27 protein-coding genes and 1 tRNA gene are annotated in these 41,194 nt (G+C 42.2%); 25 read left to right on the forward strand and 3 right to left on the reverse strand.

Translation table 11 applies throughout. From position 1 onward, the window contains the following. The first annotated feature begins 359 nt into the window (after positions 1 to 359). The 10 genes from EI164_RS03750 (at position 360) to EI164_RS03795 (ending at position 14,406) form a co-directional block, all read left to right on the forward strand. A tRNA-Trp gene (locus EI164_RS03750) sits at positions 360 to 435 on the forward strand. A gap of 51 nt (positions 436 to 486) precedes the next feature. Continuing rightward, a complete protein-coding gene (gene secE / locus EI164_RS03755) occupies positions 487 to 975 on the forward strand; it encodes a preprotein translocase subunit SecE (RefSeq protein ID WP_192518658.1) in 489 nt (162 codons plus the stop codon). A gap of 72 nt (positions 976 to 1,047) precedes the next feature. Beyond that, positions 1,048 to 1,578, forward strand: coding sequence for a transcription termination/antitermination protein NusG (nusG, locus tag EI164_RS03760; protein ID WP_057761729.1), 531 nt, complete (start codon positions 1,048 to 1,050; stop codon positions 1,576 to 1,578). A gap of 94 nt (positions 1,579 to 1,672) precedes the next feature. Then, complete coding sequence (rplK, locus tag EI164_RS03765; protein ID WP_192518659.1) at positions 1,673 to 2,104, forward strand: 50S ribosomal protein L11; 432 nt, start codon at positions 1,673 to 1,675, stop codon at positions 2,102 to 2,104. Then, the gene (gene rplA, locus EI164_RS03770; protein WP_192518660.1) at positions 2,104 to 2,805 is read left to right on the forward strand and encodes a 50S ribosomal protein L1; all 702 of its coding nucleotides are present in this window, start codon (positions 2,104 to 2,106) and stop codon (positions 2,803 to 2,805) included. The genes rplK and rplA overlap by 1 nt, the downstream gene beginning before the upstream one ends. Before the next feature lie 454 nt (positions 2,806 to 3,259). Next, a complete protein-coding gene (rplJ, locus tag EI164_RS03775) occupies positions 3,260 to 3,787 on the forward strand; it encodes a 50S ribosomal protein L10 (RefSeq protein WP_192518661.1) in 528 nt (175 codons plus the stop codon). A gap of 132 nt (positions 3,788 to 3,919) precedes the next feature. Beyond that, the gene (rplL, locus tag EI164_RS03780; protein ID WP_192518662.1) at positions 3,920 to 4,291 is read left to right on the forward strand and encodes a 50S ribosomal protein L7/L12; all 372 of its coding nucleotides are present in this window, start codon (positions 3,920 to 3,922) and stop codon (positions 4,289 to 4,291) included. Positions 4,292 to 5,011: 720 nt separating this feature from the next. After that, entirely contained in the window at positions 5,012 to 9,130 is a 4,119-nt protein-coding gene (gene rpoB, locus EI164_RS03785) for a DNA-directed RNA polymerase subunit beta (RefSeq protein WP_192518663.1), read from the forward strand. 151 nt (positions 9,131 to 9,281) lie between these two features. After that, positions 9,282 to 13,499 carry a DNA-directed RNA polymerase subunit beta' gene (gene rpoC / locus EI164_RS03790; RefSeq protein ID WP_192518664.1) on the forward strand — a complete coding sequence of 1,406 codons (4,218 nt, stop codon included), beginning with the start codon at positions 9,282 to 9,284 and terminating at the stop codon, positions 13,497 to 13,499. Between the two features lie 379 nt (positions 13,500 to 13,878). Continuing rightward, a complete protein-coding gene (locus EI164_RS03795; RefSeq protein ID WP_192518665.1) occupies positions 13,879 to 14,406 on the forward strand; it encodes a DUF6586 family protein in 528 nt (175 codons plus the stop codon). A 119-nt stretch (positions 14,407 to 14,525) separates the two neighbouring features. Here the strand turns inward: EI164_RS03795 and EI164_RS03800 are convergent, their stop codons facing one another. Further along, complete coding sequence (locus EI164_RS03800; protein WP_192518666.1) at positions 14,526 to 17,141, reverse strand: penicillin-binding protein 1A; 2,616 nt, start codon at positions 17,139 to 17,141, stop codon at positions 14,526 to 14,528. 194 nt (positions 17,142 to 17,335) lie between these two features. Here EI164_RS03800 and pilM point away from each other — a divergent pair, with 194 nt between their 5' ends. From pilM to EI164_RS03855, 11 genes are all read left to right on the forward strand, one after another. After that, the gene (gene pilM / locus EI164_RS03805) at positions 17,336 to 18,391 is read left to right on the forward strand and encodes a type IV pilus assembly protein PilM (RefSeq protein WP_192518667.1); all 1,056 of its coding nucleotides are present in this window, start codon (positions 17,336 to 17,338) and stop codon (positions 18,389 to 18,391) included. After that, the gene (locus tag EI164_RS03810) at positions 18,391 to 19,044 is read left to right on the forward strand and encodes a PilN domain-containing protein (protein WP_192518668.1); all 654 of its coding nucleotides are present in this window, start codon (positions 18,391 to 18,393) and stop codon (positions 19,042 to 19,044) included. Before pilM ends, EI164_RS03810 begins: the two co-directional genes overlap by 1 nt. Then, positions 19,041 to 19,757 carry a type 4a pilus biogenesis protein PilO gene (locus EI164_RS03815; protein WP_192518669.1) on the forward strand — a complete coding sequence of 239 codons (717 nt, stop codon included), beginning with the start codon at positions 19,041 to 19,043 and terminating at the stop codon, positions 19,755 to 19,757. The genes EI164_RS03810 and EI164_RS03815 overlap by 4 nt, the downstream gene beginning before the upstream one ends. Beyond that, complete coding sequence (locus EI164_RS03820; RefSeq protein ID WP_192518670.1) at positions 19,757 to 20,290, forward strand: pilus assembly protein PilP; 534 nt, start codon at positions 19,757 to 19,759, stop codon at positions 20,288 to 20,290. The genes EI164_RS03815 and EI164_RS03820 overlap by 1 nt, the downstream gene beginning before the upstream one ends. A 26-nt stretch (positions 20,291 to 20,316) precedes the next feature. Further along, positions 20,317 to 22,530 (forward strand): type IV pilus secretin PilQ, encoded by a 2,214-nt coding sequence (pilQ, locus tag EI164_RS03825; RefSeq protein ID WP_192518671.1) that lies wholly within the window; start codon positions 20,317 to 20,319, stop codon positions 22,528 to 22,530. A 219-nt stretch (positions 22,531 to 22,749) separates the two neighbouring features. Next, positions 22,750 to 23,316 (forward strand): shikimate kinase AroK, encoded by a 567-nt coding sequence (aroK, locus tag EI164_RS03830; RefSeq protein ID WP_192518672.1) that lies wholly within the window; start codon positions 22,750 to 22,752, stop codon positions 23,314 to 23,316. A gap of 70 nt (positions 23,317 to 23,386) precedes the next feature. Beyond that, the gene (gene aroB, locus EI164_RS03835) at positions 23,387 to 24,496 is read left to right on the forward strand and encodes a 3-dehydroquinate synthase (protein WP_192518673.1); all 1,110 of its coding nucleotides are present in this window, start codon (positions 23,387 to 23,389) and stop codon (positions 24,494 to 24,496) included. 128 nt (positions 24,497 to 24,624) lie between these two features. Beyond that, positions 24,625 to 25,656 (forward strand): hypothetical protein, encoded by a 1,032-nt coding sequence (locus EI164_RS03840; RefSeq protein ID WP_192518674.1) that lies wholly within the window; start codon positions 24,625 to 24,627, stop codon positions 25,654 to 25,656. 943 nt (positions 25,657 to 26,599) lie between these two features. Next, the gene (gltB, locus tag EI164_RS03845) at positions 26,600 to 31,099 is read left to right on the forward strand and encodes a glutamate synthase large subunit (RefSeq protein ID WP_413038431.1); all 4,500 of its coding nucleotides are present in this window, start codon (positions 26,600 to 26,602) and stop codon (positions 31,097 to 31,099) included. A 140-nt stretch (positions 31,100 to 31,239) separates the two neighbouring features. Then, positions 31,240 to 32,661, forward strand: a complete 1,422-nt coding sequence (locus EI164_RS03850; RefSeq protein WP_192518676.1) for a glutamate synthase subunit beta — start codon at positions 31,240 to 31,242, stop codon at positions 32,659 to 32,661. 188 nt (positions 32,662 to 32,849) lie between these two features. Further along, the gene (locus EI164_RS03855) at positions 32,850 to 34,061 is read left to right on the forward strand and encodes an FUSC family protein (RefSeq protein WP_192518677.1); all 1,212 of its coding nucleotides are present in this window, start codon (positions 32,850 to 32,852) and stop codon (positions 34,059 to 34,061) included. An 88-nt stretch (positions 34,062 to 34,149) separates the two neighbouring features. On the opposite strand, the gene EI164_RS03860 is transcribed toward EI164_RS03855, so the two are convergent. Beyond that, positions 34,150 to 35,271, reverse strand: a complete 1,122-nt coding sequence (locus tag EI164_RS03860; RefSeq protein WP_192518678.1) for an ABC transporter substrate-binding protein — start codon at positions 35,269 to 35,271, stop codon at positions 34,150 to 34,152. A 653-nt stretch (positions 35,272 to 35,924) separates the two neighbouring features. Between EI164_RS03860 and EI164_RS03865 the strand changes: the two genes are divergently transcribed. Continuing rightward, a complete protein-coding gene (locus EI164_RS03865; RefSeq protein WP_225739096.1) occupies positions 35,925 to 36,722 on the forward strand; it encodes a 3-oxoacyl-ACP reductase in 798 nt (265 codons plus the stop codon). A gap of 470 nt (positions 36,723 to 37,192) precedes the next feature. Then, the gene (locus tag EI164_RS03870; protein WP_192518679.1) at positions 37,193 to 38,812 is read left to right on the forward strand and encodes an AbgT family transporter; all 1,620 of its coding nucleotides are present in this window, start codon (positions 37,193 to 37,195) and stop codon (positions 38,810 to 38,812) included. Positions 38,813 to 38,920: 108 nt separating this feature from the next. On the opposite strand, the gene EI164_RS03875 is transcribed toward EI164_RS03870, so the two are convergent. Further along, entirely contained in the window at positions 38,921 to 39,757 is an 837-nt protein-coding gene (locus EI164_RS03875) for a Cof-type HAD-IIB family hydrolase (protein ID WP_192518680.1), read from the reverse strand. Between the two features lie 301 nt (positions 39,758 to 40,058). On the opposite strand from EI164_RS03875, the gene EI164_RS03880 reads away from it, so the two are divergent. Then, positions 40,059 to 40,565, forward strand: coding sequence for a hypothetical protein (locus EI164_RS03880; protein ID WP_192518681.1), 507 nt, complete (start codon positions 40,059 to 40,061; stop codon positions 40,563 to 40,565). A 186-nt stretch (positions 40,566 to 40,751) separates the two neighbouring features. Further along, entirely contained in the window at positions 40,752 to 41,057 is a 306-nt protein-coding gene (locus tag EI164_RS03885; protein ID WP_192518682.1) for an IS630 transposase-related protein, read from the forward strand. Positions 41,058 to 41,194 lie beyond the last annotated feature (137 nt).

Here is a 41,194-nt window from a genome sequence, read left to right on the forward strand (position 1 = left end):
TGCTAACGTACTTGACTAATGATTAATCCCATCAGTGTATGCTGATGTAGGTTAAGCCGTTAGTAAAAAGCCACCCTCTTAGAGGGTGGTTTTTTTATAAGTAATCTAGAAAGTCAGTAATGCTATTAGCTATCTATAGTTGTCATATGATATTAATTCAAATCTATTCTTCACAGAGCTAATGTATTTTTTCATATACTATTGTAATCTGCTGCATAGCTTGATATATTAACGCAGCTTCTTATTAGTCGCTAATATCAGCGTTTAAATAAGAAAAAAGTTCGGTAAGAATAATAATTTTACCGACAAGGGCTTGCATTCTATGCTGAATATTGTATAATGCTGTCCTTTACACCCATAGGCGATTGGCTCAATTGGTAGAGCATCGGTCTCCAAAACCGAGGGTTGTAGGTTCGAGTCCTACATCGCCTGCCATCTTCTTATCATATCTGTGTCGTACCCTATCATCTCCGAAGCGAGTTCTTTATGAGCAATAATCAAGATAACCTCGAGACTAAGTTATCTGATGCCAAGGCGGATGCTAGCGGAATGCTGTCCAAAGGTAAGCACGTCTCAGCAGGCAATCAAACAACTGCTGTTGAAGTAGCTAAAACTGGATCAATAAAAGATGTGATACTGTGGTTGTTAGCCGCAGCATTTTTGATCGGTGCAACGTTAGTTAATCAATATTTACCTGGCTATTGGCAACCTGCCAATGATGTTTGGGTGCGTATTGGTATTATCGTTGCTCTTGTTGTATTTGCATTAGTATGCTTAGCGTTAACGCATCAAGGTCGCGCTTTTAAAATATTATTAAAAGATGCTGGCGTTGAGCTGCGCCGAGTAACATGGCCAAGTAAAGACGAAACCTTTCAATACACTTGGCAAGTAATTGTCGTGATTGCTATTGCTGGTTTCTTTATTTGGTTATTAGATAACTTTTTTAATTGGTTTGTTGGCGTATTTATCGGTTAATAGCACGTATTAGTGATTATTAACGAGACATTTACTCATAAAAACTTATTCTATAATGGTCAGGAGCGTGATATGCGTTGGTATATTGTCCAAGCGTTTTCAGGATATGAAAAACAAGTACAACGTTCATTAACTGATCGTATTAACCGTAGTGACTTTGCTGAGTCATTCGGTGATGTATTGGTTCCTACTGAAGAAGTCGTCGAAATGAAAGACGGCAAAAAGCGTAAGAGCGAGCGTAAGTTCTTTCCAGGATATGTATTAATCCAAATGGAAATGAATGACAATACTTGGCACATCGTAAAAGACTGTCCACGTATTATGGGTTTTATCGGCGGTACGCCTGAAATGCCTGCGCCAATTACACAAGTAGAAGCTGATCGTATCTTAAACCGTCTCAATCAGACTGAAACAGATCCACGTCCTAAGACGCTATTTGAGCCGGGCGAAGAGTTATTGGTTATTGATGGTCCATTTACTGACTTTAAAGGGTTGGTTGAAAAAGTGGATTATGAGAAGTCTAAGTTACACCTAACAGTAAACGTATTTAATCGACCTACTCAGGTCGAGCTTGAGTTTAGTAAAGTTGAAAAACTAGACTAAACTAGCAAAAAGTTCATCAACCGGGGAGCTGTTAGTCAAATAGGTATGTATGTACCACATTGATTTGGCGCTATTACCCATTTAGGAGAGTATCATGGCTAAGAAGATTGATGGTTACATCAAACTGCAAGTGCCTGCAGGAAAAGCAAATCCTTCACCACCGATTGGTCCAGCATTGGGTCAAAAAGGCGTGAACATCATGGCGTTCTGTAAAGAATTTAACGCTGCAACCTCAGGTCAAGAGCCGGGTCTACCGATTCCAACTGAGATCACTGTATACAGCGATAAGTCTTTTACCTTCATCATGAAGTCACCACCAGCTTCTTACTTATTACGTAAGGCTGCCGGTATTGCTAAAGGTTCAGGCACACCAAACACCGCTAAAGTCGGTAAAGTTGATCGCGCGCAATTAGAAGAGATCGTTAAGACCAAAGATGCAGATTTAACTGCTGCTGATCTTGATGCTGCTGTCCGTACCATTGCTGGCACTGCACGTTCAATGGGTATTACCGTGGAGGGTGTATAATGTCTAAGATAACTAAACGTCAAAAAGAAATTCAAAGCCGTGTTGATAACGAAAAGCAATACACTCTTGAAGAAGCGGTTCAAATCTTAAATGATTTGCCAGCGCTAAAATTCAAAGAGTCTATTGATATTGCTATTAACTTGGGCGTTGACCCACGTAAATCTGATCAAGTCGTTCGTGGCGCTACCAACCTACCTGCTGGTACTGGTAAAACCAAACGCGTTGCTGTATTTGCTCAAGGCGCTGCTGCTGAAGCCGCCAAAGAAGCTGGTGCTGACATCGTTGGTTTTGAAGACCTAGCAGCAGAAATCAAAGCGGGCAACATGGATTTTGATGTTGTTATTGCTGCTCCTGATGCAATGCGTGTTGTTGGTCAATTAGGTACTATCTTAGGCCCACGTGGTCTGATGCCTAACCCAAAAGTTGGTACAGTAACGCCAAACGTTGCTGAAGCTGTGACAAATGCTAAAGCTGGTCAAGCACAGTATCGTGTAGACAAAGCAGGTATTATTCATACTACTATTGGTCAAGTTGGTTTCACTGCTGAGCAAGTTATCCAAAACGCTGAAGCATTAATCACAGATCTAAAACGTGCAAAACCTGCTACTTCTAAAGGTACTTTCATTAAGAAAATTACCTTGTCTAGCACTATGGGTCCTGGTATCACTATTGATGCTGTTCCTTATCGCACTGCTAAATAATTAAGTATCTCATCTTCATCTATTTTGAATGATGAGCACAAAATAATTTTAAAGAATTAGGTCAGCGTAGTATTTGCTACGCTGTCTAAGACCGTAGGTAGAGAGCAGTTTAAAATTGTAAATAGCTGTTTCTGACAGTTAAATACTATATTAAGTCGCTTTTGTTAATCGACGACAGATGAAAATCTTAGTTGTCCTACGCAGACGGTGGCCCACACAGTTTAAGACACGAGCGAATAGGGTTATACGATTGTTTAGGCAGTCATCAAACTATTACTCAACGTCATTCTGATAACGGTGCCGTAATCAGTCGTTACCAGTAGATACGTTTTTTAGGATCTGCTGGTAATGTGTCGTATCAAGTCAGTCTTAGCTTAGAGTTTAAGCGCATAAAAACTTCAATGTTTTAGCACTTCTACGATAAGTCGATTGATAAGATTAAAGGAGTCAACTTATGGCATTAACGCTAGAGCAAAAACAACAAGTTGTGGCTGAAGTGTCTGAAGTTGCTGCTAATGCTTATTCAGCAGTAGCTGCCGAGTATCATGGAATTGGTGTTGCACAGCTTACTCAGCTGCGCCAACAAGCCCGTGATAAAGGTGTTGTTTTGAAAGTGGTAAAAAATACACTAGCAAAACGCGCTTTTGAAGGCACTAATTTTGAAAGCATGTCAGACCGTATGACTGGTCCTCTACTTTTGGCTTTCTCTATGGAAGATTTGGGATCTGCCGCTCGAGTCATATTCGACTTTAGCAAAGATAACAAAGCTTTAGAGACCAAAATAGTATCAGTCGGTGGTGAAGTTTATGGTCCAGAAGAGCTAGAGCGCGTATCGAAGCTACCAACTCGTGACGAAGCAATCTCTATCTTGATGGCTACTATGAATGCACCAGTGACCAAGCTTGTCCAGACTATGAACGCTGTTCCTGGCAAGTTCGTTCGCACTGTAGCGGCAATCAAAGACGCAAAAGAAGCTGCTTAATTGCTTGTTTTAACGTAACTTTGACATCGCTAATTTTGATTGCACTTTATTGTCACACCTATTTGAAATGTCGACAAGCAATCAAAGCGATATTAAAATCAATTAATTTTTATCAGATAACGGAGAGTTCTCATGGCACTATCTAAAGATGATGTGTTAAACGCAATCGCTGAAATGTCAGTAATGGATATCGTTGAGCTAATCAGCGACATGGAAGAAAAATTCGGCGTAACAGCTGCTGTTGCTGCTGCTGCACCTGCTGCTGCTGGTCCTGCTGCTGCTGCTGAAGAAAAAGATGAGTTTGACGTAGTTCTTGCCAGCTTTGGCGAGAAGAAAGTTGCGGTAATTAAAGCCGTACGTGAAGCTACTGGTCTTGGCCTAAAAGAAGCGAAAGATTTGGTTGAGAGCGCTCCAGCTCCAGTCAAAGAAGGCGCATCTAAAGCTGAAGCTGAAGAGTTGAAAAAGAAACTTGAAGAAGCTGGTGCAAGCGTTGAACTAAAATAAGTTTAACTACTGTACGAAAAAAAAGCTGGTAATGCCTTGCATTGCCAGCTTTTTTTTACTATAATTCGTAGCTTGACCTTTTGTGTCTGCCAACATACGTATGCAACAACACGGTGGATACCCATCAAAAGGACAGACGATATACATGCAAGCACACATGCCAGTTTTTGAAATCAGTTAATATGAGCTAAACGTCCGTAGATGTTTGGCATTTTTTTGTGTCTGCATGCTTTCCTATTAACTTAACACTATAGTTTGTACTGATTCTAAAAGTTATAGTTACCCCAGTTATTATTAATTCTGAAAAGCTATCGATTCTAGGTTATCCACTTAGCATGGTTTTACTGTCAGTAGGTAGGCTCATAGACGGTAGATATCGGCGACGATATTGGTTTTGATGATAAGTAGTTTTTAAAACTACAGTAAAAGTCACTTTTTATACGTGTATTTTTAGCTAAGTTATAATACCAACGTATCGTAAAGTAGGTGATATTGAAATTATTAATCTGAGTAGGCATATAGCCTAACTGAGATACCAGTTACAAGATTGAATGAAGTGTGCTAAATAAGCACTGATTAGTAAAGTAGTAATTGATAGAAAGACATGAGTTAAGCACGAAGACCCGTTTTATATTATCGTTTACGTCGCCAAGTTTGTATCGTATTTATGCATGCTGGCCACGATTTAATTTGTTTCCACGTTTACTGTAAGGACTCTCGATGGCATATTCTTATACTGAAAAAAAGCGTATTCGCAAAAGTTTTGCTGAATTGCCCACTGTAATGGACGTTCCCTATTTACTGTCTATTCAAGTAGATTCTTACGAGCAATTTTTGCAAGAGCATAGAAAGCCAAAAGCTCGTGAGAATACTGGTTTGCAAGCTGCGTATTCCTCTATTTTCCCAATTGAGAGTCATTCTGGCAACGCTGAACTACAATTCGTTGAGTATCATTTGGGCACACCTGAATTTGATGAGCGTGAATGTATCTTACGTGGTTCAACATTTGCTGCGCCTATGCGTGTCAAAATCCGTTTGATCATCAAAGACAAAGATAGCAAGGATAAAGATAGCAAAGCTGCTATCAAAGACATCCGTGAGCAAAGCGTCTACATGGGTGAGATGCCACTGATGACGGCTAACGGTACTTTTATTATCAATGGTACTGAGCGTGTTATCGTATCTCAGCTACATCGTTCACCTGGTGTATTCTTTGATCATGATAAAGGTAAGTCACATTCAAGTGGTAAAGTACTTTATAACGCCCGTATTATTCCTTACCGTGGCTCATGGTTAGATTTTGAGTTTGATGCTAAAGATTTAGTATTTGCTCGTATTGACCGCCGTCGTAAACTTCTTGCGTCAATCATTCTACGTGCACTTGGCTTAACAACTTCTGAGATCTTAGATTTATTCTTTGATAAAGTTGCGGTTTACAGAGGTGAAGAGACGTTTGAGATTGATTTGGTTGCTGATCGTCTACGTGGTGAGATGGCTCAGTTCGATATCGTATCACCTGAAGGGGATGTTATCGTAGAGCAGGGTAAGCGTATCAATGCACGTCGTATCCGTCAGCTAGAAGAAGCTGGTATGACGAAAATTGCTGTACCTGATGAATATCTATATGAGCGTATCTTAGCGGAAGATGTTGTCGTCAACGATGAAGTTATTGCTAAAGCTAATACGTTAATTGATCACGAGTTGTTGGTTAAATTAAGTGCATTCGAAGCTAGCGAATCTATCAAAGAGTTTAGCATTCTATTCACCAATGACATTGATCAGGGTAGTTATATTGCTGATACGCTACGTGCTGATAGTACGTCAAGCCGTGAAGAAGCGTTGATCGAAATCTATAAAGTGATGCGCCCAGGCGAGCCGCCAACGGTCGAAACTGCTGAAAAGTTATTTGAGAGCATGTTCTTTAACGCAGATCGTTACGACTTATCAAACGTTGGTCGCATGAAGTTCAACCGCCGTTTAGGGTTAGAGTTTGATAATACTGATGATCCGGATGTTCAACGCGCACGTAGTGTATTGACTAACGATGATATCGTTAATGTTCTAAAAGAACTTATCGAAATTCGTAACGGTCGCGGTGATGTTGATGATATTGACCATCTAGGTAACCGTCGTATTCGCTCAGTGGGCGAGATGGCAGAAAACCAATTCCGTGTTGGTCTTGTACGTGTTGAGCGTGCGGTCAAAGAGCGTTTGAGCTCTGCTGAGTCTGATAACTTGTCACCACAAGATTTGATTAACTCAAAGCCTGTAGCGGCTGCGGTTAAAGAATTCTTTGGTTCAAGCCAGTTGTCACAGTTCATGGATCAGAACAACCCGTTGTCTGAAGTTACCCATAAACGCCGTGTATCAGCATTAGGACCTGGTGGTCTGACTCGTGAACGTGCAGGCTTTGAAGTACGTGACGTACATGATACCCATTATGGTCGTGTATGTCCTATTGAGACTCCTGAAGGTCCAAACATTGGTCTTATCAACTCATTGGCAACATTTGCTAAAACCAATAGCTTTGGTTTCTTAGAAACGCCATATCGCCGTGTGGTTGACGGTAAAGTAACGGATATCATTGAATATCTGTCAGCGATTGAAGAAGTAGGTACTGTCATTGCACAGGCTGATTCACCGTTGACCGAAGATGGTGCACTAAGCGATGAGATGGTCAGTGTACGTAACTACGGTGAATTTGTTCGTATGCCACCAGAAAAAGTGACACATATGGATGTGTCACCAAGTCAGGTAGTATCGGTAGCAGCAGGTTTGATTCCATTCCTAGAACATGATGATGCTAACCGTGCCTTGATGGGTTCGAATATGCAACGTCAGGCTGTTCCTACGCTACGTGCGGATAAACCATTAGTTGGTACTGGTATGGAGCGTCACGTTGCTCGTGACTCTGGTGTCTGTGTGATCGCCAAGCGTGGTGGTGTGATTGAAGATGTTGATGCATCACGTATTGTTGTTCGTGTAAACGAAGATGAAATGACTGCTGGTGAAGCGGGTATCGATATCTACAATTTGATCAAATACACGCGTTCTAACCAAAATACTTGTATTAACCAACGTATCATCGTTAACCAAGGCGATGAGATTGCTTTGGGTGATATCTTGGCTGATGGTCCATCAACAGATCTTGGAGAGCTAGCGCTAGGTCAGAACATCCGCATCGCATTTATGCCGTGGAATGGTTACAACTTCGAAGATTCAATCTTGTTATCTGAGAAAGTGGTTAAAGAAGATCGTTTCACTACGATTCATATTCAAGAATTGACTTGTGTGGCACGTGATACCAAGCTCGGTACAGAAGAGATTACTGCTGATATTCCAAACGTTGGTGAAGCAGCACTATCAAGTCTTGATGAAGCAGGTATCGTTTATATCGGTGCGGAAGTTGACGCTGGCGATATTTTGGTTGGTAAAGTGACACCAAAAGGTGAGACGCAACTAACGCCAGAAGAGAAATTGCTCCGGGCTATCTTTGGTGAAAAAGCGGCTGATGTTAAAGACACGTCTTTACGTGTTCCAACATCAAGCAAAGGTACGGTTATTGACGTACAAGTATTCACCCGTGATGGTGTTGAAAAAGATGCACGTGCAAGAGCGATCGAAAAGTCACAGCTTGACAGCTATCGCAAAGATTTGAAAGAAGAGCTACGTATCTTTGAAGAAGCAGCTCGTGGTCGTATTGGTCATCTATTAGATGGTCAAAAAGTCAGCGGCGGTGCTGGTCTAAAAGCTGGTACGGTGATGGCATTTGCTGATATGAAAGATATGAGCCTTGAGACATTGCTTGATATCCAGCCAGTAGAAGAAGAAATATCTGAGCGTTTGACGCAAATCGCTGATTACTTAGTTGATAAGCAAAAAGACATCGATGTGAAATTTGCTGAGAAAAAACGCAAATTGACAGCAGGTGATGACTTGCAACATGGCGTACAAAAAATCGTTAAAGTATATCTAGCGGTTAAGCGTCGTATTCAACCTGGTGATAAGATGGCTGGTCGTCACGGTAACAAAGGTGTTGTCTCACGCATCATGCCAGTTGAAGATATGCCGTATGATGAGCATGGCAATACCGTTGACATCGTACTGAACCCGCTAGGTGTACCATCACGTATGAACATCGGTCAGGTTCTAGAAACGCATTTGGGTATGGCAGCGAAAGGTCTAGGCGAAAAAATTGATGGCATGCTTAAGTCTCAAGCAGCGATCAAAGAACTACGTGAGTTCTTAGACCAAATCTATAACAAGGTTGGTGGTGAGCAAGTTGACCTTGACAGCTTGAGTGATGATGACATCATGGCATTATCAGCCAACTTGCGTGGTGGCGTACCAATGGGTACCGCAGTATTTGATGGTGCAAGAGAAAGCCAAGTAAAAGATTTGCTAGAGCTTGCGGGTATGGACCGTGATGGTCAACAGACCTTATATGATGGTCGCACAGGTCAGAAATTTGACCGTAAGGTGACGGTAGGCTACATGTATATGCTTAAACTTAACCATTTGGTTGACGACAAGATGCATGCGCGTTCTACTGGTTCTTATTCACTAGTGACGCAGCAGCCATTGGGTGGTAAAGCTCAATTTGGTGGTCAGCGTTTCGGTGAAATGGAAGTGTGGGCACTAGAAGCTTACGGCGCAACATATACGTTGCAAGAGATGCTGACTGTGAAGTCGGATGACGTTGAAGGCCGTACGCGTATGTACAAAAACATCGTTGATGGTGAACAGTATATGGATCCAGGTATGCCTGAATCGTTCAATGTACTGACCAAAGAAATCAAATCACTGGGTATTAATATTGAGTTAAAACAAAGCAACTAACCCTGTTGTTTAACTTAGTTGTTAGCTGAAAGCAGTACGCTCATTGCTGCTGCTTTTAGTGATTTGTCTCAACCCTATTCATTGCCTTCATTCATCTTATTTGCGTCAATAATACGCTGTCAGATGATTATAAAGATAACGGAGAAGCAACTTGAAAGATTTACTCGATATCATGCAGAGCCCTACCGGCAACGGTAATCAAGAGTTTGATAGCATTCAAATTACTTTAGCCTCACCTGACGTGATTAAATCATGGTCACATGGCGAAGTAAAAAAACCTGAAACCATTAACTATCGTACGTTTAAACCTGAACGTGATGGTCTGTTTTGTGCCAAAATCTTTGGTCCAGTAAAAGATTTCGAATGTTTATGTGGTAAATATAAGCGCCGTAAGTTCCAAGGCGTTATCTGTGAAAAATGTGGCGTAGAAGTTACGACTGCGAAAGTACGTCGTGATCGTATGGGCCACATCGATTTGGCTAGCCCAGTTGCACATATTTGGTTCCTAAAATCATTACCAAGCCGCATCGGTCTATTGTTAGACATGACGCTACGTGATATCGAACGCGTTCTATATTTTGAAAGCTATATCGTGACTGAGCCTGGTCTAACCAGTTTAGAAAGATACCAGTTGCTTGACGATGAAGATTACTTCAAAGCCCTTGAAGAGTTTGGTGATGAGTTCACTGCCAAAATGGGTGCTGAAGCTGTTCAAGATTTATTGAAAGATATCGATATTGATTTAGAGATTGATGAGCTACGCGAAGCGATTCCGCAAACAGGTTCTGAGACTAAACTTAAAAAGATGTCTAAGCGTCTTAAGTTGTTAGAAGCATTCCGTGATTCTAACAACAAGCCTGAGTGGATGGTAATGAACATATTGCCAGTACTACCACCAGATTTGCGTCCGCTAGTACCACTAGAAGGTGGTCGTTTTGCAACGTCAGATCTAAACGATCTGTATCGCCGTGTTATTAACCGTAACAATCGTCTAAAGCGTCTGCTTGAGCTAAGTGCTCCTGATATCATCGTACGTAACGAAAAACGTATGTTGCAAGAATCAGTCGATGCGTTGCTAGATAACGGTCGTCGCGGTCGTGCGATTACTGGTAGTAATAAACGTCCATTGAAATCTTTGGCTGATATGATCAAAGGTAAACAAGGTCGTTTCCGTCAGAACTTACTTGGTAAGCGTGTTGATTATTCTGGTCGTTCTGTGATTGTTGTTGGTCCAACACTACGTTTACATCAGTGTGGTCTACCGAAGAAAATGGCACTAGAGCTATTCAAGCCATTTACTTATAACAAACTATTGTCTCATGGTTTGGCAACGACGATTAAAGCTGCTAAAAAAATGGTAGAGCGTGAAGAACCACAAGTGTGGGACATGCTGGCCATGGTTATTCGTGAGCATCCAGTGCTTCTTAACCGTGCACCAACACTTCACCGTTTGGGTCTACAGGCATTTGAGCCAGTACTGATCGAAGGTAAAGCAATCCAATTGCATCCGCTCGTTTGTACTGCATTTAACGCCGATTTTGATGGTGATCAGATGGCTGTTCACGTGCCATTGACGCTAGAAGCCCAGCTTGAATCACGTGCGCTGATGATGTCTACTAACAACATCTTGTCACCTGCGAACGGCGATCCAATCATCGTGCCATCACAGGATGTTGTACTAGGTCTATATTACATTAGTCGCTCGTCTATCAATGCCAAAGGCGAAGGCATGATCTTCTCGACCGTCAATGAAGCATTGCGTGCTATTGGGTCAAACGATTTGCATGTAAACGCTAAAATCAAAGTGCGTGTCACTGAGACGCATATTGACGAAGAAGGTAACCAAACCAAAGAAGTTAGTATCAAAGATACTGTTGCTGGCCGTTTGTTGATCTGGAACATCATGCCTAAAGGTATGACGTTTGAAGAGTGTAACCAAGAAATGACGAAGAAAAACATTTCAGGTCTCATCAACTCTTGTTATCGTAAAGTAGGCGTTAAAGAAAGTGTTATGTTTGCTGACCAATTGATGTATCTTGGTTTTGCTCAAGCGACACTATCGGGTGTTTCTATCGGTATTGACGATATGGTCATTCCACCACTGAAAAAGAAAATTATTGAAGCGGCTGAAGGCGAAGTTCGCGAAATCGAAGATCAGTTCGAGCAAGGTTTTGTGACTGCCGGTGAGCGTTATAACAAAGTGGTTGATATCTGGTCACGTACCAATGACAAAGTCGCTAAAGCGATGATGGACAATTTGGCAACTGATAAAGTAACCAACGCACAAGGTATCGAGGACGAGCAGAAATCGTTCAACTCTATCTTTATCATGTCAGACTCTGGTGCTCGTGGTAGTGCGGCTCAGATTCGTCAGTTGGCTGGTATGCGTGGTCTGATGGCTAAACCAGATGGTTCTATCATTGAAACACCGATTAAAGCCAACTTCCGTGAAGGTTTGACGGTATTACAGTACTTCATCTCAACTCACGGTGCTCGTAAAGGTCTAGCAGATACGGCACTGAAAACGGCTAACTCAGGTTACCTGACTCGTCGTTTGGTTGATGTGGCACAAGATTTGGTTATCACCAGTGACGACTGTGGTACTGAGCAAGGCTTGCTCATGAAACCCCATATTCAAGGTGGTGAAATCATTGAGAAACTAGGTGATTTAGTACTTGGTCGTGTGACTGCGCGTGATGTTACTTACAATGATGATGCTGATAAAGTATTGATTCCAGCGGGTACTTTGATTGATGAGCATTGGGTCAACGTGCTTGACGAAAATGCCATTGATGATATCTGGGTACGCTCAGTGATTACCTGTGATGTTGAGCATGGTGTGTGTTCACAGTGTTATGGTCGTGATTTGGCTCGTGGTCATAAAGTTAACATTGGTGAGTCAGTCGGTGTTATGGCTGCACAGTCTATTGGTGAACCTGGTACCCAGTTAACCATGCGTACTTTCCACGTGGGCGGGGCAGCAAGTTCAGCATCTGTGGATAATAGCATCTCAGTTCGTAATGCTGGTCAAGCACATTTCGAAAACATGAAGACTGTACAACATACTGATGGTCACTTGGTTATCGTATCACGTTCAGCTGAAATCGCATTGACCGATGAGCTTGGCCGTGAGCGTGAGCGCTATAAAGTACCTTATGGTTCAAGCGTGCTTGTGAAAGACGAAGAACAGGCTGAAAGCGGTCAAACTATCGCAAAATGGGATCCGCATACGCATCCAATTATCACAGAATTTGCTGGTACAGCACGCTTTAGTGATATCACCGACGGTATGACTGCCACAGTGAAAGTAGATGATGCCACTGGTATGAGCTCATTTGAGATTCTTGCTACTCGTGACCGTTCAAGCTCAGCAAAAGACTTGCGTCCTGCAATTATCTTGAACACTGACGAAGGTAAAGAAGTGGTTTACTTCTTGCCTGCTGAAACCATCATTCGCGTTAGCGATGGTGAAAAAGTAGCAGCAGGTTCGATTCTAGGCCGTGTACCACAAGCTTCTTCGGGTACTAAAGATATTACTGGTGGTCTACCGCGTGTTGCTGACTTGTTCGAAGCACGTCGTCCAAAAGATCATGCCATCATGGCAGAAATGACCGGTGTGGTTAGCTTTGGTAAAGAGACTAAAGGTAAAAACCGCTTCATTATTACTAATGAAGATGGTGAAGTACATGAAGAGCTAATCCCGAAATGGCGTCAAATCAATGTCTTTGAAAATGAGACAGTGGCACGTGGTGAAGTGATTGCTGATGGTCCACAGAACCCACATGATATCTTGCGTCTAAAAGGTCAGACTGCGCTTGCTGATTATATCGTCAACGAAGTACAGGACGTTTATCGCTTGCAAGGTGTGAAAATCAACGACAAGCATATCGAAGTTATTATTCGTCAGATGCTGCGTAAAGTCGAGATTACTGATGGTGGTGATTCAAACCACTTTAAAGGTGATCAGGTAGAGTATGCCGATATCAAAGCATTGAATGCAAAACTAGAAGCGGAAGATAAATTCCCAGTACAGTTTGAGCGTCAACTGTTAGGTATCACTAAAGCAAGTCTGGCAACAGAAAGCTTTATCTCAGCGGCTTCTTTCCAAGAAACTACGCGTGTCCTAACGGCTGCTGCTGTTACTGGTAAAGTAGATGAATTACGTGGTTTGAAAGAGAACGTCGTTGTTGGTCGTTTGATTCCTGCAGGTACTGGTCTTGCTTATCATAAAACACGTAAAGAACAAGCGGATCAAAAGCTACAAGATAAAGATCTTAATGCAGCGTTTGATATGACGGCAACCACTGATAGCAAAGACTTTGCTAGCTTTGATGAAGCCTTTGCACAAGAACTAAATCAAGATCATTAATAGTCTTTGATATATTCTTAGTTTACTAGAAAAGCCAGCCTTAGTTGCTGGCTTTTTTATGCCTATTATAAACTAAAATAACGTAAAACTGAGGGTAAGCAGTATGCTTTTTGGGTTAACCTTTATGGATCTAGCAGCAGTTTTTGTTAGCTGATATAGTTTCTTGTATAATTTATTCGACAGACCTTGATCGTAGTTCATTAAGAACCATGTTATGAGCTGTGATATAGTTAAAGAAATATAAAATGGGTATAAGACAGCCGACTGTAGATTGTACGAGTAGTGCATCTAAGGAGAATAACGCGGTAGCGGTTTAGCCGTTCGCTGACTGTAGCTGCAACTTATTAGCACTTATTATTAATATAAGGATAAATAGCAAATGGCAGGTAAAACTCGTGTTGCCAAGTATCAAGCCGATCGAACCAATCAAAAACTGTATTTTTGTCGTCTGTCCTGTCAATCAGCAGGGGCGACTAATGATAAGCAGCTATACCAAGCGCATTGTGAGACTGCTATTTTTCACTTATATGGCGCTTTTCTCGCATTTACCCAAGAGCTTGGTTATTTCTACAGTTTAAACATTCCAACCCCCACATTGTCAGATATCGAAAAAGCATTGAGTGAGCGTACGCAGGTATCTCCTGAGATTCAGCGTTTACAGCAGATAAGACAACAGGGGTTTCTTGCAAATATAGAGCGTGCTTATCAGCGTTGTTTGTATGCCGTACAGCCTGATACGATCATAGATGAAAAGTCAAGTAGTGAGACAGCGCAGTCTTCGGATCTGATTGTTAATGTGGTTACTTTATCAAACCAATGGTTACCAGATGAGGCAACGATACGTGAATGGCGCCAGCAGTTTTTAGATTTGATTGAACAACTACGTGCTGGTATGGTTGAGTTTTAGTAGAATTTAGCTTAAAGATAAATAGATACGCATGCATATTCTATAAAAATAATAAAACCCCTACTCAATAGCATGAATAGGGGGGTTATTGTCTAATATGCACTGGTTGTATCGATGATTTATTCTGGCATCGGTGGTAGCGATTCGACTGGCGTTGCTGACAATGGGTTTTGTGGTACACCATCATTATTACCGCGATTAGTAGTTCGTGGTGTCTGTGGACTTAACTCAGGTTCAGGCGTTAAGGGCGTACGCTGCTGTGTTTGCGTAGTAACTGGCTTTTCTGATGTATCTGGCTCGCTACTTTCATCATTATCCTTAGTTTCTACAGTCTTTTTCTGCAGTCTTCTAGAGGTAAAGCCTTGTTCGTTGGGTACCCATTGGCGAGGCGTATTCTTGAGCTGAGCTCTCATAAAATCCATCCAAACTGGCAATGCTGCCACACCACCATATTCGCGGCGGCCCATGGTTGATGGCTGATCAAATCCCATCCACACTACCGTTGCATTAGTAGGATGGAAACCTGCAAACCAAGCATCTTTTGCATCATTAGTGGTACCTGTTTTACCACCAATATCACTACGTCCCAAAGCTTTTGCTCGTACGGCTGTACCACGTTGTACCACATCACGCAATATATCTGCCATATCAAAAGCAACTCTAGGTTCTAATATTCGAGGGGCTTGCTTGGCCAACTCATACTGAGCTGGAGGTGCTTTTAAACGATCAGATTGTGGACTTGCATCATAGATACTCAAATCGATGCTCTCGTCACTGTTTTCTACTGCATCTAGGTTTTGTTGGTTAGTAGATGTTGCATTACTTGCAGTCTTATCTGAATTTTCAATTGAAGCTTCATAGTCTTCGACTGCTTTTTTATTCATTGCTTCGAGTTTTTCGTTGAAACATTTAGCGCAGGCTTGTTGAGGATTGGCTTGGAATAATAGTTTGTTGTTATAGTTATAAATCTGTTCAATGAAGTAAGGTTGTATGCGATGACCACCATTTGCAAAAGTTGAATAAGCAGTTGCCATCTGCAACGGTGTCGCTTGTCCTGCTCCCAGTGCTAACGATAAAGTTGTTGGAAGTTTTTCTTTATCAAGACCAAATTCATCTAGTAGATTGAGTGTATCAGTGATACCAATGGCTTGTAATAGACGGATAGATACTAAATTACGTGATAAATATAAACCACGACGTAGAGTGATATCCCCTAAAAAGCGTCCATCGGAGTTTTTAGGTTTCCAGCCACCTACTTGGATAGGATTATCTGAGACCATCGTATCTGGACGATAGCCCTTTTTGAGAGCTGATGTATAGACAAGCGGTTTAATTGTTGACCCAGGTTGCCGCCAGCCTTGTAAGGCTCGATTGAACTTGTTGTGATTAAAATCAAAGCCTCCGATTAAGGCATTAACTGCACCAGTCGAAGGATTTAGAGAAACTAGGCTGCTTTGTATCTTAGGGATTTGCGCTAATTGCCAATTACCGTTGGCTGTTGGTATTAGACGAATGATGTCGTTTTCACTGACTATTTGACTGGCGTTACTAGGAGCGTAACCGATACGATTCACAGAAATATATTTGCGAGCCCAGTTCATACCTGACCAATTAACGGTGACACTTTCACCTGAAGGCATCGTCGCTTCAAAGCTGCGCGAATTGACTTTAGTAACTTTGGCAGGGGACATGCTGCTATAGCGACGGAAGTTTTCTAGTGGTTCGTCGTTTGCTTCAGCACCGCGCCAACCATGTCGATGATCATAAGCAACTAAACCTTTAAGCACTGCTGCTTCTGCGTCTGTTTGCGCTTCACTGTCAATGGTAAGACGTACTCGCCAACCGCTATGCATTACCTGCTTACCATAGCGATTAACCAACGTAGCGCGTGTCATTTCTGCCAGATATGGCATATTCACATCAAGTTTTTCTTTATAAAGTTTAATACCAATAGGTGAGGAAATTGCCTCATCACGTTCTGCTTCGGTAATATAGCCCAGTTCATGCATGCGACCGATAATCCAGTTACGGCGAGTCAATGCACGTTCAGGATTGGCAACAGGGTTGTATTTAGAAGGAGCTTTTGGCAGACCTGCCAACATTGCTGTTTCAGCAATAGTAAGGTTGTCTAGTGATTTACTATAATATTTTTTGGCAGCGGCACGGACACCATAGGCACCTTCACCTAAGTAGATTTTGTTGACATACAATGTCAAAATATCATTTTTACTGAGTTCGTCTTCAATTTTACGTGCTAAGAACAATTCAGTCAGTTTGCGATTTAAAGTACGTTCTGAACTTAAAAAGTAGTTTTTGGCGACCTGCATGGTGATAGTAGAACCACCAGTTTGGCTATCGTCATCGGTGACCGCTTCAGTAACGGCACGTCCTAACCCTTTAATGCTGATACCGCTATGTTGAAAAAAAGAGGCATCTTCTGCTGCCAAAAAAGCATGTGTTAAGTTGTCAGGAATCTCGTCAAATGTAATGGGTAGGGATAGACGATTACCGTATTGACCAATCAATTTGTCATCACTGCTGTATATTTGTAATGGCATCTCTAGTTTTGCTTTCTTGATCTCTTGAGTGCTAGGCAAGGTTGGCGATAAATACATCGCCATACCATAAAAACCAATAGGCACAGCAAGCGCTAAGATAACCGCTAACGCTAAGCAGGCAACAAAAAGCCCTACCAAAAAATGAATAAGGCGGGCGGTAGCATTTTCTTTGATCATAAGAAGACTTATCAATTAAAATTTGCAACAGATAGGGGTATTATACCTTGAACAAAATAAGCAGGGCATAATAAATGTGTAAGTTAGACTCAATAAGTTATATAAATGCTTGAATCTATCTATTAAGTAAAGTATTGTATTCAATTATTACAAATAACTATCAGATTGTACACTTAATATAAGGTATAGAGTTTGTGAGGCTATTTACTTCCAAAAATCAACATTTGATTGGTGTGGATATCTGTGCCACCTCAGTGAAATTGGTTGATATACAGCGCCAACAAGGCATGTTTCATCTAAAATCTTATGGTATTGAGAGGCTGCCGGAAGGTATAGTCGTCGATAAACTTCTCTTAGATACTGAAGCGGTTGGTAATATTATTACTAGCTTAGCTAAACGTTGCCAAGTGGCTGGTGCTGATGCTGCTACTGCGGTCTCAGGGTCAGCCGTCATTACCAAAATTATCGATATGGACAAATCGCTAAGCGATGTTGAGCGTGAAGCTCAAATACGCTTAGATGCCGATCAATATGTCCCTTACCCATTAGAAGACGTTAACTTGGATTTTGAAGTGGTCGGTCCTTCTTTAGCCAGTGACGAGATGGTGCAGGTGTTGCTTGCGGCGTCTCGCTCAGAAAACGTCGATCAACGAGTTGATGCACTAACCTTTGGTGGGTTACAGACTAAGGTTGTCGATATTGAGTCTCACGCGATTGAGCGTGCTTTTGGACTCATGGTAGATAATTTACCGAGTAATCCAGAGTTGGTCGCATTGGTTGATATTGGACATAATCAAACGACATTATACGTCGCCAAAAACGGTGAGTTTATATACAGTCGTGAGCAGTTGTTTGGTGGTGTTCAACTGACAGAAGCAATACAAAACCGTTATGGGTTATCCGCTGAAGAAGCTGCAATAAGCAAGCGTGAAAACACGTTGCCTGATGATTATCACCCTGATGTATTGATTCCTTTTATTGAAAGTACGATTCAACAAATTACTCGATCATTACAGTTTTATTTTTCTTCGAGCCAATACAGCAGTATTGATCACGTAGTGCTGGCTGGCGGTAGCAGCTCTATTGCGGGTCTTGCAGGTATGGCACAACAAAAACTTGGTGTGACTGTTAGTACTGCGAATCCTTTTATTAATATGACCATTGCACCGAATATTGATAATGAGCAACTAGCAATTGATGCACCAAGCCTAATGGCCGCATGCGGTCTTGCGTTAAGGAGCTTCGACTAATGGCTCGTATTAACCTCTTACCCTGGCGACAAGAAGAGCGCGAACGTCGCAATAAAGAATTTATAACTTTGGTAGTAGCGGTGACTCTGCTGGCTTTACTGGCAGCATTTGCTTCATGGAGTTATTTTAACAATGCGCTTGATGAACAACGTGATGCAAATGCTTTGATTGAACAGGAAAACACCCGTTTAGACACAGTATTAGTTGAAATTGATAGTCTAGAGCAGCGGCGTGAAGATATCATTTCACGGATGCAGGTTATTCAAGATTTGCAAGGCCGACGCCCTGTGCCTGTACGTTTATGGGATGATCTTGCAAAAGCCATGCCTCCAGCACTTTACTTAAATAATTTAAAACGTGAAGGCGATACGCTTACTCTCACAGGTTTAGCGGATAACCCAAATGTTGTGTCAAGTTTGATTCGCAATCTTGATAAGAGCAAATGGATGGATGGCTCAGCTGTTAGTAACATTCAACAGAATATCAATGCTTATGAATCTGCTCCAGTGCTTAACAGTACGGTTACTACTGGTACGCAACCACGTCCTGCTTATCCTGAAGACAGCTATGTTCAGTTTGTAGTAACGACTAAAGTTCAGTCAGAGTCAGCCAAACCTGATGACGCTAGTACTAGTCTTGGAGGTGAGTTATGAAGCTTAGCCGTAAAAAAAGTCTAATCAAAAACAAAAAAGCGGCCTCTAAAACAAAGAAGCAGTTTGATTTGCAGGAGTTTCGTCGCAGTTTTGAATCGTTGGATTCTGAAAACTATGGCAGTTGGCCATTACCAGTAAAAGCAACCGTAATCGGGCTGATTGTTACGCTTATAGTGGCATTAGCATGGGCCCTACCGATTAGTAGCAAAATTGATGAAATAAAGGCTGCTGAGAGTCAGCAAAAGACTTTACTAGATAGTTACCGTGAAAAAGAATCACGGGCACGTCATTTAGAAGCCTACAAAGCACAAGTAGTTCAAATGGAAACTGAGTTTAATACTTTGCTTGATCAGTTGCCAAAAGAAACACGTGTGTCAGAGTTAGTAGAAGGTATCAACATGACGGGCGTGGGTAGTAACATACGTTTTCAAGATATTTCGGTTGAGCCTGAAATTGAAAAGGAATTCTTTATTGAGCAACCTATTCGTATTGCTGCGTTAGGTGAATACCACCAGTTTGGTAGTTTTATTAGTGGTCTTGCTGCTCTACCGCGAATCATTACTATGCATGATTTTGAAGTTAGCAATCCGAAGCCAACTTTGGATGTTTTACCGGAGCTTAATTTGGTACTGCAAACCAAAACTTATCGCTCAAAAGAAGTAAATTCTGAGAGTGATACTGAAGCTACTACTGATAATGCAGGAGGCAACTAATGACTATTCAAAAACTGCCTACGCTATTGGCCTTAAGCATTGCTGTTTTATCGATAACAGGTTGTACAGATCGTATTGGTATGGCAGAGCAAGCAATGACGGACATACGTAATCAGCCTGCACAGCCTATCGAGCCACCGCCCAAGGCTGAGCTGGTAGAAGATTTTGTCTATAGTGCCAGTGCCCAGCGCAGTCCATTTTTACCACCGAGTTTAGTGAATGCACAAGGCCCTACTACTTCTATCGACGGCGTGCGCCCTGATCCTGCAAGGGTAAAAGAACAATTGGAACAATATGAATTAGCGCAACTGGTCTTTCGCGGTGTTGTTACTTCACCTGAAGGTCAAGAGTATGCGTTGATACAGCGTCCTGATGGTTCAGTCGCGAATGTTAAAGTAGGTGATTATCTTGGCGTAAATAACGGCCGTATTGTTGAAATCACGCCGACTCAGATTAACTTGATTGAAATTGTGCCAGACAGCCGCGCAGGGTTCGTTGAAAAACCCCAGTCGTTGGTTTCCCCTATAAGCTAAGTCGGCAGATTTTTGAGGAATAAATAATGACAGTACGCAATAACAAGGTAACGATGATGAGCAACCGCGTCTCTTCTGCTTTTGCCATTTCAGCATTGGCAATTAGTATGGTAGCAGTGAGCAACAGTGCCCATGCTGCACAGCGCATTAATGATGTCTCTGTGGTGCAAACTGCGCCAGCAGTGACGCAAATTCGTTTGGGTTTTTCAGGTTCACCAGTATTACCTGCAGCTTATCAACTTGATGACCCTAGCCGTTTGGTATTAGATTTTGAGCAAGTACAAAACGGACTTGCAAGTCGCTTTAGTGAATACAATACTGGGATAGTCAATGATCTCACTACGCTAAGTAGTGACAGTACCACTCGCCTTATTGTTGGATTAAAACAAACAGGCAGTTATACAACAACGATTGATGGCAACGATTTAGTATTAACCATCACTGATCCCAATGGTTCAGTGATGACCAGCGATCCTGTCCAAGATGTATTGAACAATAATGTCACAACGACACCAATTGTAGAAGCCAGTAGTGGATATACTGCTAATACAAGCAGTCAGACTGTGACTGAAAACCAAGTACCAGCGGATACGATGGTAGTCAGAGTCAATCCATTGTTGAGTCCACAACTTGCTTCTTCACAAGTGAGCAAGCAGTATAGCTATGAAGGGTTGAGTGCGGTTGATTTTTCAGCAGGAAATGATGGCGGTGGTAATGTTAGTATCGCACTTAACAATGAAGCCATACCAGTTGACGTACAACGCCAAGGTAACAAGTTGGTGGTATATTTAACTGGTAGTACAGTGCCTAGAAACCTATTACGCCGTTTAAATATTAATAGTGGTCTTGTTAATAGCATTGATACCAAGAATCAAGGTCAGAATGGTGTCATTACTATTAATATGACTGATGATTATGAGTATCAAGCCTATCAATCAGGTAGTCAATTAAACATTAGTATCAATAAGCCAGCACTATTACGTGAGCCGACGCTTGAAGAAAAAGTATATAGTGGTGAGCCATTATCTATGGAATTCCAAGACGTTGAAATTCGTAGTGTCTTAGATATTTTAGCGCAGTTTACAGAAATGAATATCGTGGCTAATGATTCAGTTGCTGGGAATATCACCTTGCGTCTTATCAACGTGCCGTGGGATCAGGCGCTTGATATTATCTTAAAGAGTAAAAATCTCGGTAAACGTGAAAATGGCAATGTAATTTTGGTGGCACCTGCTACCGAGCTTGCCGAGCAAGAGGCACGTGAGCTTGAAGCACAGCAAGCGGTTGAATCTTTTGCACCGTTACGTACAGAGTACATCCGCTTAAGCTATGCTAAAGCGCAAGATGTTCTGACATTGATTTCTCAAGGCAGCGGCTCTTCTGGTAGTAGCTCAAACCGTGCCGACGACAATAACTCTTTGTTGTCAAATCGCGGTACCGTCACGGTTGATGAGCGTACCAATACCTTGATTATCAAAGACGTTGCTGAAAGCATCGAAAATATTCATAAATTGATTGGTAAAATTGATATTCCAGTCCGTCAGGTCATGATTGAAGCGCGTATCGTTAGTGCAACCGATAGCTTTAGTAAGGAGCTTGGCGTAAGTTGGGGTATTTTGTTTGATGGCAAACCCGATGATAACCGTCTGACATCTAGTGGCTTGAACGTTGATTTGGGTATTTCAAACCCTGCAGGTGTTGCTTTTGGTATCTTGAATGTATCAGATGTGATGCTCGACCTTGAGCTATCAGCGCTGCAAGCGGACAATCGCGGTGAAGTCATCTCGACGCCGAAGATTTTGACCGCGGATAAACAAACCGCAAAGGTGTCATCTGGGACTCAGATTCCGTATCAAGAGGCCTCAGCCAGTGGCGCGACCACCACCAGCTTTAAAGAAGCGGCGCTGAGCTTGGAGGCCACGCCAAACATCACCCCTGATGGTAAAATTGGCCTACAACTCCTCATCACCAATGGCACACCGACCATCATCAACAATCAGGTCGCCATCGCTGAAGACTCAATCTCAACCAACGTTATCATCGAAGATGGCCAGACCGTGGTCTTAGGTGGCGTGTTCAAAAACCGTACCAGTAACGGCGTGGATAAAGTGCCTTTCTTAGGGGATTTGCCGTATATTGGCCGCGCCTTCCGCAAAGATGTGCGTAGTAATGAGAAACAAGAGTTGTTGATATTCATCACGACTAAGTTGATTAATGATGGTGTTAGTCGCTTGGATTAATAATAGTATTGGCTGTGTAAGTTACAGCTAATAGTATGTTATCCAATAAAAGAAAAAAGCAAGCCTAAGTGCTTGCTTTTTTATGGCCTTGTTTTAGTGATCAGTAGTGCTTATTTGTGAATGGTCAACAGGCACTCAGTTATTACTAATAATAGAGCCTCGTTACTAGCCAGAATATCAATGACGTTGTATGATAGCTAATTTAACTGAGTAAGTATTATGGTTGAGGAATTGCCATCGGTGTTTTTAGTAGGGCCGATGGGAGCAGGGAAGACGACAATTGGAAAACTGCTTGCTAAGCAGTTAGGTCGCACCTTTGTAGATAGTGACTGGTATGTCGAGTCGCAGACAGGCGCTGATATTGCGTGGATCTTTGCCAAAGAAGGCGAAGCGGGGTTTCGTGAGCGTGAAACGCGAGCTATCGATGAGTTGACTCAAAAAAACCAAATTGTATTGGCTACTGGTGGTGGAGCTGTTATGTGCGCTGAGAATAGAGCGTTTTTACAGCAGCGCGGTATCGTTGTGTATTTGAATGCGCCAGTTGATGTCCAAATGGCACGTACTGCCAAAGATAAATCACGCCCATTATTACAGCAGCCCAATCCTAGGAAAATCTTGCAAGATTTATATAGCAAGCGTGATCCATTATACCGTCAAGTTGCTGATATTGTTATGCCAACGGGTCATACTTATCCTCGTCATATGGTTAACCAACTCTTACAGCAACTAGAGTCCTTTAGTGTATCTACTGTCACAGTGCCAAACCATAAAGAAAATGAATCATAAGTAATGATCGACGATATTATTACTGAAGTTAAGTCACTTTTATTTTATTAAAATGCTTAGGGAGTCTCTAATGACAAAGTCAATGTTTCATGATGGTTTGACAGTGCATACGCAAAGTCATGACTATCCAATTGTCATTACGGAAAAAACGGCGATAGAAAATAATAGCATGGCAGAACAGGTCACTCCTTATATTAGTGGTCGCCAAGTTTTGATTGTCACGAATGACACCGTTGCTCCTTTGTATTTAAAAGAACTGGAGGACGAGCTAACAAAGCAGTTTACGGTTAGCACTTGTGTACTACCAGATGGTGAGCAGTATAAAAATCAAGCGAATATCAACCTCATTTATGATGCATTGATGGCAAAGCATTTTAATCGTGATGTGACACTTATTGCGTTAGGTGGAGGTGTTATTGGTGATATGACAGGGTTTGCTGCAGCAAGTTTTATGCGCGGAGTGAACTTTATTCAAATTCCAACAACGCTTTTGTCGCAAGTGGATTCCAGTGTAGGTGGTAAGACAGGAATCAATCATCCTCATGGTAAAAATATGATTGGTGCTTTTTGGCAGCCACAAATGGTACTTGCGGATATGAGTACACTGAGAACTTTGCCTGAGCGTGAGCTGTCAGCAGGGTTGGCTGAGGTTATTAAGTATGCGCTTATTATGGATGAGCCTTTTTTGACTTGGCTTGAGGACAATCTACCTGCAATGATAGCATTAGATTTGGCGGTACTTGGCGATGCAGTAAAACGCTGCTGTCAGTATAAGGCTGATGTCGTTGCGCAAGATGAAAGAGAGTCAGGTGTACGCGCGCTACTGAACTTTGGTCATACTTTTGGGCATGTGATTGAAACACATCAAGGCTATGGTAATTGGCTACATGGCGAAGCAGTCGCTGCTGGTATGGTACAAGCTGCTGAGCTCTCACAAAAAATTGGTTGGTTAACGATCGAAGAAGTGGCTCGTATTAAACGTATTTTAATGTTGGCCAACTTACCCATTGCAGCACCAACTATTGATGCGCAAACTGCTTTGAGTTTGATGGGGCATGATAAAAAAGTGAAACACGGACAAATCCGTCTCATTTTGTTAAAATCTCTAGGTAAGGCTGTAATGACCAATGATTTTGATCCCAAGCTTTTGACTGAGGTATTATCACAGCCAAGCGCGTAATCTCTCAAAATCTCAGTTACTATAAATGCTTATTGAAATTAAGCATTCAAGTATACTGGTTTGCGCTAATACTATGTGCATATATCGTTATTTAATGCAGTCAACTTTATTTTACCAAGGATACCCTCATGGCCGCCTCAAGACCGACGCCGCGTACCGCTAGCCAATCATATCGACGTCAAGCATTGATTTGGCTGGTAGTAACCTTATTATTAGGCGTAGTTACGGCTCTCATTTGGATGTTTAGTCAAACGCCGGCAATGGGTGCCAAAATTGAAAATGCTCCGATATCAGCACCGGAGACGCTTAGCACTGAACTTGAGCAGCCTTTAAAAATTGAATCGTTGCATGAGCTTGATACGGATGTACAGCCAATTAGTTTTGATGCGGCGATTCGAGATTTGCGCAATTACCCTGATGAATTTAAAGACAAAGGTTACTTACTCGCTCATAAGGGTAAGTGGACCGTTCAGGTAATGAATGTTGCTGAAAACGAGGTGATTACTAGTTATTTAGACGGGCGTGAAGATCGAGATAAATTTGCTTATTTTCGTTATCTTGATGATAAGAAGCAAACACGTTATATGCTGATTTATGGATTGATGAGTAGCCCACAAGAAGCTGTTGGGGCAACAAAACTTATAGACTTTAGATTACCTGCTAATGTGCGTGCATTACCAGAAGAAATCAATCGCTATGTTGGCCTCATTGATAACTATACACGTTCGGAGCCGATGCAGGATTTGAGCGCCAAGAGTATTCGTGCAGTTGATCTAGAGCCTACTAAGCGTGAGGTTCCAGTGCGTCAGAAACCACCAGAAGACCAAGAACCGGGCAGTGAAAGCATTCGTCAGTCAGCAGATACCTCTGATACTTTATCGGTTAATGAAGAACGTACTGTTGTGAATGATGAACAAGTAACCCCTGTTACAGCGAATAAAAATGAGGGCAACTCAAACAAGCCTGAACAGGACAATAAAAAGCCTGCGACAGCAGTCCCTGATAGTAGTACACCTCCAAAACCGCCAATAGTGCCAACCCCTAAGCCGCCAAGTACGACTAATAGCACAAGTTCTGGCAATAGTAATACGAATACTAATACGCCTCCTAAAGACAGTGATGACAGTATGAAAGCGCTGATAGAGTCTAAGAGTAATTAGTGATGGTCGCGCTATTTGGGGCGCGTTCTCAATTTGAGTATTAAACATTCGATGGACTAAACACAGCTAAATCGTTGCTAGGCTGTGCTAGGCTGTGTTTAGTCGCTCGTTTATTTATTGATATAGATTTGACTATAGTGAGCTTTAACATGATCTCACTATGTCACACTTGCTTGGTATACAAAAGGTAGTGACCACCCTGATTTTCTTTGTAATCTTTATTGGTGTAAATCCTCAACGCAGCCTGACAATCATCGCTTTATTTTACGTTTTTGCTTCAAGGTTTTGGTGGTTCTATAACCAATAGTAATAAGTTCTCTTACAAAATATGGTTGATGAATCAGTAGAAAAGACTAGATTTTTTGTCCATCATTAACTAATATAACTATGGGCGACGTTCTGTATAGTTATCGTAAAAACTGTTTATTTAACAGTCGATTAGTATGATTCTGTTGTTTATAAGGTAAGTTACTAACGTTTTTTTGCCTCAAGCGCCGCTATTTTTTATTTGTATATCAGCGATTGCAAGTGACGCAACCTCTCTTATTTTCACTCTTTTTAGGGTTAATAAAGCGCTTGAATACAGAGCGTCAGATATTCAAAATTAATCAAATGCATTGTTATCAAATACTCAACGGATTGGCTTTAAGCGTTAGGTATGGTTTGATAATAAGTGATACTCAAAATAACGACATTACGTTATTGATAACTAAGTAATTGGTATGCAAGGTGTTACGTTCTCCTGTTGCCAAGAGCAATTACTTACTATCTGTTAATACGCTAATTATTTATTGAGACATAGGCTCATGACTAAGAGGGTTAAGGATCTGACCTTGCTCTTAATGCAGAGTGTCTCTGAGCGTTGCGCTATTTATTAATTTGGATACGAATATTAATTATCAGCCCGTTCTGCTTACGGGTGCTAGCTTATGTGCCGCATTGGATGTATAGGCTACCCGTTTACTCACAAGGACCAGCTATGTCAATGATTTCCTCGCAAACTCACCTGGCAACGCCAGATGACTTTTCTGATAACTGTGGTTTTGGTTTGATTGCCCATATTGAAGGGCAAGCCAGTCATGATTTGGTAAAAACTGCTATTCATAGTCTAAGCTGTATGACTCACCGTGGCGGTGTTGCTGCTGATGGTAAAACTGGTGATGGTTGTGGCTTACTATTAGCGACGCCTACCGATTTCTTCAAACAGATTGCTGATGAGCAGCAATTTGCCATTACGGATAATTTTGCCGTTGGCATGGTGTTCGTTAATTTAGATAGTGATAAAGCTGAATATAGCCAAAAAATATTAAGCGATGAAATTACAGCCCAAGGGTTAGAAGTGGCTGGCTGGCGTGATGTGCCACTTGATCTCAGTATCGTTGGTGAGATTGGTCGTGAGACGCTACCAGATTTTCAGCAGGTATTTGTTAATGCTCCCGATGATTTAGCTGCGGATGATTTTAATCGCAAGCTGTTTGTCGCACGTAAGAAAGCAGAGCAACGTTTGTTGGATGACGAACTGTTTTATGTTTGTTCTTTGAGTTGCCAGACGATTATTTATAAAGGTTTGGTAATGCCATCAGACCTGCCTGCTTTCTTTTTAGATTTACAAGACAAGCGTTTGGCTTCACATATTGTGGTATTCCATCAGCGCTTTTCTACTAATACGTTACCACGCTGGCCATTGGCACAGCCATTCCGTTATTTGGCACACAATGGTGAGTTGAATACGATTACTGGTAACCGTAACTGGTCTGAAGCTCGTACACCAAAACTAAAATCAGACAAGCTTCCCAATTTGAACCAGCTAACACCGCTCGTAAACAGCAGCGGTTCTGATTCATCAAGTTTGGATAATATGCTTGAAGTGCTCATGTCAGGTGGCATGAACTTGTTCCATGCGATGTCTATTCTAGTACCGCCAGCATGGCAGAACGTCGATAGTATGGATATGGATTTGCGTGCGTTTTATGAGTTCTATTCGCAGCATATGGAAGCTTGGGATGGCCCAGCCGGTTTGGTTATTCAAGATGGGCGTTATGCAGTCTGTATGCTTGATCGAAACGGTCTACGTCCGTCACGTTGGGTGACGACTAAGAACGGCTATATTACAGTAGCTTCTGAGGTTGGCGTTTGGGATTATGATCCTAAAGATGTATTAGCAAAAGGTCGTGTCGGTCCAGGTCAAATGTTGGTTATCGATACTTTAACTGGGCAGATTCTAGACACTAAAGCCATTGCTACGTTATTGAAAAAAGCACATCCATACCGTAAATGGCTGCGTGAAGAAGCAACTCGTATTCGTGATGATGAGCGACTAGAAGAAGAACTTTCAGTGCAAGCATGCCGAGGTGAACAGCTAAAAGCATTGCAAAAAATGTATCACATTACCAATGAAGAGCGTACTGAAATCATTCGTCCCAACGCCGAAAACGGTCAAGAGCCAGTTGGCTCGATGGGTGATGATACACCAATGGCCGTGTTGTCACAGCAAATACGCCATATAGGTGATTTCTTCCGTCAGCAGTTTGCACAGGTAACCAATCCACCGATTGATCCATTACGTGAATCTATCGTGATGTCGCTACAGACGTGCTTGGGTGCTGAAACTAATGTGTTTGCGCCATCAGCGAGAGATGCTCACCGTATTATTTTATCATCACCGGTATTGTCAGCCAGTAAGATGAAACAGTTGGAAGATCTAGACGATCCATCATTTAAGATGGCACGTATAGATTTGAACTATGATCGTAACTTAGAACTATCAGACGCCATCACGGCTATCTGTGAGCAAGTGGCGAGTACCATTCGTGCTGGTAATACGCTAATAGTATTATCTGATAAAGATATTGATGCAGATAAAATACCCGCCAATGCTATTATGGTTACTGGGGCTGTGCATCACTATCTTATTGGCCAAGGTATTCGTACGGATGCTAACTTAATCATTGAGACCGGTTTGGCTCGTGACTCGCATCAAGTGGCTGTATTGATTGGCTTTGGTGCAACCTGTGTTTATCCATACTTGGCTTATGATGTCATTGATGATTTAGTGGCGACTGGTGAGTTGCTTGGTGATCCAATTCAAGCACGGGTTAACTTCCGTAAAGGTCTGGATAAAGGGCTGCTAAAAATCTTGTCAAAAATGGGTATTTCTACCATTGTATCTTACCGTGCCGCACAGTTATTTGAAGCAGTTGGACTCTCTGAAGAAGTGGTAGATTTGTGCTTTAAAGGTGTGCAGAGCCGTATTAAAGGTGCTACCTTTGCCGACCTAGCCGCTGACCAAGCACAATTGGCAGCCAATGCCTTTAAGCGTCGTGCGCCGCTCGATCAAGGTGGTCTGCTCAAGTTTGTCTTTAACAAAGAGTATCATGCTTTCAATCCAGATGTGATTAACAGTCTTCATACCGCTGTACGTACTGGTGATTATGAAAACTATCGTAACTATGCGGATTTGGTCAATAGTCGTCCGGTCGCAACTTTACGTGATTTGTTACAGTTAAAAACTGATAGTGCTATTGATGTCAACGATGTCGAAGATATCTCTAAAATCTTGACCCGTTTTGATTCCGCTGGTATGTCGCTAGGGGCATTATCACCTGAAGCACATGAGTCCATTGCCATGGCGATGAACACCATTGGTGGGCGATCAAACTCTGGTGAGGGCGGTGAAGACCCCGTACGCTATGGTACGTTGCGTAACTCAAAAATCAAGCAAGTTGCTTCTGGTCGCTTTGGCGTAACACCTGCGTACCTACGGTCAGCAGAAGTGATGCAGATTAAAGTCGCGCAAGGTGCGAAGCCAGGCGAGGGTGGTCAGCTACCTGGTGGTAAAGTCAATGCACTGATTGCACGATTGCGTTATTCCGTACCAGGCGTGACGTTAATTTCACCACCACCGCATCATGATATTTATTCTATCGAAGATTTGGCTCAGCTGATTTTTGATTTAAAACAAGTCAATCCGGATGCTTTGGTATCGGTTAAGTTAGTATCACGTCCAGGCGTTGGCACTATCGCGACAGGCGTGGCAAAAGCCTATGCCGACCTCATTACTATCTCAGGATATGATGGCGGTACAGCAGCTTCTCCATTGTCCTCTATCCACCATGCGGGCTCACCATGGGAGCTAGGCTTGGCAGAGACTCATCAGTCGCTACGTGTCAATGGACTGCGTGATAAAGTCCGTGTACAAACTGATGGTGGTCTAAAAACAGGGCTTGATGTGGTAAAAGCCGCCATTTTGGGTGCAGAAAGTTTCGGTTTTGGTACCACGCCGATGATCGCAGTTGGTTGTAAGTATTTACGTATTTGTCATTTGAACAACTGTCCAACTGGTGTGGCAACCCAAAAATCTAAGCTGCGTGATGAGCATTTCATCGGCGAAGCTGAAATGTTGATTAATTTCTTCAAGTTTGTGGCAACTGAAACCCGTGAATGGCTAGCTGCACTTGGCGTGCGTAGCATGGAAGAGTTAGTTGGACGTACGGATTTATTAGAAGTGTTAGAAGGTAACACGGATAAACAGCAGCATCTTGATTTAACACCATTGTTATTTAGTCATCCAGCCTCCAGTGGTAAAGCACAAACTTGCCAAGTAGAACGAAATGAACCATTTGATAAAGGGTTGCTGGCTGAGCGAATGATTAGTGATATGCTTGTAAATATTCGCCAAGGAATAGGCGGTGATTATAGTTACTATGTCGGTAACTGTGATCGCTCTATCGGTGCACGTATTTCTGGTGAAATTGCCCAAGTATGGGGTAATCTTGGCATGCATGATATGCCAATCAGGTTGCATTTAACTGGTACTGCAGGACAAAGCTTAGGTGTTTGGAATGCAGGTGGTTTAAATATTGAGCTTGAAGGCGACGCCAACGACTATGTCGGTAAAGGCATGGCAGGTGGTGAAATTGTTATTTATCCACCAAAAGACTCAGTGTTTACCGCAAAAGATACGGCTATCATTGGCAACACCTGTTTATATGGTGCGACCAGTGGTAGGTTGTATGCAGCGGGTACAGCAGGTGAGCGCTTTGGTGTTCGTAACTCTGGTGCGCATGCTGTTATTGAAGGAACAGGCGATCATTGCTGTGAATATATGACGGGCGGTATTGTTACTATTCTTGGACGTACAGGTTTGAACTTTGGGGCAGGTATGACGGGCGGTTTCGCTTATGTCCTCGATATGGATGGTGACTTCTTTGATTGTTGCAATCATGAGCTTATCGATCTGAACCGTATTTCAAGTGAGCAAACAGAGCAGCATCGAATCCACTTGCAAAAAGTGATTGAAACTCATGTAGATAAAACAGGCAGTGCATGGGGTCAGACTATATTGGCTGACTTTGAGCACTACGTTCGTAAGTTTTACTTAGTGAAACCAAAAGCGGCGAACATTGCAAGCCTTCTTAAAACCACGATGGCTGATCCGCAATAGTGCAATAGCTGATATGTTTTAAGATACGTTTTAACTCACAAGTTTTAAGCAGGTAAGTGACGGCAATGATATTCATGTCTTAAGTTTTAAATGAGTCAGTTATCAAACGCTGTCACCGCCCACTATAGAGAGATAGCATCATGGCAAAACGCTTAGAAAATAGTTTTCAGTTTTTAGATGTACCACGGTTAGAACCGACCAAAAAAGACATAGCCACGCGTTCGACAGAGTTTGTTGAAATTTACAAACCGTTTGAGAGTGAGGCCGTAGCACAGCAGTCACATCGTTGTCTTGAATGCGGTAATCCGTACTGTGAGTGGAAATGTCCAGTACATAATTACATTCCTAATTGGCTAAAGTTGGCCACCGAAGGCCAAATATTTCAAGCTGCTGAGTTGTGTCACCGCACCAACACTTTGCCTGAAGTCTGTGGTCGTGTCTGTCCACAAGATCGCTTGTGTGAAGGTGCTTGTACCTTAAATGACGGCTTTGGGGCAGTGACGATTGGTAATGTTGAAAAATACATCAACGACACTGCCTTTGCACTTGGCTGGCGTCCTGACATGTCTGATGTTGTTTGGACAGATAAAAAGGTTGCTATCATTGGGGCAGGGCCTGCAGGTCTTGGCTGCGCAGATATTTTAGTAAGAAATGGTGTCAAGCCAGTTGTGTTTGATAAGCGCCCTGAAATTGGTGGTTTGCTTACCTTTGGTATTCCAGAGTTTAAAATGGAAAAAGATGTCATGCGTAATCGCCGCGTCATCTTTGAAGGCATGGGTATAGAGTTTCGTCTTGAGACAGAAATTGGTACAGATGTGAGTATTGATGAGTTGCTAGGCGAGTACGATGCGGTGTTCATGGGCATGGGCACTTACACTTACATGCGTGGCGGCTTCGCTGGTGAAGAGTTAGAAGGTGTATATGATGCGTTAGACTACTTGATTGCCAATGTGAATCGTTGTAATGACTGGGAAAAGAACCCTGCAGAATACATCGACTTTAAAGGCAAGAGAGTTGTGGTGCTAGGTGGTGGTGATACCGCAATGGACTGCAACCGTACCAGTATTCGTCAAGGTGCTGAGAAGGTTGTCTGTGCCTATCGCCGCGATGAAGAAAATATGCCAGGATCTCGCCGTGAGGTGGTTAATGCTCGCGAGGAAGGTGTTGAGTTCTTGTTTAATCGTCAGCCGACGGAAATCATTGGTTTGAATGGTAAGGTCAACGGCGTAAAAGTTGTGACTACTCAATTGGGCGCACCAGACAACCGTGGTCGTCAACGTCCTGAACCGATTCCTAATTCAGAAGAAATTATCCCTTGTGATGCTGTGATTATGGCTTTTGGTTTCCGTCCTAGCCCTGCTGACTGGTTTGAGTCACAGCAAGTGGCGATGGATAGCTCGGGTCGAGTATTGGCAGCTGAGCAGCAAACGTTTAAATTCCAAACAAAAAATCCAAAAATATTCGCTGGTGGTGATATGGTTCGCGGTTCTGATTTAGTCGTAACGGCTATTTGGGAAGGTCGGGAAGCAGCAGAAGGTATATTGGACTTCTTAGAAGTATAATATAATTTATCTAAATCTAGCGATTTATACGCAGGTTCTAGCTTGAGCGTCTTTTGTCCTTTAAATGGGCAAAAGGCGTTTTTTTGATTATTGCTTTGTAAATTGCAGTGCGACTGATAGCATGTTTGTTAGTAACGAGTGATGTTCGTCATTTATTTTTTCCTATCCATTAAAGAGAGTAATCTTGCGTGAAATCAATTCTTTGGCAGCGTGTAACTGCTCCGTTCATTGAGCCTTACGTTCGTTATCAATATGCAGATATTTTGCATGCCATACGCTTAGGTGTGGCGGTTATACTTGCTTTGCTAATTAATGCCCTTACTGGCTTTCCTCATGGAGAGTGGACAACCATCACTGTGTTTATCATTTTGGGATTGTTGCAGTATCAAGGTGCTATTTATACCAAAGCCAAAGAGCGAATATTGGGTACAATATTTGGTATCATCGCAGCTTTCGGTATTTTGTGGTTCAGTGATAGCGTGAATGCATGGGTATGGGTGTATTATGCGCTGATTGGTTTGGTCAGTAGTATTATTGGTTATTTAGCAGTTAGGAACCTCGGTTATACGGGATTGCTGACTGGTATCACTATGTTGATGATTATCTCAAATTTGGGCCAAAGTAATATGAGCCAAGATGGCATCTACCGCGCCCTAAATATTTTATTGGGTACAGGCGTTTCGGTAGCTGTGACACTCATTTTGCCGCTGAAGTCGACGTTGATGTGGCGATTTCTATTGAGCAGTAACCTCGATGCTTGTAGCAGTCTATATGCTGGTGTCGGCAAGCATATTGATACTCCTGATGAGATCAAAGATGCTTTGACCCAGCAGCAGAGCTCAAAGGTCTTTCCCGTTGAAGAAGTACCTGTCAACGAGGCACTAGTCGCAGAACTACAGCAAATTAATAAACGATTACTTGCTGTGCGGCCACATATCGCAGCGACGGCTAGTGAGTCAGGTATCGATAAACCAACGTTAGAAATCATTCAACGTACCCACCGTAATATTATCGGAACCATTGATTTATTGCTGAGTGCGGCACCTCGTTTGATAAATACTGATATCGATGACGATAATTATATTTTATTGGTACATTATCAGAATGAGCTGACGCAAGCCATGCATCATATGGCAGCGGTATTGCGTAGTCCAAGTGATGAGGTGTTTCGCCCTATTACTCGCATCGCAGTCTCGGAGTATCCAAGTGTGCAGAGTTTGGCATTTGAGTGGCAGGGATATTTTTGGTTAACTCAAACGTTACAGACGCAATTGCAGCAGATGAGTGATTTGCTACAGACTACCAAGCCACAATGGTATGCGGCATCTGGTCTTGGTTATCAACGTCGTGAGCATCGTAGAATGAAAGAGCAGGGCGGTGAAGGGGATTTGGGTTTATAAAAAAACGCTGACTTTGGATAGTCAGCGTTTTTATTTTCTGGTTTTAACACGCTCTAGTTTTATCTTATGTTCGTAAAAAATGCAGCGATTAACGTCCTGTTTTTAGCTTATCCCAATACTGCTGATATATTTGCAGTGCGTCATCGCCTACATCTTCTTGAAACTCTGCTTTCGCTAGTACTTCCTTAGAAGGATAGATAGTAGGATTGTTTTTCACGTCGTCTGGCATCATTTCACGTGCTGCAATATTTGGTGAGGCGTAACCGATTTCTTCGCTGACGATTTTTGAGTTTTCAGGGCGCAATAGATAGTCAATAAATTTGTGCGCTGCATCTACTTGCTTGGCGTTTTTTGGAATGACAAAGTTGTCCATCCATAAGATTGCCCCTTCGCTAGGGTACTTATAAACCAAGCTGGTGAGACCTTCATCATTGGCGATTACTGCTTCGCCATTCCAGCTCATACCCACTGAGGTTTCACCTTCCATATATGGCATGCGTGTGGCGTCTGAGTTGAATGTCTTAACATTGGGCATTAACGTCGTGAGCTTGTTATAAGCGGCTTCAATTTCATCGGGATTGCTGCTATTACCTGAGTAACCCAGGGTGAATAGCGCCATACCAAACACTTCTCGCACATCATTGGTCAGCATGACTTGCCCTTTATACTTGGGATCCCATAGATCATTCCAACTATTAACTGTCGCAGGATCAACGCTATCTCCATTGATTGCTAGACCTGTGCTGCCCCACATATAAGGAATAGAGTATTTGTTTTCAGGATCTACTTTGGTATTAGTAAATGACGTATCCAAATTTTTAAAATTGCTCAATTTTGATTTATCAATTTCTTGTAATAAGCCTTCATTAGCCATTTTTTCGACATAATAGGTCGATGGCACAGCAAGGTCGTACTGACTTGAGTCATCGAGTAGCTTGAGCTTGGCATACATGGCTTCATTAGAGTCAAACGTAGTGTAATTAACGGTAATGCCAGTCTCTTCTTCAAAACCATCCAGAATTTCTTGAGGCATATATTCTGACCAGTTGTATAGATTAAGCGTTACATCACTTGTAGTGGTACTGCTGTCAGCTGCGGTATTCTCAGAATTGCTGCAGCTGGCAAGCACCAAGCCGATAGCCGCTGCTAATAATGCTTTTGGTACTATATGGCCCGCACGAGTCGCAGGGCCTGATGGTAAATGGGTCAAAACAATTCTCCAAAATAAAAACGATACAAATAAGTGAAAACTACTAGGGCGTGTCCTCAATTCAATCGATAGCCATCTAAATGGGTTAAAAATGGCTAAATCTTGCCAAACGGCGTCAAATAGCTGACTAATATCTCGATATTATCTGCGCTATTTTCCTTGTTTGACTACAATTTATCTCATTTTTATCACCATTTTTAAAATGAGGACACACCCTAAATGCTAGTGAATATAAACAGTTACACCATTATGGCTATTTGTTTCAGTGATTTAAAGGGGATATTGAGACAATCGTTAAGAATGGTGGTTATGATAGACTGATTTTCTGTTAAAAAGACAGCTTTTATATGAGATATCGTCGATCCACTATAAAATAAATACAGCGATACTGGGTGCATTTTGCGTAGCCTCTGTCTGCGCAGGCACAGCAAGCAAGGAAAATGTATACCAGTATTGCATGGTTACATTTGTATCTGTTTTATTTAGGACTGACTATATAGTATGAGTCTTTGTCAGCTTAGGGGCACTAGGTAATCATGCTATGATGAATGCGAAGCTATGATAACTGTGTCATATGATTCTTATCATGGCGCTTATATGATGAATAGGATAGGTGAGTTTAACCATAACACAATAATAAAGGATACAACATCATGACTCAAAGCTACCCAATACCACCAATGCTTCTCAAGGATAAAGTTGCTATTGTCACAGGTGCCAGTCGTGGTCTCGGCGCACAAATAGCCAGACAGATGGCAGCTGCAGGGGCTAGTGTGTGCGTCAATTACCTGAACAGTAAGGAGGCTGCCGAGGCAGTGGTAGAAGATATTAAAGCGACAGGTGGGCAAGCATTTGCTTATCAAGGAGATGTGACTGATACAATCCAGATGCAAGCAATGGCAGCAGCAGTGATCAAATATTTTGGTGGCATTGATATATTGGTCAACAACGCTTTACCTAATTATCAGTTCAATCCAAGTGCTGCGTACACCAGTATCGAAACCGTAAAGTGGTCCCACTTCTCGCAGCAAATGGATGGCATCGTGAAGGGTGCGGTTAACACAGTACAAGCGGTGTTGCCACAGATGAAATTACAGAAAATGGGCAAGATTATCAATATCTCGACCAATCTTGTCTACAACCCAGTGGTCACTTATTACGACTATACCACTGCCAAATCTGCGCTGATTGGGCTGACGCGCAACTTGGCAAGCGAGCTAGGACAGTACGGTATTCGGGTAAACCTGCTGGCAGGTGGCCTATTGAAAACTACAGATGCGAGCAGCTTAACGACTGAGGAGGTGTTCGATTATATCGCTACGACGACACCGTTACGTCAAGCGACCTCAGTGGCCGACTTTGCCAATTCTGTACTACTAATGGCATCTGACTTGAGTGCTGCTATTACTGGACAGTCTATCGCGGTCGATGGCGGTTTGACGATGCCTTGATAGACTTATTTAGTGCTTTTTAGTGAATAGCTGACGGTGTGAGCATCATAAAAATAACGATAGATAGCAGTGGTACTAATTCTTATCACGGTAAGGTTTTATAACCTTGGCGGCTGGGTTTATGTCTAGGTAGCAGATAGGCGCTAAGAGTTTGTATACTGTGCAAGCGGGCTCACTTTTCATTGTGCAGAATAGGACATCATGCTTATTTAGTTCTCACGTATTATTGATTGGCGACAGATTGGATGTATTCCGATTTGTTGCTTTTTTTATGTTTGGCAGTTCATTTTTAGGTACTTATTTTAGGCACCTGTGATTTATAAGTTGCATATAGTTACAAACTTTTTGTTTGGTCATACAAAAACATTTGTCTCTAATTATCAACTATGTTTCAATTTCATTCTTTTATCAATTTCTTATATAGCTTAAGTGCATTCACTGTGCTTAAGTGCTGATTGGAGTAATGGGTTATGCAAGGAAGTAATTCGCCAAATGGCAGTCCGCCACACAATGATTTTGATGCAACAGAGAAAAACTCTCGCATGCAGCGGTTTTTAAAAGGCGTCGAGTGGCTCGGTAATTTATTGCCGCATCCGGTTATTTTATTCGTTTGGATGTCTGTGCTGTTGTTGGTGCTCTCAGCTGTCATGTCATACTTTGGCGTGTCAGTGATCGACCCAAGGCCAGAGGGCGCAAGCGGACGTAGCGCTGATGGGATGATCGAAGTCGTCAACTTATTGAACGGTGAAGGCTTGGCTCGTATCGTCGAAAATCTTGTGACCAACTTTACCGGTTTTGTGCCGCTAGGTACGGTGCTAGTAGCGTTGTTAGGTGTTGGTATCGCTGAACACTCTGGCATGATATCAGCTGCGCTGCGAGGTCTGGTCATGAATGCTCCTAAAAAGATGGTCACCTTTACCATCGTGTTCGCAGGCATCATGTCAAACACTGCAGCTGAGCTCGGTTACGTGGTACTGATACCACTGGCAGCGGTGATTTTTCACTCGCTAGGTAGACATCCTTTAGCAGGTTTAGCGGCGGCATTTGCCGGAGTGTCTGGTGGTTATAGCGCTAATTTGCTACTAGGGACGGTCGATCCTCTGTTATCAGGAATTACCCAAGAAGCGGCTCGTATCATTGATCCGGCTTATACTGTTGGAGCAGAGGCCAACTGGTACTTTATGATCGCCAGTACCTTTTTGATCAGTGGTCTGGGTTATTTTGTCACGGAAAAAATCGTTGAGCCAAGCTTGGGGGAGTATAACCCTAAAGATGCTGATGATGCCTCTGTGCTAGAGACGCAAATCGAAAAAGTATCAACGCTTGAGAAAAAAGGTTTACTGTGGGCAGGTATCAGCATGTTGATATTTTGCTTATTGCTGGCGTGGACAGTAGTGCCTGCTGATGGCATCTTGCGTAATGCAGAGACAGGCCTAGTATCAGGGTCGCCATTTTTAAAAGGCATTGTGGTCTTTATTTTTGTATTCTTTGCGCTCCCAGGTTATATCTACGGTAAGATCACTGGTAGCATCAAGAGCAATCAAGATATCGTTGATGCTATGAGCAACGCCATGAGCTCGTTAAGTATTTATATCGTATTAGTATTTTTTGCTGCACAGTTTACCGCGTTCTTTAAGTGGTCAAACTTGGGCTCAGTAATGGCCGTATCTGGCGCGACTTTTTTGAGCGATATTGGTCTCACAGGTCCTTTACTATTGATTGGTTTTATCCTCATTTGTGGTTTGGTCAACCTAATGCTAGGCTCAGCGTCTGCACAGTGGGCAGTGACTGCGCCGATATTCGTACCGATGCTGATGCTAACGGGTTATGCGCCTGAGATGATACAAGCTGCTTATCGCATTGGCGATTCGACGACCAATATCATCACCCCGATGTTGGGCTATTTTGGTCTTATTCTGGCAGTGGCAATGCGCTATAAAAAAGACACAGGTGTCGGTACATTGATGGCGATGATGCTACCATACTCGATGGCATTTTTGATTGGTTGGACAATCTTGTTCTCTGTGTGGGTATTTGTACTTGGTTTGCCAGTGGGCCCAGGGTCAGAGACTTTTTATCCAGCGCAATAAATGGTTAAGTAGTTGTAAAAAATATGCCAATCAAAAAAAGCCCTTACTAGTGATCTAGTGAGGGCTTTTTTCAAATGAGTGCAAATGGCTTCGCTTGTATTGCTATTCTTATGATGTGGTTTTTAACTGATTGAGTACTGTCTGTAAGCCATACTCCTCAATCGTACCAGTGACAAAATCAGCTCGTGCTATCAGTGCAGGCTGCGAATCGCCCATCGCCACAGCAAACCCAACTAAGTCGAACATTTCTAAATCATTCATTCCGTCACCGAATGCCATACACTCGCTTGCATCTACATCGTAGTATTTACATACGTCTATGATACCGCGCGCTTTGGATGCTTCTATCGGCAAGATATCTGCGCCAATCTGATGCCAATGCACCAGTTTTAAATCGTATTTTGCAAAGTCAATATCTTGCATTTTGTCTTCTTGATCATTGAAGAAAACAGAGCATTGATAAACGGTGTTGGACTTGTGGTACTCGGGATCAACGATAGAGTTGGGCGTGATTGCATTAAACTCACGCAGACGTTCGTTTTCACCTGACCAAGCAATATGAGTGGCTGAGTCAAACTTGTGAATAAATTCGCTCTGCATACATAGGCTTTTAATTTTTGCGGTTTGTTCTACAGACAATGGATAGTGGCTGATTCTGCCGTTATTATCGAAGCTATATTGGCCATTCATACAAATAATAGCGTCCAATACATTGGCTTCCAACAACGCAAGGATATCGTTTGGTAAGATGGCTTTAGAGCGTCCCGTTGATATCACCAGCTTGATATTACTCTCAGCAAGCTGCTCAAGCGTTGCCTGATTGTGTTTAGCGATAATACCGTTACGGCTGAGGGTATCATCAATATCAAAAAATATGATTTTAGGCGTAGGTATGGGTATGTTTTGAGCCATCGCCTTCGTGGCGGTTTTGTCTTCAACAAACATGACTGTCCTATTATTATTTATTTATAAATTCGAATACTACTATAACAGCGTTTATGAAATACATGGCGATAGCGTAACTTATCAATAGCTATTTTAGCTTACTAGGCTGAGATGGTTCTCTTTTCTAAATATTATCTCTTTTTAATTCAACCGATTAACAAAACTCTCTAAAAGATACAATCAACTTAACAATGCTCATGTATTATAAAGTTATTATTAATTAATGTTTATGAGTTTTATTTTCTATTGAAAACGATGTTTCCTATCTACGCTAATATACCAATTGCCTAAAGGAATAATTATGAAAGTTTTTACCTTAAAAAAAGTGGTTGCTCTAAGTGCATTGGCTTTATCTGCCAGTGCCTTTGCGATGGATGTAGAGTTTAACGATGAGATGTGGGATGCTGACAGCATACCTGAGGGACAACAGTGTCTAGACTACGGTGGTAAAAGTCCTGCTACACCAGGCATGACTGTCTCAAATATTCCTGATGGTGCGGATAGCCTAGTATTTGTCTATAACGATGTGAGCAATAAACGCATGCAAAAAGGTGGCCATGGCATCGTCAGCTATGCATTGTCAGATGGTCAAACCACAGCCGAGGTGCCACGCGTGTTTGGGCATACTTATGAAGTGCCAGTTGGTGTAGAGATGGTGGCTGAATATCGTAGCCGTAATGGCGATGTCCGCGGTGCATATAAGCCACCATGTTCAGGCGGAAAAGATCATCTGTACACGATAGATGTACAGTCATGGCAGGGCGATATGATGACAGCTGAGACGACAGTTGAAATGGGTCGTTATTGATCTATCAGCGGCTGTAAGTAGCACACAAAAAAGCCGTCTATAAGTGTGTATAGGCGGCTTTTTTGCGAGAGTAGATTGCGTATGTTGGCAAAAGTGTTTGTTTTAGTATTTAGTGAAGAGTATAGTCAGATGACCACAAAAATGTTATAAAATAAATCAACTAAACGATTACCACTATAAACAACTATGACTTACTCCCTAGATTACCGCAAACAAGTTCTTAAAAGCTTAGATGAGGGCATGACCTTTGCCGAAGCTGCTGTTTTCTATGATATCAGTCCAACGACCATACAGAAGTGGAAAAAGCGTCTTCACAGTAAAACCACTCGAGACATCACTCCCTACAAAATAGAGGATGAAGCCTTAGCTCAAGACGTCAAAGACCACCCTGACGATTATCATTATGAGCGAGCCCAGCGTTTTAATTGCAGTCCAACAGGCATTAGTAAAGCCTTAAAACGTATTGGTATTAGCAAAAAAAAAGACACTTGAGCATCCCAAATCTTGTCCACTAAAGCGGGCTCACTACCTAAAAAAACTTAACCACTACATCGCTCAAGGCTTTGCTATTGTCTATAGTCAGCTCAAAATAAAATTGTTATGGTTAGGGCAAACATCATAAAACAATT

It is taken from the genome of Psychrobacter sp. FME13 (genome assembly GCF_014861395.1).
GTDB lineage: Bacteria > Pseudomonadota > Gammaproteobacteria > Pseudomonadales > Moraxellaceae > Psychrobacter.

Excerpts from the sequence above, each read along its gene's own strand:
- secE (WP_192518658.1), top strand. The coding sequence starts at position 487 with ATGAGCAATAATCAAGATAACCTCGAGACTAAGTTATCTGATGCCAAG.
- nusG (WP_057761729.1), top strand. The coding sequence starts at position 1,048 with ATGCGTTGGTATATTGTCCAAGCGTTTTCAGGATATGAAAAACAAGTA.
- rplK (WP_192518659.1), top strand. The coding sequence starts at position 1,673 with ATGGCTAAGAAGATTGATGGTTACATCAAACTGCAAGTGCCTGCAGGA.
- rplA (WP_192518660.1), top strand. The coding sequence starts at position 2,104 with ATGTCTAAGATAACTAAACGTCAAAAAGAAATTCAAAGCCGTGTTGAT.
- rplJ (WP_192518661.1), top strand. The coding sequence starts at position 3,260 with ATGGCATTAACGCTAGAGCAAAAACAACAAGTTGTGGCTGAAGTGTCT.
- rplL (WP_192518662.1), top strand. The coding sequence starts at position 3,920 with ATGGCACTATCTAAAGATGATGTGTTAAACGCAATCGCTGAAATGTCA.
- rpoB (WP_192518663.1), top strand. The coding sequence starts at position 5,012 with ATGGCATATTCTTATACTGAAAAAAAGCGTATTCGCAAAAGTTTTGCT.
- EI164_RS03795 (WP_192518665.1), top strand. The coding sequence starts at position 13,879 with ATGGCAGGTAAAACTCGTGTTGCCAAGTATCAAGCCGATCGAACCAAT.
- EI164_RS03800 (WP_192518666.1), bottom strand. The coding sequence starts at position 17,141 with ATGATCAAAGAAAATGCTACCGCCCGCCTTATTCATTTTTTGGTAGGG.
- EI164_RS03810 (WP_192518668.1), top strand. The coding sequence starts at position 18,391 with ATGGCTCGTATTAACCTCTTACCCTGGCGACAAGAAGAGCGCGAACGT.
- EI164_RS03815 (WP_192518669.1), top strand. The coding sequence starts at position 19,041 with ATGAAGCTTAGCCGTAAAAAAAGTCTAATCAAAAACAAAAAAGCGGCC.
- EI164_RS03820 (WP_192518670.1), top strand. The coding sequence starts at position 19,757 with ATGACTATTCAAAAACTGCCTACGCTATTGGCCTTAAGCATTGCTGTT.
- pilQ (WP_192518671.1), top strand. The coding sequence starts at position 20,317 with ATGACAGTACGCAATAACAAGGTAACGATGATGAGCAACCGCGTCTCT.
- aroK (WP_192518672.1), top strand. The coding sequence starts at position 22,750 with ATGGTTGAGGAATTGCCATCGGTGTTTTTAGTAGGGCCGATGGGAGCA.
- aroB (WP_192518673.1), top strand. The coding sequence starts at position 23,387 with ATGACAAAGTCAATGTTTCATGATGGTTTGACAGTGCATACGCAAAGT.
- EI164_RS03840 (WP_192518674.1), top strand. The coding sequence starts at position 24,625 with ATGGCCGCCTCAAGACCGACGCCGCGTACCGCTAGCCAATCATATCGA.
- gltB (WP_413038431.1), top strand. The coding sequence starts at position 26,600 with ATGTATAGGCTACCCGTTTACTCACAAGGACCAGCTATGTCAATGATT.
- EI164_RS03850 (WP_192518676.1), top strand. The coding sequence starts at position 31,240 with ATGGCAAAACGCTTAGAAAATAGTTTTCAGTTTTTAGATGTACCACGG.
- EI164_RS03865 (WP_225739096.1), top strand. The coding sequence starts at position 35,925 with ATGACTCAAAGCTACCCAATACCACCAATGCTTCTCAAGGATAAAGTT.
- EI164_RS03870 (WP_192518679.1), top strand. The coding sequence starts at position 37,193 with ATGCAAGGAAGTAATTCGCCAAATGGCAGTCCGCCACACAATGATTTT.
- EI164_RS03875 (WP_192518680.1), bottom strand. The coding sequence starts at position 39,757 with ATGTTTGTTGAAGACAAAACCGCCACGAAGGCGATGGCTCAAAACATA.
- EI164_RS03880 (WP_192518681.1), top strand. The coding sequence starts at position 40,059 with ATGAAAGTTTTTACCTTAAAAAAAGTGGTTGCTCTAAGTGCATTGGCT.
- EI164_RS03885 (WP_192518682.1), top strand. The coding sequence starts at position 40,752 with ATGACTTACTCCCTAGATTACCGCAAACAAGTTCTTAAAAGCTTAGAT.